Source organism: Humitalea sp. 24SJ18S-53 (assembly GCF_050632385.1).
Lineage (GTDB): Bacteria > Pseudomonadota > Alphaproteobacteria > Acetobacterales > Acetobacteraceae > Humitalea.
Genome location: NZ_CP192599.1, coordinates 1,791,968 through 1,849,638, shown reverse-complemented (window position 1 = coordinate 1,849,638; position 57,671 = coordinate 1,791,968). Strand labels below are relative to the sequence as shown.

The following is a 57,671-nucleotide window of genomic DNA, read 5'->3' as shown; positions in this document are numbered from 1 at the left end:
GGGTCGGCCGCGCCAACCACCGGATGGACGAACCCTCCCAGGCGGTCCTGGTTCCCGCCAACCGCTTCGAGGTCATCGAATGCACCGCGGCGATCGAGGCCATCGCCGCCGGCGAGTTGGACGGCGATGCACCGCGTCCCGGCGGCCTGGACGTCCTGGCGCAGCACATCCTGGCGATGGCCTGTTCCGCGCCCTTCTTCCCCGACGACCTCTATGCCGAGATCCTGCGCGCCGCGCCCTATGCCGCGCTGACCCGCCGCGATTTCGACGACACGCTGCGCTTCGTCGAGGATGGCGGCTACGCGCTGCGCGCCTACGACCGCTTCCGCAAACTCTTCCGCGATGCCGAGGGCCGGATGCATGTCCAAGGCACCGCCGTCGCGCGCCAGTTGCGCATGAACCTCGGCACCATCGTGGAAACCCCGCTGCTGAAAGTGCGGCTGCGCGGCGGGCCGATGCTGGGCGAGGTCGAGGAATGGTTCATCTCCACCCTGACCCCCGGCGATTGCTTCATCTTTGCCGGCCAGGTGCTGAAATACGAAAGGCTGGACCCCACCGCCTGCATCGTCTCGCGCGGCGGAGAGGGCGAGCCGCGCGTGCCGACCTATGCCGGCAGTCGCATGCCGCTGACGACCTACCTGGCCGAACGGGTGCGCGGGATCCTGCACGACCCCAAGCGCTGGAAGACGCTGCCCGAACCCGTGCGCGAATGGCTGCGGATGCAAAAGCTGCGCAGCGAATTGCCGCCGCGCGACGGGCTGTTGATCGAGACCTTTCCGCGCGGCGGGCGCTGGTTCCTCGTCGCCTACACCTTTGAGGGCCGGCTGGCGCACCAGACCCTCGGGATGCTGGTCAGCAAGCGTATGGAGCGCGCGGGCTTTGGGCCACTCGGGTTCATGGGCACCGACTACGTGCTGGCGCTGTGGAGCGCCTTCGAACCCACCGACGTCGCCGACCTGTTTGCGGAAGATATTCTGGGCGACGAGTTGGAGGAGTGGATCGCCGAATCCTCCATGCTCCGGCGCACCTTCCGCAACATCGCCACCATCGCCGGACTGATCGAAAAGCATCAGCCCGGTGCCGAGAAATCGACCAGAAACATGACGATGAATGCGGACCTGATCTACGACGTGCTGCGCCGGCACGAACCCGACCACATCCTGCTGCGCGCGACGCGGGCCGAGGCCGCGGGGGGGCTGACCGACATCGCCCGCATCGCTGCGCTTCTCGCCCGCGCCCGGAAAGGCGGCATCCGGCATCGGGTGCTGGACCGCGTCTCGCCCCTTGCCGTGCCGGCGCTGATCGAGGAAGGGCGCGAATGGATCACCGGCGGGGCCGAGGATGCCCTGCTGGCGGAAGCCGCCGCCCTGGTGCATGACGCGACCGATGGCGCCGATTATTTTGACGAAACCCTGGCCGAGGCGACCGAAACCATCCGCCCTGAGTCCCGCCCGCGGAACAAGCCCGCCGAGAAGAAGCGCCGCAACCGCTTCATCCGCCATGCGCCGAAAGCCGTGACCGGATGATCCCCGCGCCCCTGCATATCGCCGGTGAACGGCTGGCCCTCGACCACGGCGGGGCGCTGGCCTGGCCTGCGCGACGGCTGCTGGCCGTCGCCGATCTGCACCTGGAAAAAGGCAGCGCCTTCGCCGCGCGCGGGCGCCTGCTGCCGCCCTATGACACGCGCGATACGCTGGCACGGCTGACGCCGCTGCTGCGCCGATGGAAACCGCAGACATTGGTGCTGCTCGGCGATTCCTTTCACGACAGCGATGGCTCGGCCCGCATGGCGCCGGCGGATCGCGCGGCGCTGGTCGCGATGCTGGCCGGCATCGATGTCATCTGGGTCCTGGGCAACCACGATCCGGCGGCGCCGCATGACCTGCCGGGGGTATCGGTCCCCGAACACCGCGACGGGCCGCTGGTGTTCCGCCACATCGCACAGGCCGGCGCCAGTGCCGAGATCAGCGGGCATTTCCACCCCAAGGCGAGCCTGGAGACCCGCGCCGGCGCCATCACCCGCCCCTGTTTCCTGACCGATGGGCGGCGCGTGGTGCTGCCCGCCTTCGGCAGTTTCTGCGGCGGGCTGGACATTCGCGACCCGGCCCTGGGGGCGCTGTTCCCGCGCGGCGGGCGGGCCTTCCTGCTGGGGCGCGACCGGCTGCATTCCTTCGCGACGGGTCCGCTGCGCGCATTGGCGCGGCCCGCGCTTACCGCCGCGCACAACGGCCCCATATCCGGGCCATGACGCGCCCTGCCCTTCTGTGGTTTCGCAACGACCTGCGGCTTGCCGACAATCCCGCGCTGATGGCGGTGGCGGACCGGCCGATCCTGCCGGTCTTCGTGCTCGACGACGACGCGGCGGGGGCCTGGAAACACGGCGGGGCGCAGCGCTGGTGGCTGCATCACGCGCTGGCGTCGCTGGGCGCCGACCTGTCCCGGCGTGGCGTCGACCTTCACCTGGCACAGGGCGATGCGGCCATCATCATCCCGGCCCTGGCCGCGGCCGTGGGTGCGGAAGACATCCATGTCGCGCAACGCTTCGAACCCTGGGGCCGGCGCCAGGATGAGGCGATCGCAACCGCGCTGAAATCCACCGGCCGCCGCCTGGTGCGCCATCGCGGCACCTTGCTGCACGACCCGCACGCGCTGCGCACCGGCCAGGGCAAGCCGTATCAGGTCTATACGCCCTTTTCCCGCGCGATCTTCGCCGCCGGCGAACCAGCCCCGCCGATGGACGCCCCCGCGCGGCTGCACCCCGTTGCGAACCCGCCCGCAGGCGCCACCCTGGACCTGCTGCCCAAGCGCGACTGGGCGAAGGACTTTCCGAAACACTGGCAGCCCGGTGAAGCCGGCGCGGCAAAACGCCTGGCCGCCTTCGGAACCCGCGCGCTGGCGGCGTACGATGGGGCGCGGAACATCCCGGCGATCCCCGGCACCTCCGGCCTGTCGCCGCATCTGCGCTTTGGCGAAATCTCGCCCCGCCAGGTCTGGCATGCCGCCCGCGAGGCCGGGGCCACCGGGTCGCACACCTTCCTGAAGGAAGTGTTGTGGCGCGACTTCGCCTACCACCTGCTGTTCAACCGGCCCGAGATGCCGGAAGCACCACTGGCCGAAAAATTCGCCGCCTTCCCCTGGCAGCCCAACCCAAAATACCTGGCGGCCTGGCAGCGCGGGATGACCGGCTATCCCATCGTCGATGCCGGCATGCGCCAGCTTTGGGCCACGGGTTGGATGCACAACCGGGTGCGGATGATCGTGGCCTCGCTGCTGGTCAAGCACCTGTTGCAGCCCTGGCAGGACGGGCAGGACTGGTTCTGGGACACGCTGGTGGATGGCGACCTCGCCTCCAACAGCGCCTCCTGGCAATGGGTCGCGGGCTGCGGCGCGGATGCGGCGCCGTATTTCCGGGTATTCAATCCGATGCTCCAGGGGGCGAAATTCGACCCCGAGGGCACCTATGTCACGCGCTGGGTGCCGGAACTCGCGCGCCTGCCGAAAAACCTGATCCACCAGCCGTGGGAGGCGCCGCCCGGCCTGGTCCGCGACTACCCGCCGCCGATCATCGACCACGCCTTCGGCCGCGCCCGTGCGCTGGCCGCCTATGCCGCCATCAAGGGAGAGACCGCCTGACCGCCTGGCCGCCGGACCGCCGCCGTTTCGCCGGCCTGCGCGTGGTCGGCGACGTGCATGGCGATGCCGCGGCCTTTGGTGCGGCGATCGAGGGTGCCGCCGCACTCGGGCTCTTCGTCGTGCAATTGGGCGACCTGACCGACCACGGGCCGGACAGCCCCGGGGCGCTGCGCCTGGCATTCGGGCTGATCGACAGCGCCGCGGGCATGTTCCTGCTCGGCAATCACGACCACCGCCTGCGCCGCGCGCTGACCGGGCGGCAGACCGACCGCACCCATGGGCTGCAAACCACCCTGGACCAGATCGCCGCGGACCCCGATGGCGCGGCGCTGACCGCGCGCACGCTGGACGAAATCGCCCGCGCCCCGGCCTGGGCCGGGCTGCGCGCGACGCGCTTCGTGCATGCCGCCTGGCATCCGGCGATGGAACACGGCCTGCCGCCCCCCGATGCCGGCGCCGCCCGCACCACGCCCCCGGTCGCCCGCGCCATCTATGGTGAAATCTCGGGCCGCAGCCTGGCCAATGGCTTTCCGGAACGGCTGCATGGCTGGATCGACCTGCTGCCCCCCGGACTGACCGTCTTCTGCGGCCACGAACGCCGCGACCTGCCGACCACCTGGCCGGGCGAGGCCGGTGGCCAGGTGCGCTTCCTCGACACCGGCGCCGGCAAGGGCGGATATTTGTCCTGGCAGGATCTGAGGTGGGAGGATCTCGGATGAGGATCAGCATCCTCGGCGGCAGCGGGCATGAGGCGGAGGTCGGCGGCTGGCTGCACCGGACCTGGTGGGCCATCGATGGCTGGAGCCTGTCCGAGACCATCGACTATTGCGCCCGCGCCCGTGGTCCGGCCGCCCCGACCGTCTGGGTCGCGACCGTCGGCGGGCGGCCGATGGGCACCGTGGCGCTGGACCTGGACGATCTGTTCCAGCGACCGGAACTGAACCCCTGGCTCGCCAGCCTCTATGTCACCCCCGATGCCCGCGGCGGCGGCATCGGCGCGGCCCTGGTCCGGCATGTGGAGCAGCACGCGGCCGCGGCGGGCTTCGACCGCATCTGGCTGTTTACCCCCGACAAGTCGGCCTTCTACAACCGCCTCGGCTGGCGGCACGAAGGCCCGGAAAACTGGCATGGCGAGGCCGTCACGCTGATGTCGCGCCAGATCGGCGCATCTTCGCCTTTGCCCTAAGCCGCGCTGCACTGCACAATGGCACCAGGGAAGACGCCGGCTTCGGGCCAAACGGCCATAAGGAGTTGGGACGGGGTTGCGTGTGCTGCTGGTGGATGGCGACGCCGATCGTGCGGCCGCCGTCAGGGAAGGGCTGGAGGCGAGCGGCTGTGAGGTCGTGGCCGTGCTTGCCGAACCGCTGGACCTGATCGCCCGCGTGCGCGAAAGCGGCGCGGAGGTGATCGTCTGCGACCTCGACGACCCCTCCCGCGACGCGATCGAGGCGATGCGCCTGCTGAACCGCGACGAACCCCGGCCCGTGGTGCTCTTCGCTCAGACCGGCGAGGACACGCAGATCGAGGCAGCCCTGGAAGCGGGCGTCGCGGCCTATGTCATCGAAGGCCTGGCCCCCGCCCGGGTGCGGCCCGTGATGGAAGTCGCCATCCGCCGCTTCCGTGCGCATGAGGCGCTGAAGCGGGAATTGACGGAAACCCGCGCCACCCTGGCCGAACGCCGCATCATCGAACGCGCCAAGGGGCATTTGATGCGGGCACGGCGGATCAGTGAGGCCGAGGCCCATGCGGCGTTGCGGCGGATGGCGATGGACCGGGGCGTGCGCCTGGTGATCGCCGCGCGCGATGTTTTGCCCAAGGAAAAAGCAACGCCGCCCGAAAATTAGCCGGACTTGTCAGGCATTTTCTAAAATGCCTTTATATACGGCGACAAGCCTTCGTGGCACGGCCATTGCTTATCGAAACCCGCGACCTCGGTCGCAGCCCCCGGCACTGACGTCGGGCAAGGCTGCACAACGCTCCCACGCGCCGGCCCAATGACGGGACGGCATGGTGCCCAGGCCCCCAGAGGGGCAGGTGCCGGATGCGACCGATGGCCACCTTGCAAGCGCCTGCCCTTTCGTCCCGCGCCTTGTCGCTCGGCTTCGTCGCGCTGACCGACGCGGCGCCGTTGATCGTGGCCGGGGCCTTGGGGCTTTTCGCGCGACATGGGGTGCGCGTGGCGCTGTCGCCGGCGGCATCCTGGGCCGGGTTGCGCGACAAGGTCGCTTTTGGCGCGCTGGATGCGGCGCATATGCTTTACCCGATGCCGATTGCCGCGGCGCTCGGCCTGGCCGGCCCGCCGGCGGCGCTGGCGGTCGCGGCGGGGCTTGGCCGGAACGGCAATACGCTGGTGCTGTCGCGGGCGATTTCCGGGGCGCTGGCGGAGGAGCCCCTGCCGCTGGCTGCCGCCGCCTTCGCCGCCCTGGTCCGGGCGCGGGCCGCAAAGGGCCTGCCGCCGTTGCGATTGGGCGTCGTGCATCCGGTGTCGTCGCACAACTACCTGCTGCGGGAATGGCTGGTGTCCGGCGGGCTGAACCCGGATGTGGACCTGGCCATGAGCGTGCTGCCGCCGCCCGCGATGCCGGTGGCATTGGGCACGGGCGCGCTGGATGGGTTCTGCGCCGGCGAACCCTGGGGCAGTGCCGCGGTCGCCTGCGGCGCGGGGCGGATCATGCTCGCGACCGGCGACATCTGGCCCGACCACCCGGAGAAGGTTTTTGCCTTCCGCGCCTCGGTCGTGGAGGCCGAACCCGCCGCCGCCATCGCCGCCACCGCCGCCGTGATCGCCGCGGCCCGCTGGCTGGACGAACCCGCGAACCGGGAGGAAGCCGCCGCCATCCTGGCGCAGGACGCGATCCCGGCCGTGGCGCCCCATATCATCGCGCATGGCCTGGCCGGGCGCGTGCCCGAGCCGGATGGCACGGTCAGGGCCCTGGCCCATCCCCTGAACTTCCGCGCGGCCTTGGCGCCGCATCCGGCGCATGCGGCCTTCTGGCTGGGCTGCATGCGGCGTTGCGGCCATGTGCCGGCCGGCTTCGACCAGGCCGCCGCCCTGGCCCCCTTCCGCCACGACCTGTTCGCCCGCGCCGCCCAGGCACTGGGCGAGCCGATGCACCCCCCTTCCCCCATCCCCACGGAGTTCGCCGCATGACCAGCCGCCGCCAGGCCATTCTTGCCACCACCGCCTTGTTCGCCGCCGCGCGTGCCGCCGCCCCCCGGGGCGCCTTCGCGCAGGGGGCGACCACGCCGGAGGTGCGGCGCGCCAAGCTCGGCTACATCGCGCTGACCGATAGCGCGCCGCTGATCATCGCCAAGGAAAAGGGCTTCTTCGCCAAGCACGGCATGCCGGACGTGGAGGTGGACAAGCAGGCATCCTGGGGTGCCGTGCGCGACAACCTGGTGCTGGGCGGCGGGTCGGGCGGCATCGATGGCGCGCATATCCTGACGCCGATGCCCTACCTGATCCACACGGGACGCATCACCCAGAACAACCAGGCGGTGCCGATGGCGCTGCTGGCGCGGCTGAACACCAATGGCCAGGCGATCAGCGTCGCCAACAAGCACAAGCCGGCCGGTGCCACGCTGGATGCCAGCGCGCTGAAGCGCGTGTTCAACAGCGACACCAAGATCGCGATGACCTTCCGCGGTGGCACGCATGATCTGTGGATCCGCTACTGGCTCGCCGCCGGCGGCATCAACCCCGATACCGATGTGCAGACCATCGTCGTGCCGCCGCCGCAGATGGTCGCCAATATGCGCGTCGGCACCATGGACGCCTTCTGCGTCGGCGAGCCCTGGAACGCGCAACTGGTGAATCAGAACCTGGGCTACACGGCCTGCGTCACCGGCGAGATCTGGCGCGACCACCCCGAAAAATCGCTGGCGATGCGCGGCGACTGGGTCGCGACCAATCCGCGCGCCGCCGAAGCCATCACCGCCGCCACGATCGAGGCCGCGCGCTGGTGCGACGAGCCCGGCAACAAGGTCGAGATGTGCAACATCCTGGGCCGCCGCGCCTGGTTCAACGTGCCGCCCGCCGACATCATCGGCCGCTCGCAGGGCACGATCGTCTATGGCGATGGCCGCACGGTGGAAAACTCGCCGCTACTGATGAAGTATTTCCGTGACCACGCCTCCTATCCCTTCCCGACGCATGACCTCTGGTTCCTGACCGAGAACATCCGCTGGGGCGTGCTGACGCCGAACACCGATACGGCCGCGCTGGTGGCGCAGGTGAACAAGCAGGACATCTGGCGCGCCGCGGCAGCCCGCGCCGGCGTGCCCAATGGCGAAACCCCCGCGACCAATAGCCGCGGGCTGGAAACCTTCTTCGACGGCAAGGTCTTCGACCCCGCCAACCCCGCGGCTTGGCTGGAAAGCCAGCCGATCAAGCGTCTCGCGGGGGTCTGAGCCGATGAATGCCATTACGACCAAGCCGGAGGCTGCGCCGATCCTGGCCTCGGCGCCTTTGCCGCCGCCGACGCGGGTGCAGAAACTGCGGCCTTACCTCTCGGCGATCCTGCCGCCGGTGTTGCTGACCCTGTTGCTGTTCGTGGCCTGGGAAGCCGCGTTCAGCGGGCCGGGCGCGACCTTGCCGCCGCCATCCAAAGTCTGGGCCGATAGTGCGGAACTGATCCTGCACCCGTTCTATGATCGTGGCGGGTTGGACAAGGGGCTGGGCCTGCATCTGGCGGCATCGTTGTCGCGGGTGGCGCTGGGGTTTGTGCTCGCGGCCATCGTTGGCATCGGCCTGGGGCTGCTGGTCGGAACGTCGGATTTCGCGATGCGCGGTCTGGACCCGATTTTCCAGGTGCTGCGCACCGTGCCGCCGCTGGCCTGGCTGCCGCTGTCGCTGGCGGCGTTTCGTGAGGCACAGCCCTCGGCGATCTTCGTCATCTTCATCACCGCGATCTGGCCGATCATCATCAACACCGCTGTCGGCGTCAGGAATGTCCCGCAGGACTACCGCAACGTCGCGGCGGTGATCCGGCTGCGCGGCCCGGCGTTCTTCTGGCGCATCGTGCTGCCGGCGGCCGCGCCCTACATCTTCACGGGGTTGCGGATCGGCATGGGCCTCGCCTGGCTCGCCATCGTCGCGGCGGAGATGCTGATCGGCGGCGTCGGCATCGGCTTCTTCATCTGGGACGCGTGGAACGGCAGCAACCTGTCCGACATCATGGTCGCGTTGTTCTACGTCGGGCTCACGGGTTTCGTGCTGGATCGCATCGTGGCCGTGATGGCGCGCATGGCGACCCGCGGCGTGCAGGCATCGTGAAGGGGGGGACGATCATGACCGAACAGACCTATCTCGAGATCTCCAACCTCTCGATCCAATTCCCGAAATCGCCGGTGCCGGTGTTGCGCGACGTGACCTTGCGCATCGCCAAGGGACAGTATGTCTCCGTCATCGGGCATTCAGGCTGCGGTAAATCCACCTTGCTGAATGTCGTGGCCGGGCTGCTGCCGGCGACGGCGGGCGGGGTCCTGTTGGAAGGCAAGGAAGTCACCGAGCCCGGCCCCGATCGTGCCGTGGTCTTCCAGAATCATTCCCTGCTGCCCTGGCTGACCGTGACCGAGAACGTGATGCTCGCGGTCGAACGTACCGTCGGCCGCGGCATGAGCCGCAAGCAGCGCCTGGACTGGACCTACGAGACCCTGGCCCTGGTGAAGATGATGCACGCCAAGGACAAGCGCCCGGGCGAAATCTCCGGCGGCATGAAGCAGCGTGTCGGCATCGCCCGGGCGCTGGCGATGCGGCCGAAAGTGCTGCTGCTGGACGAACCCTTTGGTGCGCTCGACGCACTGACCCGCGCACATCTGCAGGATGAGGTGATGCGCATCCACGCCGACCTCGGCTGCACCATCATCATGATCACGCATGATGTGGAGGAAGCGGTGCTGCTCTCCGACCAGATCGTGATGCTGACCAACGGGCCGAATGCGCGCGTGGGTGAGGTGTTGGAAGTCACCCTGCCGCGCCCGCGCGACCGTATCGCACTGGGGGCCGATCCGCGCTTCCTCGCGGCGCGGGCGGCCGTGCTGACCTTCCTGCACGAGCGCCATGCCTCGCCGGCACTGACCGCAGCGTGACACACGTCCTGGTCATTGGCGCTGGCCCCGCCGGCACGCGCTGCGCCGAGGCCTGCGCCGAGCAGGGGCTGCGCGTGACGCTGGTCGGCGCCGAGCCGGGGCTGCCCTATGACCGCGTGGCGCTGGGCAAGGTGTTGGGCGGAGCCGAACCGTCGGTCCTGGCGATGCCCGATCCCGCGCGGCTGGGCATCCACCACCTGCCCGCGACCCGCGTCACGCGGCTGGACCGGTTGGCGCGGCGCGCGATGACCGCGGATGGCCAGGCCATCGCCTATGACCACGCCGTGCTGGCGACCGGATCCGACGCCTGGCGCCTGCCGCTGCCGGGAGCGGAACATGCGCTGATGTATCGCACCTTGGAGGATGTCGCCGCCATGCGCGCCGCCGCCATCCCGGGCGAACCCGCCGTGGTGATCGGCGGCGGGCTGCTGGGGCTGGAAGCGGCCGCCGGCCTGGCCGACCTCGGCTGCGACGTCACCGTGCTGCACGCCATGCCCTGGCTGATGGAACGCCAGTTGGACGCCCCCGCCGCCGCGACCCTGCGCCGGCATCTGGAAGCGCGTCGCCTGCGCTTCGTCATGCCCGCCGCGACCGCCGCGATCGAACCCGGTGCCGTGGTGCTGAAAGATGGCACCCGCATCCCCGCCCGCCTGACCGTGCTCGCTGTCGGCGTTCGCCCCAACATCGCCCTGGCCGAGGGGCTGGTGACCAAGCGCGCCATCGTCGTAGACGATCATCTGCGCACCAGCGACACGCATGTCTTTGCCATCGGCGAATGCGCCGAACATCGCGGCCAGGTCTGCGGTCTTGTCGCCCCGGCGCTGGCGATGGCCGAGGCCGCCGCCGCGACCATCGCCGGCCGGCCGACGCGCTACCAGGTGCCGACCCTGTCCGCGACCCTGAAGATCGCGGGCTTGCCGGTCTGGAGCCTGGGCGAAATCGCGCCCGAAGGGGCCGAGCCAATCAGCATCGATGACGCGGCTTTTGGCGAATATCGCGGTTTTTGGCTGCGTGAGGGTCGGCTGGTCGGCGCGGTGCTCTGCGGTGATGCGGCCGATAGTGGTTTCTACCAGGGGTTCTTGGGGGCTGAGGTGGGCGATCGCGCCGCCTTCGCCCTCGGCCCCGCATTCTTCAAGGCAGCGGCATGATGGATGACCAGGCCTTCAGCCCGGAACAGGCGGAATATCTCAAGGGGTTTTTTGCCGGTGTGGAAGCGCGACGCGGCACCCTGCTGCCCGATGCCCCCGCCGGCGGCGCGCCGCCCGATGCGTTGCGCGCGGCCCAGGACGCGACCGTCGCCCAGGGCGGCACGCTGACGCCGGAGGAAGAGGCCAAGCGCCAAAAACATCCGCTGGATCGTTGGGACGAATTGACGGCGCGCGCGTCGAAGGGGGCCTTTCCGAAGGGCACCGACATCCTGATGACCAAGTTCCACGGGCTGTTCTACGTGGCGCCCGCGCAGGACAGTTTCATGTGCCGGCTGCGGATTCCCGGCGGCATCATGTCCAGCCACCAACTGCGTGGTGTGGCCTCCATCGCCGATGACTGCGGCGGCGGCTATGCCGACGTGACCACGCGGGCGAATTTGCAGATCCGCGAGATCCCGGCCGCCCAGGGCCCGATGGTGGTGATGCGCCTGGGTGAGATCGGGCTGCTGCCGCGCGGTACGGGCGCCGACAATATCCGCAACATCACCGCCGGCCCGACGGCTGGCATCGATCCGAATGAATGGGTCGATCCGCGCCCGCATGTGCGCGCGCTGCACCACCACATCCTGAGCAACCGCGACCTCTATGCCCTGCCCCGGAAGTTCAACATCGCCTTTGAGGGCGGTGGCGCCGTGGCGGTGCTGGAAGACACCAACGACATCGCCTTCACCGCCTGCAAGACCGCCGATGGCGCTTTGGCCTGGCGCGTGGCGCTGGGCGGTATCACCGGGCATCGGGATTTTGCCAAATCGGCCGGGGTGGTGATCGCGCTGGATGATTGCGTGCCCGTGGCCGATGCCATGCTGCGTGTCTTCATCGCCAATGGCGACCGCACCGATCGCAAGAAGGCGCGGCTCAAATACCTGCTGGATCGCTGGGGCGTGCCAAAATTCCTGGAGGAGACCGAGGCGCTGCTCGGCCGCCCCCTGCCGCGCGTCGCCGATGACGCCCTGACCTTCCCGCCGCCCGCGCAGAAACACGCGCATCTCGGCATCGGCGCGCAGCGCCAGCCGGGGCTGCATTGGATCGGCGCGACCACGCCGGTCGGTCGGCTGTCCAGCGATGCCTGGCGTGAAGTCGCGCGCATCGCCGATACGTTTGGCGATGGCGATATCCGGCTGACCGTTTGGCAGACGTTCTTGCTCTCAGGCATCCGCGACACCGATGGTGCCGTCGCCGCACTGGCCGCCATCGGCTGCATGACCCAGGCGAGCGCCGTGCGCGGTGGGTTGGTCGCCTGCACCGGCAGCGCGGGCTGCAAATTCGCCGCCAGCAACACCAAGCGCCATGCGGCGGAACTGGCGGATTGGCTGGATGCGCGCATGTCAGCGCCCGGCCCGGTCAACATCCATCTGACCGGCTGCCACCATTCCTGCGCCCAGCACCTCGTCGCCGACATCGGCCTTTTGGGGGCCAAGGTCGAGCGTGGCGAGGAGATGATCGAAGGCTACGACCTGCATGTCGGCGGCGGCGCCGGGCCGGAACAGAAGATCGGCCGCCTGATCCGCCCGCAGATCGCGGCCGAGGACCTGGGCCCCGCCGTGGCCGGCTTGCTGGCCGCCTGGGCCGGCAATGCGCCCGAAAAGACCTTCCAATCCTTCTGCGCGGCGCATGACGACGCGGCGCTCCTGGCGATGACAGCATGAACGCGATCAGCCGCATCCCCTCTGGCCCGGTCATCCCGGACAACGCGCCCTTCACAGCCGCGCAGCGCGCCTGGCTGAACGGGTTTCTGGCGGGGCTCTATGCCAATGCGGCACCGGCCACCCCCGCCGCGCCGGCCGCGCCGCCGGAGGACTTCCCCTGGCACGACCCGGCGCTTGAACTGGATGAACGACTGACGCTGGCCGAAGGGCGCGCGCCCGCGCGGCGGATGATGGCGGCGATGGCGCAGTTGGACTGCGGCCAGTGCGGCTATGTCTGCAAGACCTACGCCGAAGCCCTGGCCGAGGGGCGCGAGACCTCCGCGGGCCTCTGCGTCCCCGGCGGCAAGCCGACGCAGCGCGCGCTGAAGGCGCTGCTGACCGAAGCCCCCAAGCCCACCGTCGCGGCCCCCGTGGTCGTCGAGGCTCCCCGCGCCCTGCCCGCCCGCTTCGTCAGCGCGGCGCGACTGACCGGCCAGGCTTCGGCCAAGGACGTGCGCCACATCGTGATCGACCTGGACGGCACCGGCCTGACCTACGAGCCCGGCGACAGCCTGGGTGTCACGGCGCGCAATGACCCGTCGCTGGTCGATGCCATCGTCGCCCTGCTGGGCGCCGAGGCGTATCGCTCCGACTTCGCCGAAACGCGCGACATCGCCCGCCCGCTCGACCGCACGCTCGACCTGCTGGCGGGTGCCGCGCGCGACCAGAAGGAAGCGGCGATGCTGCGCCGCCTGTCGGATGGCGAGGATGGTGCCGAACCCGCCGACGCCGATTTGCTGGATTTGCTGGAGGCGTTTCCCTCCGCACGCCCCCCCCTGGCCGATCTCATTTCCTCGCTGCCCGCGCTGAAGCCGCGGCTCTATTCCATCGCGTCCTCGCCCCTGGCCGACCCCGGGCGGGTGCATCTATGCGTCGGCGTGGTCGAGGCGACGCGGCGCGGGCGCGCGCGGCAAGGTGTGGCTTCCTGCCATCTGTCGCATCGCATGGCGGCCGGCGATGTGCTGCCGACGACCGTCACCACCAGCCATTTCCGCCTGCCGGCCGATCCCGCGACGCCGATCATCATGGTCGGCCCCGGCACCGGCATCGCACCGTTTCGCGCCTTTTTGCAGCATCGCGCCGCGGTCGCGGCCAAGGGCCGGTCCTGGCTGTTCTTCGGCGACCAGCGCAGCGCCACCGACTTTCTGTTCGGTGACGAGATCGCCGCCTGGCAGAAGGACGGCACCCTGTCCCGCCTGTCGCTGGCCTGGAGCCGCGATGGCGCCCAGAAAACCTATGTGCAGCACCGCATGGCGGAGGAGGCCGTCGATCTGTGGCGCTGGTTGCAGGATGGCGCGCATTTCTATGTCTGCGGCGATGCCAGCCGCATGGCCAAGGATGTCGATACCGCGCTGCGCCAGATCGCGATGACGCAGGGTGGCATGGACCAGGATGCCGCGCGCAACTGGATCGTCGGCCTGGCGCGGCAAAACCGCTACCAGCGCGACGTCTACTGATGGACGGTTCCGCCTTCCCCGCCACGCGCACGGCCTGCCCGTATTGCGGGGTCGGTTGTGGCGTCCTGGCGCGGCCGAGCGGCCCTGTCGCCGGCGATCCCGCCCATCCCGCGAATCAGGGGCGCCTGTGCAGCAAGGGCGCGGCCCTGGGGGAAACGCTCGACCTGCCGGACCGGCTGTTGCATCCGGAAATCGACGGCAAGCGCGCGTCGTGGGACGCGGCGCTGGATGCTGTGGCCGAGGGGTTTTCGACGGCACTGGCCGAACGCGGTCCGGAAGGTGTTGCGCTCTACGTCTCGGGCCAATTGCTGACCGAGGATTATTATGCCGCCAACAAGTTCGCCAAGGGCGTGTTGGGTACGGCCAATATCGACAGCAATTCGCGACTCTGCATGGCCTCGGCCGTCGCCGCGCACACCCGTGCCTGGGGCGAGGACATCGTCCCCGCCTGTTATGAGGACATCGAACTCGCCGACCTGATCGTGCTGGTCGGCAGCAACCTGGCCTGGTGCCATCCCGTGCTGCACCAGCGGCTGCTGGCGGCGCGCGCGCTGCGCCCGTCGATGCAGGTCGTGGTGATCGATCCGCGCCGCACCGCGACGGCCGAGGGCAGCGACCTGCATCTGCCGCTGCGCCCCGGCAGCGACGTCGCGCTGTTTTCCGGGTTGTTGGCGCATCTCGCCGACGCCGGCCATCACGCGCCGGGCGCCGAGGCTGCCATCGCCGTCGCGCGCGGCATGGATGTGGCGGCGCTGACGGGGCTGGACCCCGCGCTGATCGCGCGCTTCTTCGCGCTGTTTGCAGCGACCCCGCGCACCGTCACCCTGTTCAGCATGGGGGTGAACCAGTCCATCGCCGGCACCGACAAGGCGAATGCGATCATCAACTGTCACCTGCTGACCGATCGCGTCGGGCGGCCGGGGGCCTCGCCCTTCAGCCTGACCGGCCAGCCCAATGCGATGGGCGGGCGAGAGGTGGGCGCGCTGTCCACCATGTTGGCGGGGCATTTGCGGTTTGACGTGCCGGCCGAACATGCCGCCGTCGCCGCGGCCTGGGGTGCGCCGCATTTGCCGACGAAACCGGGCCTGAAGGCGACCGATCTCTTCGCCGCCCTGGGGGCTGGCAAGATCGGCGCGCTTTGGATCATGGCGACCAATCCGGCCGTGTCGCTGCCGGGCAGCGAGGCGGTGCGCGACGGGATGCGGCGCGCGCCGTTGCTGGTTGCCTCCGATGTGACCCGCGCTTCGGACACCGTGCAGCGCGCCCGCATCCGCCTGCCGGCGCTGGCCTGGGGCGAAAAATCCGGCACCGTCACCAACAGCGAGCGTGTCATCACCCGCCAGCGCGGGTTCCGCGCCGCCCCCGGTGAGGCTCGGCCGGACTGGTGGATGATCGCCCAGGTGGCCGCCCGCCTCGGCCGCGCCGATGCCTTTGGCTGGGACGGCCCGGCGGCGATTTTCCGCGAACATGCGGCGCTGACGGGGTTGGTGCCGGAAAGCGGGCGGGTCTTCGACATCTCGGCGCTGGCGCGGCTGACCGATGCTGAATACGACACGATGGTGCCGCGCCGTTGGGGGCCGGAACGCTATGTCCCCAAAACGCCGCGCTTCGTGCCAACGCCGTTCCGCGCCCCGGCGCATCAGGCCGACCCAGGTCAGTTGACCGTGATGACCGGCCGCTTCCGCGACCAATGGCACACCATGACCCGCACCGGAATGGTGCCGCGCCTGATGGCCCAGCACCCCGCCCCCAGCCTGGCGCTGCACCCCGATGATGCGGCGGGTTTCGGGCCGGTCGCGACCGTCACGGGGGCGGCCGGGGCCTCGATTCTGGCGGTCGCCCCCGACCCCGGGCTGCGGCGCGGCGAGGGCTTTGTGCCCATGCACTGGACCGACGCCTTTTCGCCTGCCGGGCGCGTCAATGCGCTGGTGCCGGTCGCGATCGACCCGGTCAGCGGCCAGCCGGAACTGAAACACGCACCCGTCACCGTCACGCCCTGGCCGGCGCGTTGGCTCGGCGCCGTGGTGGCGCGCCGGCCGCTGCCCGGCGATGCGGCACCGCTGCTGTCCCGCGCGCCCCTGGCCGATGGTGTCTGGCGGCACGATTTGGGCGGGCAGGATGCGCCCGAGGCCGCCTTCGACGCCCTGCAGGCCGCTTTCCCCGACCTGGCCTGGCGCCGGCTGGCAGCCCCCGAGGCCGGGCTGTTCCGCGCCGTCGCCTTCGACGCCGCGGGCCGCCCCGAGGCCTGGATCGCCCTTGGCCCCACCTGGCCCATGCCCGACTTCGCCTGGCTGGCCACGGCCTTCACCGCCCCCGCCGATGCCGCCCTGCGCCGTGCCCTGCTGGCCGGGCGCGCCGCCGATGGGCCGCCACCCTCACCCACCCTCTGCGCCTGCCACGGCGTCACCCGCGCCCAGGTGCAGGCCGCCATCGCCGCGGGTGCCCAAAACATCGCCGCGGTCGGCGCGGCCTGCGCCGCCGGGACAGGCTGCGGCGCCTGCCGGCCCGAGATCGGGATGCTGCTGGCCCCCGCACCGGCTATCTAGACGCCATGCACAGCTTCCCCGTCTTCCTCGACCTACGCGGCCGCGCCGTCCTTCTGCTGGGCAGCGGAGAGGTCGCCGAACGCAAGGCCGTGCCCCTGCAAGCCGCCGGCGCCACGATCCGCCACCGCGACGCCTTCGACCCCGCCGACCTGGACGGCTGCGCCCTGGCGGTCGGCGCGGGTGGCACCGAGGCCGATCTGGTCGCCCTGCACGCCGCGGCCCTGGCGCGTGGCATCCCGGTCAATGTCGTGGACCGCCCTGCCCTCTGCACCTGCCTGATGCCCGCGGTCGTGGACCGGGACCCGGTGACCATCGCCATCGGCACCGGCGGCGCGGCCCCGGCCCTGGCGCGCATGGTGCGGCAGACGATCGAGGCCGCGCTGCATCCGCGCCTCGGCGCCGTTGCCGCCATGGTGGCGCGGTTCCAAAAGGCCTTGCGCGCCCGCCTGCCGGACCTGCCGGCGCGGCGAAAGTTTCTGGACGCAGCGCTGACCGGCACGCCCGCCTCCCTGGCCCTGGCGGGCGATGATGCCGGCGCCGATGCCGCGTTCGGCGCCGCACTGGCAGCCGCCGATCCAGCCCCACAGGGGTTCGTCTGGCTGGTCGGCGCAGGCCCCGGCGCGCCCGACCTGCTGACCCTGCGCGCGCTGCGGCTGCTCGGCGAAGCGGATGTCATCGTCCACGACCGCCTGGGGGCCGAGGCCGTGCTCGACATGGCCCGCCGCGACGCCGAGCGCATCTTTGTCGGGAAATCGCGCGCCAACCACTGCCTGCCGCAGGAGGGTATCAACGACCTGCTGATCCGCCTGGCGCGCGAAGGCCGCCGCGTCATCCGCCTCAAGGGCGGCGACCCCTTCGTCTTCGGTCGCGGCGGCGAGGAAGCCGAGGCGCTGCGCGACGCGGGCATCCCGTTCGAGGTCGTGCCCGGCGTCACCGCGGCCCTCGCCTGTGCCGCCGGCGCGGGCATTCCGCTGACGCATCGCGGGGCCGCCCGTGCCCTGGTGCTGGCGACCGGCCATACCAAGGATGGCGAGGTGGACCTGGATTTCCTCGCCCTCGCGCGGCCGGGGCATACCTTGGCGATCTACATGGGCGTGTCGACGCTGCAAAAAATCGCGGCGGGGCTGACCGCGGCGGGGATGCCCGGCAGCACCCCCGCGGCGCTGATCGAACGCGGCGGCACCGCGGCGCAGCGCGTGCTGGATGGCAGCCTGGCCAGCGTGGCGGCCGAGGGCGCGGCCTGGAACGATGGCGGCCCGGCGCTGCTGCTGGTCGGCGCCGCGGTGGGTCGGCGGGTGGTGCCGGCGCGACCAATGCAAGCGGCCTGATTGACCGCGAACGCGCAGGCAACGAGCCTGCGCGCATGACACCTCGCGCCCGTGCCAAGACCTTCTGCGACCGCTTCGGGCTACGCGTCCCGATCTTGCAGGCCCCCATGGCCAGTTCCTCGCCGCCCGCGCTTGCCGCGGCGGTCGCCAATGCCGGCGGGCTTGGCGGCGGCGGGGCGTTGCGGCTGGAACCGGCGGCGATCCTGGATTGGGCGCGGGCGGTGCGCAGCGCGTCGAACGGCGCCTTTCAACTCAACCTCTGGATCCCCGATCCGCCGCCATCGCGCGACCCGGAGGTCGAGGCGCGGGCCGCCGCGACCATGGCCCAGTTCGGCCCCGTGGCCGTTTCGCCGACCGCCCCGCCGATGCCGGATTTCGCGGCGCAATGCGATGCGCTGCTGGCCGCGGGGCCTGCCGTCGTCTCCTCCATGATGGGCGTCTATCCATCCGGGTTTGTCGCGGCGCTGAAGGCGCGCGGGATCGCCTGGTTCGCCAATGCGACCACCGTCGCGGAGGCCCTGGCGGCCGAGGCCGCGGGTGCCGATGCCGTCGTCGCCCAGGGGGTCGAAGCCGGCGGGCATCGCGGCGCCTTCGTCGCAGCGACGGCCGAGGCGCAATCCATCGGCCTTTTCGTCCTGCTGCCGCAGATCGCCGACGCCGTGCGCGTGCCCGTCATCGCCGCGGGCGGCATCATGGACGGGCGTGGGGTGGCCGCCGCGCTGGCGCTGGGGGCGAGCGCCGCGCAGATGGGCACCGCCTTCCTGCGCTGCCCGGAGACCGGCACGCACCCCGCCTGGGCGGCGGCGTTGGCCAACTCCCGCCCGGAGGACACGGTGCTGACCCGCGCCTGGTCCGGCCGCCTGGGCCGTTCCCTCCGCAATCCGGTCACCGACGCTTTCACCCAATCGCCCACCGCGCCCTACCCGATCCAAGGCGCCCTGTCCGTCGGGGTGCGTGAGGCCGCGGCGGCCGCCAGCGATATCGGCCGGATGCTGGCCTGGGCCGGCCAGGGTGCGGCCCAGGCCCGGGCCGAGCCCGCCGCCGACGTCGTCCGCCGCATCTGGGCCGAGACCGAGACGCTGATCGCCTGACCTGCTTCGAAGGGAAACGCCTGTCGTGGACCGCTTCTTCCGCCTGACCGAACTCGGCACCACGCCCCGCACCGAGGCGATGGCCGGGCTGACCACCTTCCTGACCATGGCCTATATCATCGTGGTGAACCCACAGATCCTGGCCGCGGCCGGCATCCCGCCGGGGGCGGCCTTCGTCGCCACCTGCCTCGCGGCCGCCATTGGTTCGGCACTGATGGGAGTGTTGGCGAACTACCCGATCGCGCTGGCGCCTGGCATGGGGCTGAACGCCTATTTCGCCTTCAGCGTGGTCGGCGGCATGGGCGTGCCATGGCAGGTGGCACTGGGGGCGGTGTTCATGTCGGGGCTGCTGTTCTTTGCCGTGTCCCTCGGCGGTTTGCGGGAATGGCTGATCAACGGGATTCCCTTGTCGCTGAAACTCGGCATCGCGGCGGGGATCGGGTTTTTCCTCGGCCTGATCGGGTTGAAGAACCTGGGGCTCGTCGTGGCGCATCCGGCGACGCTGGTCGGCATGGGGGATGTCGTTTCCGCCCCGGTGCTGCTGGGGGCGGCCGGCTTCGTGCTGATCGCGGCCCTGGCGGCCAGGCGCGTGCCCGGGGCGATCGTGACCGGCATCGTCGCGACGGCCTTGGCGGGCGTGCCCTTCGGGCTGACGCATTTCGACGGCATCGTCGCCATGCCGCCGTCGCTGGCGCCGACCTTCCTTGCGATGGATGTGGCGGGGGCGGTGACGCTTGGCATCGCCGCCATCGTCTTCACCTTCTTCCTGGTCGATCTGCTCGACAACGCCGGCACCCTGATCGCGACCACGCATCGCGCGGGGCTGATGCGGCCGGACGGATCGGTGCCGCGCCTCGGCCGGGCGCTGGTGGCCGACAGCGGGGGGGCGATGATCGGCGCGGTGCTCGGCACCTCCACCACCGTGTCCTATATCGAGAGCGCCGCGGGCATCCAGGCCGGTGGCCGCAGCGGGCTGACCGCGCTGACCGTCGCGTTTCTGTTCCTGCTGTGCCTGTTCCTGGCCCCTCTGGCCGTCGCCATCCCCAGCTTCGCCACCGCGCCGGCGCTGATTTACGTCGCCTGCCTGATGGCCCAGGCGCTGAAATCGCTGAACTGGGGCGATGAGACGGATTACGTCCCGGCGATCCTCGGCGCGCTGGCGATGCCCTTCACCTTCTCGATCGCGACCGGCATCGGCATCGCCTTCCTGGCCCATGCCGCCATCAAGACCCTGGCCGGCCGCGCGGCCGAGGTGCAGGGCGCGGTCTGGCTGCTGGCGGGGCTGTCGGCGTTGAAGTTCGCGCTGCAGTAGCGCAAGCGACCAGCGCCTGGCGCAGCGCCAGCGCCAGCCGCGACGGCAGGCGGTTCCTGGCCACGACCAGCGTGACATCCAGCGGGATGCGCGGCAGCAGCGGCCGCACGACCAGCCCCTGCGCCTCGCCTTCCTCCAGCCCGAAACCGTCCAGGATCGCGACCCCGGCGCCCGATCGCACCAGGGCGCAGGCGATGCTGGATTGCGACACCTCGATCGAGATCCGCCCCGGCAGCCCCGCCTCCGCATACCCCGCCTGGATCAACTGCCCGACCGGCTGCCGCGCGCCCAGCGTGATCACCGCATCCCCCTCCAGGTCCACCAGCGACAGGCTGGCCCGCGCGGCGAGCGGATGATCCCGCGGCAGCGCCACGCCGATGTCGGAGGTGCAGAGCAGCTGCGCCGCCACCCGCGCATCGCCGCAACCGCCGAGGATGACCCCCAGATCCGCCTGGTGGTCGGCGACCTGGTTCACCACCTCCAGCGCCGTCATCGCACGCAGCCGCAGCAGCACCCCCGGGCGTTCCAGGCGAAAGGCCTGCACCGCCCGGGGCAGCAGCGCGGTCGCCAGCACCGGCACCGCGGCGACCGACAACTGGCCGCTGCGCCCCGCGCGCAGCGCATCGGCCAGCCGCCGCACGCCCCCCAATGCCGCGAAAGCGCCAAGCAATTCCGGCAGCAGCGCATGCGCCTCCGGCGTCGCGACCATCTGCTTGCGGTCACGGCGGAACAGGCTGAAGCCCAGGCGTTCCTCCGCCTGGCGCAGCATCTTGCTGGCCGCGGGCTGGGTCATGCCGAGTTCGGCGGCGGCGGCGGTGACGCTGCCGGCCTCCATCACCGCCCGGAAGACCTCAAGCTCGCGCAGGTTCAATTCCATAACCGTTTATGTATGGATCGAGCAGTTCTGTCTATTTGACAGCATATTCTTGGCCCTGCATTTTCCGCCGCAACGAAATGATTGCGGAGGAAAACGTGAAGGTTGTCGCCATCAGGGGCTATCATGTCGGCTTCGCGCCTACGCCCGCACTCGGCAACGCCTCCACCTTCATCCGCCGCCGCGACTTCCTGCTGCTGCAACTGATCGGCGAGGATGGGAGTTGCGGCTGGGGTGAGGTCTTCTCCTCGCCCTTCGCGGCCGCTGCCTTCATCAGGGCGAAACTCGCGCCGCTCGTGCTCGGCCAACCGGCGCGGGATGTCGGCCGCCTCTACCACGCCATGCTGGGCACCCTCGGCTACGACCGCCGGGGTGCGGCGATGATGGCGATTTCCGCCGTGGACATGGCGCTGCACGACCTGGCGGCACGCAGCCAGGGCATCAGCGTGGCGCGGATGCTGGGCGGTGCCCTACGCGACCGCATGCTGGCCTATGCCAGCGGCCCCTTCATCGCCGAGGGCACGGATCCCTACGGCGCCTATCCCGCCCAGATCGAGGGGCTGCTGCAACGCGGCTTCCGCGCCATCAAGCCGCGCGTCGGCGTCGCCCCGCGCCTGGATGGCATCGCCATGCGCGCGATGCGCCAGCAATCCGGCCCGGATGTCGCGCTGATGGTGGACATTAACCAGGGCTACACGGTCGGTTCCGCGATCCAAAGCGCGAAACACATGGAGGAAGCGGACCTCCTCTGGATCGAGGAACCGCTCCAGCCCGAGGACATCGGCGGCTACCAGGCCGTCGCCCAGGCCACGCGCTGCGCCATCGCGGGGGGCGAGGCCCTGGCCAGCCCCGCCGCCTTCCGCGACTTCTTGCAGGCCCGCACCTTCTCCGTCCTGCAACCCGACCTGACGGTCTGCGGCGGCTTCTCGGGGTTCCGGCGCATCGCCGCCCTGGCCGATGCGTTTGACGTGCCAGCCATGCCGCATGTCTTCGGCACCTTGGTGAACGCCCATGCCGCCTTGCAGATGGGCGCCTTGCTGACGCCGCGCCGGGGCGGCGGGCCAATGCCCTATCCCTTCATCGAGATCGACGTCACGCCCAACCCGCTGCTGACCCTTCTGGGCCCGATGGACCCAGGCCCGGACGGCACCATCGCCGTGCCGGATGCGCCAGGCATCGGCCTCGACCTCGATCCGGCGCGGCTGGAACCCTGGATGACCGAGCATTGGCGCGTGGCCGCGGATTAGCCACAGGCGAGGGAGAAGAAAAACAATGAACACCACACCAACGCAGCGCCGGTCCCTGCTGGCCGCAGGCTTGCTCCTCGCGGCACCGCGCCTTGCACGGGCGCAGGCCTATCCGACGCACAGCGTGCGGGTGATCGTGCCCTATCCGCCGGGCGGCGCGACCGACATCACCGCGCGGCTGCTGGCGCAGGAGCTTTCGACCACGCTCGGCCAATCCTTCGTCGTCGAGAATCGTGGCGGTGCCGCCAGCATCACCGGCACCCAGGCGATCGCGACCGCGGCCCCCGATGGCTACACGCTCGGCGTCGTGGACACCGCCTTCGTCGTCAACCCGGCGCTGTTCGGCAGCCGCCTGCCCTATGACACGCGACGGGATTTCACCCCGATCTCGCTGCTGGTCCGCGCGCCGCTGGCCCTGGTCGTCCCACCGCAGGCGCCCTGGCAGACCATCGCGCAACTCGTCGCCGATGCGCGGGCGCGGCCCGGCGACATCCCCTTCGGCTCCGCCGGCAATGGCACCGCCGTCCACATGGCGGGCGAACAATTCCGCCAGGCGGCGGATTTCGCATATCTGCACGTGCCCTATCGCGGCGGCGGGCCGATGATCACGGATCTGCTGGCGGGGCGCGTGCAGATGGCCTTCGGCACCGTGCCTGCCATCGCCGAACATGTGCGCGCCGGGCGCCTGCGCGCGCTGGCGATCACCGGTGCTGCGCGCTCGTCGCTGCTGCCCGATGTGCCGAGCATGGCGGAGGCCGGCTTCCCCCAGGTGGATGCCGCCCTGATCAACGCCCTGATCGGCCCCGCCGGCCTGCCCGCCACCGTCGTGGACCCGCTGGCCCAGGCGTCACGCGCGGTGGTCGGCGGGCAGGCGATGCGCTCCCGCCTCGCGGAACTCGGCTTCGATCCGGTGGGCAGCAGCCCGCAGGAGCTGGGCCAGGGCTTCGCCGCCGATATCCCGCGCTGGGAGCAGATCGTCCGCCAGGGCGGCATCACCCCCGACTGAGGCTACCCGCCCACGTTCTGCGGCTGGATCCCCGCACGGCGCGCGGCCTCGCCCCATTTGGTGAGTTCGGCCTGCACGAAGGCCCGGGTCTCCTCCGGGCTCGCGGTCACCACCTCGGCCCCCAGGGTCGCGTGGCGGGCGACCACGTCGGGGCGACGCACCGCGGCGGCGCAATCGGTCGACAGCCGTGCCAGCAGCGCCGGCGGCAGGTTGGCCGGGGCGATGACCATGCCCCAGGTGGTGGCCTCGTAGCCAGGCAACAGCGCCTCGGCCAGGGTCGGCACATCCGGCAGTTGCGGCGCGCGGACGCTGCCGGTGGTCGCCAGCGCCTTCAGGCTGCCCGACTGGATATGGGTCAGGGCGGCGGGCACCGTGTCGAACATGATGTCCACCCGGCCGGCCATCAGGTCCGGATGCGCCTGGGTGCTACCGCGATAGGGCACGTAGGTCATCTCAATCCCGGCCGCCTGGGCAAAGATCACGGGGGCCAGGCGCACCACGCCGCCCGTGCCGGCGAAGGTGACATGCCCCGCCGGGTTGCGCCTGGCATGCGCCACCAACTCGGCCGGCGTATTGGCGACAAAGTTGCGCGCGGCGCAAAGCACCAGCGGCGTCTTGGTCGTCATGGTCACGAAGGAAAAATCGCGCATCGTGTCGAACGGGAGGCGGTAAAACGCGGCGTTGACCGGATGCGCCACCGACACCAGCCCCAGCACATGCCCATCCGGCGCCGCCTTGGCGACCAGGTCGGTGCCGATGATGCCATCCGCGCCGGCGCGGTTTTCGACCGGCACGGCCTGGCCCCAGGCGGCGGCCAGTGGTTCGGCCATCAGCCGCGCGGTGATGTCCGACACGCCGCCGGGCGTATAGGGCACGACGAAGCGCACCGGGCGGTTGGGGAACGGCGCCTGGGCCAAGGCCGGCGCCGCGACGAGGATCGCAGGCGCGGCCAAGGCGGCGCGGCGGGTAAGGATCATGGTGACGTCTCCCGTTGTCGGCGCCCTCTATCGGGGCTTGCCATTGACGGGAGCCTCGCCCCCTCGCGGGGGGCGGGTCAAGCGATCAACCGGTCTGGTATCGCGCCGCGCGTTCCAGAAGTGCCTCGGCGCGTTCGACGATGGGCTTGTCCACCATGCGGCCATCGACCGCGACGGCGCCCAATCCCTTCACGGCAGCGTCCCGCGCCGCCGCGACGATGCGCCGCGCCTCGGCCACCTGGTCGCTGCTGGGGGAGAAGGCGTCGTTCAGCACCGGCACCTGCGCCGGATGCACGCAGGATGCGCCGGCGAAGCCGAAGGCCACGCTGCGCCGGACCATGGCGGCATAGGCCGGCAGGTCGCCAAACGCCGCGAGCGTGCCGATCACGCCATAGGGCGCGACGTCGTGGGCGCGGGCCGCCTGGATGATCTGCTGCTTTGGCAACAGCAGCACATCTTCGGTCGGTTCGCCGCGCAGGGCCGTCGCGTAATCCTCGCCCCCCAGGGTCATCATCACGACGCGCGGGCTGGCCGCGATGGCATGGGCACGGGACAAGGCGCCGGGATCCTCGACCACGGCCAGGATGCCGATGCCGCCGACGGGCATGCCGCGCGCGGCTTCGATCCGGCCGATGAGTTCGTTCATCAGGCGCAGGTGTTCGGGGCCCTCGGTCTTGGTGACGGCCAGCACATCGACGCCGGGGATGACCGCCGCCTCCACATCGCGGACCGCGAGGTCGAGGGGGCGGTTGATGCGCACGATGACCCCGGCGCCGCGTTGGCGCACCAGCGGGACGGCGCCGGCCAGGGCGGCGCGGGCGGCGGGCTTCTGGGCTTCGGGGACCGAATCCTCCAGGTCGAGGATGATGGCATCCGCGCCCCGTTCATGCGCGCGTCCAACGAATTTTTCGACATGGGCGGGGACATAGAGCAGCGAACGCCAGTGGTGCACGATCATTCCTTCACAGCGCCCGTCAGTGACGAGACATAATAGTCCACGAAGAAGGAATAGAAAATCGCCACCGGCAACGAGCCCAGCAGGCTACCCGCCATCAGCGCGCCCCATTGGTAGACGTCGCCGGTCACCAGTTCCGTCAGGATCGCGACCGGCACCGTCTTGCGTTCGGATGATTGGATGAAGGCGAGCGCGTAGATGAATTCGTTCCAGGACAAGGTGAACGAAAAAATGCCCGCGCTGATCAGCCCCGGCACCGCCAGCGGCAGCGTGATGCGCCGCAAGATCTGCAACCGCGTCGCGCCATCCATCAGGGCGCATTCTTCCAGTTCATAGGGAATGGATTTGAAGTAGCCGATCAACAGCCAGGTGCAGAAGGGGATCAGGAAGGTCGGGTAGGTCAGGATCAGCGCGAAAGGCGTGTCGAACAGCCCGAGTTGATAGACCATCGTCGCCAGCGGGATGAACAGGATCGACGGCGGCACCAGGTAGGCCAGGTAGATCGCCAGCCCGACGTAGCCCGAACCTTGGAAGCGCAGCCGCTGGATCGCATAGGCGGCCAAGGTGCTGGCAAACAGCGACAGCACCGTCGCGCAGACCGCCACCAGCATCGTCGTCATCAGCCATCGCGGATAGGCCGTCTGGAACAGCAGCAGATACAGGTGGTCGAGCGTCGGCGAGGTGATCCAGAACGGGTTGTGCAGCCCGTAGTTGTACAGCTCCGCATTCGGTTTGAACGCCGTCACCGTCATCCAGTAGAAGGGAAACAACAGGATCAGCACAAAGCATGCCAGCGGCACATAGAGCATCACCACGCGCCGGGACCGGCTTTCCCAGGCCATGCTTTCCGGTGGGGGTGCCGCGTTGTTGGCGGTGGTGGGGGCGGCCTCAGTCATTGCCTTCTCCCTGCTGCCACTTGCGGCGCGACAGGCCGAAGTAGCTGAACAGTGTCGCGAAAACGAGGAAGGGGATCATCGAGACGGCGATCGCCGCCCCCTCCCCCAATTGCCCACCGGGGATGCCGCGCTGGAAGGCCAGCGTCGCCAGCAGATGCGTCGAATTCACCGGCCCGCCGCGCGTGATCGCGTAGACGAGCTGGAAATCGGTGAAGGTGAAGATGATGGAAAAGGTCATCACGATCGCCAGGATCGGCATCAGCATCGGGAAGGTGATGAAGCGGAAGCGCTGCCATGCGGTCGAGCCGTCCAGCAGGGCGGCCTCATACAGCGACGGCGAGATCGTCTGCAGCCCGGCCAGCAGGCTGATGGCGACAAAGGGGATCCCGCGCCAGATATTCGCCGCGATCAGCGACCAGCGCGCCGGCCAGGCGCTGCCCAGGAAGTCGATGTTCGTGGTGCGCCAACCCAGCACTTCGACCAGCAGGTAGGAGATGATCGAGAACTGCGGATCGTAGATCCACCAGAAGGCGATGGCGGAGAGCACCGTCGGCACGATCCAGGGCAGCAGGATGATCGCGCGCAGCAGGCTCTTCAGCGGCAGGTGGTTGTTCAGCAGCAGCGCCAGCCATAGCCCCAGCGCGAATTTCCCGATGGTCGCGACGCCCGTGTAGAACACGCTGTAGAAGACCGCGTTCCAGAAGATCGGGTCGCTGAACAGATACTCGAAGTTCTCCAACCCCACCCAGATGCCGCGCCGGCCGATCGTGGTGTCGGTGAAGGCCAGGAAGATGCCGAGCCCCAGCGGGTAGGTCAGGAACACCCCCAGCAGCCCGAGCGCCGGCAGCAGGCACGCGATGATCAAAAAGGGCTTGTAGTCGAACAGCCGGACCAGCCAGCCGGGTTCCCTTCGGGCCTTGGTCCAGACGGGTGCGGTGGTGACGGACATGGCGACGTCTCCCCAGGGACAGCCGGGGGGGCGGCGAACCGCCCCCCGGGGTCACATCAGCGGGCGCGGAAGAAGCGGCGCGCCCGGCGTTCGGCCTCGGCCGCCGCGGCCTGCGGCGTCGCCTGGCCGGAAGCGACCGAGGCGCACATCTGCACCATCACGTAGTCGGCGGTGGCAGCGGCGGAGCCCTCGGTGATCGGCCCCTTGTAGCCCAGCCAGAAGTTGCTGTTCATCGTGTCGCGGAACACCGAAACCTTCGGATCGCTGGCCCAGACAGCGCTGGCGGCATAGGCGTTCAGCGGCTGCGACCAATAGCCCAGGTTGGCGATCAGCCAGGGGTCGTACTGCGGGGCCTCCATCATGAAGGTGAGGAAGGCCTTGGCCGCGTTCGGGAAGCGGCTGTGCTTGAACACCATGGCGTTCAAGGTCAGCCCTGCGTTCGGGGCGCTGGACGCCAGGCCCTTCGGCATCGGCGTCATCTGCGTATCCTCGGCAATGGCGGCCGTCGCCGGATCGCCCTTCAACCCGAAGTACAGCGACACGCCGTTCTGCGTGGCCGAGATTTCGCCCGCCGCATAGGCGCGGTTGTTGCTGATATCGCCCCAGGACAGCGTGCCATTGATGAAGGTCGGGTAGAGCTCACGCAGATAGGTCAGCGCATTGACCGTCTGCGGGCTGTTGATCGCGACGGCGCCCTGTTCATCGACCAGGTAGCCGCCATGCGACCAGACCAGCCAGTTGGCGAAGGCATTGCCGTCGCCGACCGCATTGCCCAGCGCGAAGCCGACCGGCTTGTTGATCCGGCGCAGCGCCTGGCACATGCGCAGGAAGCCCGCATGATCCTCCGGCACCGTGTCGAACCCGGCTTCCTTCAGCGCCGAGGTGCGCCAGACCATCGGCCCGCCGGTGGCGCCGAAGGGCAGGCCGATCCAGGCATTGCCCTTCTTGCCGTAAGCCTCGGCCAAGGGCCGCCAGCCGCCGTACTTGGTGCCGAGATAGGTCGCGATATCTGTCAGTTCGACGATCTTGTCGGTGTAGATATGCGGCGCCTGGTCGAAGCCGATGATGATGTCGGGGCCGGCGCCGGTATTGGCGGTGACGGCGGTCTGCTGCGTGATGTCTTCCCAGCCGACGAAATCGACGCGCACCTGGACCCCGGTCTGCGCGGTGAAGCGTGCGGCATTGGCGCGGAACACTTCCTCATCCGGTGCCACGAAGCGCACCGGGCGCAGCATGCGCAGGGTGGCGCCCGGCTCGATCGGCAGGGTCGGGGCCGTGGCCGGCATGGTGGCGATCTGCGCGACCGCGGGGGCCGCGGCCAGGGTTGCGCCAGCCAGTGCGGCCGTGCCGCGGCGGGTAATGAGATGTGCCATCTTCTTGTTTTTCTCCCTGTGTTGATTGGCGTCGCAATTCAAATCCGCTGGCCGTCGGCTCCGAACAGATGGACCAGGTGCAAATCCGGGGTGATCCGCAAGGCATCGCCGGGGCGGCCGTTCACGCGTTCGCGGAAGGCCCCGATCAACTGGGTATCGGCGATGCGCAGGGTGACCTGGGTTTCCGAACCGGTCGGTTCGACCAGCACGATGACCGCGGGGATACCCGCCGGATCCAGCCGCAGATGTTCCGGCCGAACGCCATAGGTCTTGGGCGTCCCCGCCAGCCCCGGCGGCAAGGGCAAGACCGCCCCGCCGGCCGCGTGAAAGGCGCCGTCCCGGGTCTCCCCGGGCAGAAGGTTCATCGCCGGGCTGCCGATGAAGCCCGCGACGAACAGGTTGGCCGGGCGGTCATAGAGGTCGAGCGGCGCCCCCGCCTGGGAGATATGCCCCCCATCCATCACCACGATCTGGTCGGCCATGGTCATGGCCTCGATCTGGTCGTGGGTGACATAGACCGTCGTCACCTTCAGCCGCTGGTGCAGCTCCTTGATCTCCGACCGCATCTGCACGCGCAGCTTGGCGTCCAGGTTGGACAGCGGTTCATCGAATAGGAAGACCTGCGGATCGCGCACGATGGCGCGGCCCATCGCGACACGTTGCCGCTGCCCACCCGACAATTGCCGCGGGTAGCGGTCCAGCAGCACATCCAGCCCGAGGATTTTTGCGGCGCGCATGACCTCGCGCTCCATGACATCCTTTGGCGCCTTGGCCAGCATCATGGAGAAAGCCATGTTCTCCCGCACGGTCATGTGCGGGTAGAGCGCGTAGTTCTGGAACACCATCGCGATGTCGCGATCCTTGGGCGGCAGCTTGTTCACCACCCGCCCGCCGATCGAGATTTCGCCCTCGGTGATATTCTCCAGCCCCGCGATCATCCGCAGCAGGGTGGATTTGCCGCAGCCGGAGGGGCCGACCAGCACGACGAATTCGCCATCGCCGATTTCGACATCGACCCCATGCAGCACCTTGGTGCTGCCATAGGCCTTGCGTGCCTGACGGATGGAAACACCGGCCATAGGCTCAGTGCCGCGCCAGGATCGGCGAGGTGATCGCAAATTGCATGGCAAGCCTACTCCCAGATCGCCCTTGATACCGGGCGTTGCCGCAGGCTAGCCGCCGCGTCGGTCCGGGCGCAATGGGGCGTCTTCAGCCGCGCCCGCGGGTTTGGATCAGAAGTCCAGGTCCGCGTAATGCGCGACGGGCGTCAGGTCGGGCACCCGGTCGGCCAGGATCGTGCGGAACGACGGCCGCGACTTCACCCGCGCATACCAGTGCTTGACCGCGTCATGCGCCACCCAATCGACATCGCCGATATAGTCCAGCGACGACAGGTGCGCCGCGGCCGCGAGGTCGGCGATGCTCAATTCCCGCCCCGCCAGCCAGGGCCGCGTCTCGGCCAGCCAGCCGAGGTAATCCAGATGCCCCCGCAGGTTCTGGTAGCCGGCGCGCAGGGAGGCGGCTTCCGGATGGCCACGGCCCATCAGGCGCTTCATCGTGCGTTCGGTCAGCAGGTTGGCCGTGACCTCATTGCCGAACTTCTGGTCGAACCAGGCGACCAGGCGCCGCACCTCGCAGCGCTCGGCCAGGGTACGGCCCATCAGCGGCGGGTCGGGATAGGCTTCGTCCAGGTATTCGCAGATCGCGTTGGAATCGGGGATGACGAGGCCATTCTCCTCCACCAGCACCGGCACGGTGCAGGCGGGGTTCATGGCCAGGAAGGCTTCCCGCCGGTCCCACACCTTCTCCACCACCGTCTCGAACGGGATGTGCTTCTCGGCCAGCGCCAGGCGGACCTTGCGGCAATAGGGCGAGAGAGGAAGGTGATGGAGAAGACGCATGTCAGGGCGCGGGATGCCACGCCCCGGCACATGCGTCCACCCGCAGGACCCTAATCAGGCCCCCTATTCAGCAGCGACCGCGATCTCCTCCATCGGCCGCTCCAGGTATTTGGCATAGTCCTTGGGAACGATATGCCAGAAACGGCCCCGCTCGGCCTCCCAGTCGTTCAGCAGCCGCGCCGCGAAGCGACTGCCCGTTTCCGCGACATGGCGGGCGATCAGGTCGCGCAGCACCGATTCCCAATGCGCGGACCCCAGGCGGCGCCACAGCAGCGTCTCCGGGTTCACCCGCTTTTCGAAGGTGCCATCGGCATCCCAGATGAAGGCCTGGCCCCCGGTAAAGCCGGCACCGAAATTATCGCCGACCGCCCCCAGGATCACCACCGTCCCGCCCGTCATGTATTCGCAGGCATTGGCCCCGGTGCCCTCGACCACCGTGGTCGCGCCGGAATTGCGGACGGCGAAGCGCTCACCCGCCTGCCCCGCCGCGAACAGCGACCCCGCCGTCGCGCCATAGAGCACCGTGTTGCCGATGATGGTGTTCTCGTTCCAGACGATGTTCGACGACGGCGCCGGGCGGACCACGATTGTCGCCCCCGACAGCCCCTTGCCGACATAGTCATTGGCATCGCCGAAGACCTCCAGCCGCAGCCCCTTCACGCCGAAGGCACCGAGCGACTGGCCGGCCGACCCCCGCAGCCGCACGCTCAGATGCCCATCCTGCAGCCCGGTCATGCCGAACTGCCGGACGATCTTGGACGACACCTTGGTGCCGATCGCGCGGTGGGTGTTCCGGATGTTGTAGGCGAGTTGCATCTTCTCGCCCCGCTCGAACAGGGCCGCGGCGTCGCGGATCATGTCGGCATCCAGCGTCTCCGGCACCTCGTTGCGGCCCACGATCGTGCAATGCGACGGATGGCCCCCGGCATCGGCCTTCACCAGCAAGGGGTTCAGGTCGAGGTCGTCGAGGTCGTCCGCGCCACGGCTGACCTGGCGCAGCAAATCGGTCCGCCCGATCACATCGGTCATCCGCCGCAGGCCGAGCGAGGCCATGATCTCCCGCACCTCCTCCGCCACGAAGGAGAAGAGGTTGATCACCTTTTCCGGGCTGCCCGCGAACTTCTGGCGCAGCGCGTCATCCTGGGTGCAGACCCCGACCGGGCAGGTGTTGCTGTGGCACTGGCGGACCATGATGCAGCCCATGGCGACGAGGGAGGCCGTGCCGATCCCAAACTCCTCGGCCCCCAGCATCGCCGCGATCATCACGTCGCGCCCGGTCTTGATGCCGCCATCGGTGCGCAGCTTCACGCTATGCCGCAAGCGGTTCAGCAGCAGCACCTGGTGGGTTTCGGACAGACCCATTTCCCAGGGCAGCCCGGCGTACTTGATCGAGGATTGCGGCGAGGCACCCGTGCCACCGGAATGGCCGGACACCAGGATCGCATCGGCCTTGGCCTTGGCGACACCGGCCGCGATGGTGCCGATGCCCGAACGCGACACCAGCTTCACGCAGACCGAAGCCTCGGGGTTGATCTGCTTCAGGTCGTAGATGAGCTGCGCCAGATCCTCGATCGAATAGATGTCGTGGTGCGGCGGCGGGGAGATCAGCATCACCCCCGGCGTCGAATGCCGCAGCTTGGCGATCAGCCCGGTCACCTTGAAGCCGGGCAACTGCCCACCCTCACCCGGCTTGGCGCCCTGGGCGACCTTGATCTCGATCTCACGGCAGTTGTTCAGGTATTCGGCGGTGACGCCGAACCGGCCGGAGGCGATCTGCTTGATCGCGCTATTGGCATTGTCGCCATTGGCGCGCGGCTTGGCGCGGGCGGGGTCCTCGCCACCCTCGCCGCTGTCGCTGCGCGCACCGATACGGTTCATCGCGATGGACAGCGTCTCATGCGCTTCCGGCGACAGCGCACCCAGCGAAATCCCTGGCGCCAACAGGCGCTTGCGGATTTCGGTGATGCTTTCGACTTCCTCGATCGCGATGGGCGTGCGGCCCTCGCTGCGGAAATCCAGCAGGTCGCGCAACGCCACCGGCGGCATCTTCCGCACGGCTTCCGAATAGCGCTTGAAGGTCTGGTAGCTGTCGCTCTCCACCGCCGATTGCAGCATGTGGATCAGGTTGCCGTCGAAGGCATGCGCCTCGCCACGCCGGCGCAGCTTGTACAGCCCGCCGACCGGCAGGGTGATGACATCCTCGGCCCAGGCGTGTTCGTGCAGCGCCAGCACGCGACGCGCGATGCCCTGCAAGCCGATGCCGGAAATGCGCGACGGCGTGCCGGGGAAGAATTCCGCGACCAAGGCGCGCGACAAGCCAATCGCCTCGAAATTCATGCCGCCGCGATAGGAGGAGATCACCGAGATCCCGATCTTCGACATGATCTTCAGCAAGCCCTTGTCGACGGACTTGCGATACTTCGCGACGCAATCCTTCAGGCTGGTATTGCCGAACAAGCCGCGGCGATGCCGGTCTGCGATGCTTTCCTGCGCCAGGTATGCGTTGACGGTCGTCGCCCCCGCCCCGATCAGCACGGCAAAGGTATGCGTATCGACGCATTCTGCCGCACGCACGTTCACGCTGGTGAAGGTGCGCAGCGAATGCTTGACCAGATGCGTATGCACCGCACCGACCGCCAGGATCATCGGGATTGGCGCGCGATCGGCATTCTGGTGTTCGTCGGTCAGGATCAGGTGGGCGCGACCGGACCGCACGCCCTCCTCCGCCTCACGACGGATGCGTTCGATGCCGGCGCGCAGCCCGACCGCACCATCGGCGGCGGCATAGGTGCAATCCACCTCCGCCGCGGATTCGCCCATATAGGCGCGCATCGCCGCATGCTCGGCATTGGACAGCACGGGGCTGTCCAGCATCAGCATGTCGCATTGCGTCGGGTCCTCATCGAGGATGTTGCCGAGGTTGCCGAGCCGCGTCTTCAACGTCATCACGCGGGTTTCGCGCAGGCTGTCGATCGGCGGGTTGGTCACCTGGGCGAAGGTCTGGCGGAAATAATGGTGCAGGCCGCGATAATGTTCCGACAGCACCGCGATCGGCGTGTCGTCGCCCATGCTGCCGATGGCCTCGGCCCCATCCTCCACCATCGGGTGCAGGATGGTCTCCAGCTCCTCCAGCGTCATGCCGACGGCCAGTTGGCGGCGGCGCAGCGCCTCGCCCTGGTAGGTCGCGGATTCATCCGCATCGGCGCGCACGATCTCGTCGATGCGCGTGGTCCGCTCGATCCACTTGCCGAAGGGCTTGCGGGCCGCCAGCGCGTTCTTCAGCGTCTCGTCGCCATAGAAGCGGCCATCGGTCAGGTCCACGCCGATGCACTGGCCGGGCCCAAGGCGCCCCTTCTCCAGCACCGCATCCTCGGCGACCTTCACCATCCCGGTTTCGGAGCCGACGATCAGCAGCCCATTCGCTGTCACCGTGTAGCGCATCGGGCGCAGCCCGTTGCGATCCAACCCCGCGATCACCCACTTGCCGTCGGTCGCGGCGATCGCCGCCGGACCGTCCCAGGGCTCCATCACCGCGTTGCAATACAGGAACAGGTCGCGGTGTTCCTGCGACATGGTGGCGTTGTTGCCCAGGCTTTCGGGGATCAGCATGGCCTTGGCCATGGGCGCATCGCGCCCGCCGCGCACCAGCAGCTCGAAGACCGCATCGAGGGTGGCGGTATCCGAACTGCCCGCCTGCACCACCGGCTTGATGTCGGCCATGTGGGCGTCGAGCAGCGGATGCGAGAGCCTGGTCTCGTGGCTCTTCATCCAGTTGACGTTGCCATGCAGCGTGTTGATCTCGCCATTGTGGGCCAACATGCGGAACGGCTGCGCCAGCTTCCAGGTCGGGAAGGTATTGGTCGAATAGCGCTGGTGGTAGATGGCGAAGCGGCTGACAAAGCGCGGATCGACCAGGTCGGGGTAGAAGGCGGTCAGGCTCTCGGCCAGGAACATGCCCTTGTAGATCAGCGACCGCGCCGACAGCGAACAGACGTAGAAGGACGGCACCTCGGCCGCGATGGCTTCCTTCTCGATCCGCCGGCGGATCACATACAGGTCGCGCTCATACTCATCCTCGGTCACGCCGCGCGGATCCCAGATCAGGATCTGCTCGATCTCCGGCCGCGTCGCATTGGCCTTCTCGCCGATCACCGAGGCGTCGATCGGCACCTGGCGCCAGCCGTAGATGGCATAGCCGCCGTTCAGGATTTCGGTCTCGACGATCTGCCGGCAGCGCTCCTGCGCGCCCAGATCGGTCTTGGGCATGAAGATCATGCCGACGCCGATGCGGCCCGGGCGCAGCTTGTCGCCGCCGAGGCGCACGGCATCGGCGAAGAAATCCTGCGGGATCTCGATATGGATGCCCGCACCGTCGCCGGTCTTGCCATCGGCATCGACCGCGCCGCGGTGCCACACCGCCTTCAGCGCATTGATGCCGGCTTCCACGACATCACGCCGCGGCTGCCCGTCCAGGCTGGCGACCAGCCCGACGCCGCAGGCATCGTGCTCCAGCAGGTCGATATGCGCCTCGTTCGTCAGTCGCGCGAGGTCCGCCTCATAGGTCGCGACAAACTCGGAACCGGTCTGTTCGGTCATGTCGGTCACTCCGCCGCCACGGCTGCCGCGGCAGCCACATAGGATTGGATTTGCGTCGCCGCATCGCGGCCGTCCTTGATGCCCCAGACCACCAGCGAGGCACCGCGCACGATGTCCCCGGCGGCAAAAACGCCCGGCAGGTTGGTCATCATGGTCTTGCGGTCGACCCGCAGCGTGCCCCAGCGCGACACGCCCAGGCCCGGCTCGTCGAACATCGCCGGCAAGTCCTCGGGGTCGAAGCCCAGCGCCTTGATCACCAGCCCGGCCGGGATCGTGTGGCTGCTGCCCGCGATCGGTTCCACCTGCTGGCGGCCGGTCGCATCCGGCAAGCCCAGGTGCATCCTGGCCGCCCGCACGCCGGTCACCTGGCCCTCGCCGACAAAGGCTTCCGGCGAGTTCAACCAGAGGAAGCGCACGCCCTCCTCCTCGGCGTTCGAAACCTCACGCATGCTGCCCGGCATGTTCGCGCGGTCGCGGCGATACAGGCAGGACACGGACTTGGCGCCCTGGCGCACCGCGGTGCGGACGCAATCCATCGCCGTGTCGCCGCCGCCGATCACCACCACGTCGCGCCCGGCCGCATCCAATGCGCCGCTGTCGAAATCGGCCACCGCATCGCCCAGCCCCTTGCGGTTGCTGGCGGTCAGGTAGTCCAGCGCGGGCACGATCCCGCCCAGCCCGCTGCCCGGGGCCTGGATGTCGCGCGCCTTGTAGACACCCGTCGCGATCAGCACCGCGTCATGCTTGTCGCGCAGCGCCTGGAAGGAGATGTCGCGGCCGATATCGACCCCGAGTTCGAAGGTGATCCCGGCCTCGGCATATTGCGCGTGGCGGCGCAGGACGACGTCCTTCTCCAGCTTGAAGTTCGGGATGCCGTAGATCATCAGCCCGCCGACGCGATCGTAACGGTCATAGACCGTGACCTGCCAGCCGCGCTTGCGCAGCACCTCGGCACAGGCCAGCCCGGCAGGCCCGGCACCGATGATGCCGACGCTTTCCGTGCGCTCGTGGCGCGGCTTGGGCGGCTTGATCCAGCCGCGTTCCCAGGCGGTATCGGTGATGTATTTCTCCACCGCGCCGATCGTGACGCTGTCAAACCCCTTTTCGATCACGCAATTGCCTTCGCACAGGCGATCCTGCGGGCAGACGCGGCCGCAGACCTCGGGGAAGGTGTTGGTGGCGGAGACGACCTCATAGGCCTCCTCCAACCGCCCCTCGGCGGTCAGCTTCAGCCAGTCGGGGATATTGTTGTTCAGCGGGCAATGCACCTGGCAGAAGGGCACGCCGCATTGGCTGCACCGGCTGGCCTGTTCGGCCGCGCGCTCGGTCGTGAAGCGGGCGTAGATCTCGTCGAAATCCTCGCGCCGCAGGTCGGCCTTGCGCTTTTCGGGCGTGCGCTGCGGGGTGGAGACAAATTGCAGCATGCGGTCGGCCATCGCGACACTCCTTACCGGCGCCCGTGCGTCATCTGCCGCAGGGGATCCCCTTCGCTGTCGCAGCAATGACATGGTCCGGGCCGGGACGAAAGTGCTATTTACACCGAAAGGACAGCAATTCTGTCATAATATGCCGTTTGCCTTTTCGTAAACTTGCCCAGCCTTCATCCACGCACTCGATTTAGGGCCGGTTCGGGATAATCACGCCGGAGACGTATCCCGCCGATCGCCGCCCCGCCGAAACCGCGACAGGTACCCCGGCACCACCGCTTCCATCGGCGTCGGCGCGATCCCCAGGGCCGCCAGCCCATCCGCCCCTTCCGCCACCACATTGTCCCGCTCCAGCAGTTTCAACTGGTCGGTCGTCAGCGGCGGCTTGGGCAGGCGGTCGCCGATTCGGGCCTGGAACCGCACCAGCCCCATCGGCAGGTCGATCATCCGCTTGCGCCGGCGCGTCGTCGTCAGCACGAAGCCCATCAGGTCGCGGAAACTCGCCACCCGCGGGCCGCCGAGTTCGAACACCCGCCCCGCCGCATCCGGCCGTGCGATCGCCGCCATCACCGCATCGGCGACATCGCCGACATAGACGGGCTGGAATTTCGTCTCGCCATGCACGACCGGCATGAAGGGCAGCATCCGCGCCAACCCGGCGAAGCGGTTGAAGAAGGAATCCTCCGGCCCGAACACCACCGACGGGCGCAGGATCACCGCCGCCGGGAAGCCCTGGCGCACCGCCGCCTCCCCTTCCGCCTTGGTGCGGGCATAGAGGCTGTCGCTGCCCGCATCGGCCCCGATCGCCGAGATATGCACCAGATGCGAAACCCCCGCCGCGCTGGCGGCGCGCGCGATACGCCCCGGTGCCTCGGCCTGCACGCGGGTGAAATCGCCGGCGCGGCGCTCGAACAGGATACCCAGAAGATTGATCACCACATCGCAGCCCGCGACCGCGCGCCCGACGGATGCGTCATCGCTGATATTGGCCAGGACCGGGACGATCTGCCCCACGCGGCCCTGCGTCATCTGCGGCTGCACCGCCTCCGCATCGCGGGTGACGATTCGCACGATGTAATCCTGCGCAGCCAGGCGCTTCACGACCTGGCGGCCGATGAAGCCAGACCCCCCAAACACCGCGGCGATACGACGCATGAACCTGATCCCCATACTGATGCGCGACACCTAGAACCGCGACCATCTTCCGCCAAGCAGCATAGCCCCGCTTGACGGCGTCCACGCCAGACCATACGAAGCGCTCCTACCCCGTGCCCAGGTGGCGGAATTGGTAGACGCACTGGCTTCAGGTGCCAGCGATCGCAAGGTTGTGAAGGTTCGAGTCCTTTCCTGGGCATTTTTCCCGCGGTTTGCCACCGCACCCGGACGGGTTGGCAAAACCCGCGCCAGCATCACACAAATCCCCTCAGACTGGTGCACCTAATTGGCGTGAGATCGCCGCGGCCGCCGCGACGACCACCGGCGCCATCGCCTTCATCTGGCGTGGCCGCAGCCGTTCGGTCGGCCCGGATATGCCCACGGCCGCCACGACCTCACCCCGCGAATCGCGCACCGGTGCCGCGATGCCGCACACCGTCTCGCGCCATTCGCCCAGGTTGGCCGCCCAGCCTTCCGCGCGAATCCGCGCGAGCTCCCGCTCCATCACCGCCGGGTCGGTGATCGTCTTGGGCGTGTGCGGCTCCAGCCGCGACAGCACCTGCGCCACCTGCGCCGCCGGCGCATGGGCCAGCAACGCCTTGCCCGTCGCCACGCAATGCGCCGGCGCACGCCCACCGACGCTGCTATAGGCACGGACGGGCTGCGAACTCTCGACCTTGTCGACATAGAGCACATCATGCCGGTCCAGGATGGACAGGTGCACCGTCTCCCCCGTCGCCTCCGCCAGTTGCGTCAGATGCGGATGCGCGACCTGGCGCACATCGATGCGGCCGACCACGGCCACCCCCAGCTCCCATAGCTTCAGGCTGGCCGCATAGGCGGCGCTGTCCCCGTCGCGGGCCACGAAGCCCGCGGCCGCCAGGGTCTGCAGCAGCCGGTAGGCGTTGCTCTTGGTCATCGCCAATTCGCGCGCCAGGTCGCTGACGCCGCGCGGCCGCGGGCTGCGCGCCAGGGCTTCCAGCAGGGCGAGCCCCTTGGCGAAACTCTTGTCCGGCCCGGGCCGCTGCGCCGTGGTTTCGGCCATCGCCTTGTCCTTTTTTTGCACGCACCGCGCGGCGTCCGGGGCTTGCCACGTCGCGGTTCCAGGTTCAGCGTGGCCTGGTTAGCATGTAAAACGACGTTCTACGATACAGAACAAAAGCCGCCGGTCATCGCACAGCGCGGCAAGGGAGGCAGGCATGGGGAAACTCCTGGCCTTGGCGACAGCCCTGCTGGTCGCCGCGGCGCCACATCCGGGCGTGGCGCAGGACGCCTATCCCTCACGCGCCATCCGCCTCGTCGTCAGTTATCCGCCCGGCGGCAGCAGCGACCTGATCGGCCGGGTCCTGGCCCAGGGGCTGCAGGACGAGCTGCGCCGAGAGGTCGTGGTCGAGAATCGCGGCGGCGGCGGTGGCGTGGTGGGGGTCGAGATGGTCGCCCGTGCCGCCCCGGACGGCTACCTGCTGCTGGTCACCAATGCCGCCACGTTCGGCACCGTGCCCCAGGTGCTGCCACGCCTGCCCTATGATCCGCGCAGCGACTTCACCCCGATCTCGATCGTGGCCCAGACCTTTTCACCGCTCGGCGTCGGCATCGAACTGCCGGTGCGTAATGTGCAGGAACTGGTGGCGCTGGCGCGGCGTGAACCAGGGCGGTTGAATTTCGGCACCGCCGGCACCGGATCGCTTGGGCATTTCCTGGGCGAGATGCTGCGCGTGCAGGCGGGCATCGACATCGTGCACGTGCCCTATCGCGGCAGCGGGCTTGCGATGAACGACATGATCGCCGGGCGGGTGCAGATCATGATCGACCCGACCGTCGCCGCCGAGGCCAGCAACGGCCGCGTCCGGCTGATCGGGGTTGCCAATGCGATGCGCATGCCGGGCTGGCCGGATGTGCCGACGATGCAGGAATCCGGCTTCCCGGAATTGATGAGTTCGGGTGCCGTGGGGCTCGTCGGCCCGGCCGGCATGCCGCGCGATATCGTCGACCGCCTCAATGCCGCCGCCGCCGCCATGGCCGCGGCCCCGGCCTCGGCCGACCGCCTGGGGCGGCTTGGGGTCATGCCGCGCCATTCCACCCCGGCCGAACTGGCGACAGCCATTTCCGCCGACCTCGACCGCTTCGCCCGGGTCAAGCGCGATGCGGGGCTGGTCTTCGAATGAAAGCAGATATGAACGATCGCATTCCCCTCGCCCGCCTGGTGACGCCTGAGTCCGTCGCAGTGATCGGTGCTTCCGACGACATGGGAAAATTCGGCGGTCGCGTCGTCGCCTATCTCAAGAAGTTCGGCTACCCGGGCCAGATCCTGCCGATCAACCCGCGGCGCGCGGTGGTGATGGAATTGCCGGCCTATGCCTCGGTCGGCGCCGCGCCCGGGCCGATCGATGTCGCCATCCTGGCCCTGCCGGCGGAAGGGCTGCTGGAGCAGATCGAGGCCTGCGCCGAAGCCGGCATCGGCGCCTGCATCGTCATCACCGGCAAGCTGGCGGATGCGGGGGCCGAGGGCGCCGCGCTGCAGGACCGCATCGTCGCGACAGCCCGTGCCGCCGGGATGCGCCTGCTCGGGCCGAACTGCCTTGGCATCGTCAACCCGGTCGGGCGCGCCGCGCTGAGTTCCACCCTGGCGCTGGAAGGGCCGGTCTTGCGCGCGGGCGGCATCGGCATCGTCAGCCAGTCCGGCGCGCTGATGGGCACCTTGCTGTCCCTGGCGCTGGACTATGGCGCGGGCTTCAGCCGCTGCATTTCCGTCGGCAACCAGGCTGATCTGGAACTCTGCGACTTTCTGGAATTCCTGATCGACGACGACGCGACGCGCGTCATCTGCCTCTACGCCGAGGGATTCCGCGACCCGCAACGCTTCCGCGACCTGCTGTTCCGCGCGCGTGAGGCAGGCAAGCCCGTGCTCTGCGTCAAGGCCGGGCGCAGCGAAGGCGGGGCGCGGGCGGCTGCGTCGCACACAGCGTCGCTGGCGGGGTCGTGGGAGAGTTTCGCCGCGGTCTGCCGCGCCGCGGGTGCGGTGCCGATGGACGACCCCGCAGCGATGATCTTTGCCGCGGATGCGCTGGTCCGCATGCCGCCGCTGCGGGCACCGGGGTTGGGGGTCGCGGTCATCGCTTCCTCCGGCGGCGCCACGGCGGTGACGGCCGACATGCTGCCGCGCTTCGGCGCGCGCCTCGGTGAACTGTCGGACGCCACCCGCGCCGCGATGGCGCCCTGGATGCCGGCCAAGGATGTGCACCTGCCGGTCGACACCGGCGCCTTTCATGGCGGCACATCCGGCGACGGCATCACCGCCTGCCTGCGGGCCTTCATGACCGATCCGGATATCGGCGCGGTGATCTATCCGATGGCGACGATGCCGCGCATGGCCGACCACGCGGCACGGCTGCCTGGCCTGTCGCGTGAAGGGGCGACACCAATCCTCTACGCCATGACCGCCGGCCGCGTCGGCGACGGCGCGCGCGGAAAAATGCTGGACGCGGATTACCCCTGGTTCGACCGCATGGCCGATGCGCTGCAGGCCTGGCGGGTCATGGAGGCCGTCGCCCAGGGCCGCGCCGAACAGGCCCCGCCGCCCGCGCGCCCGGACGGCGCCGGCCCCGCCCTGCCCGCCGGCCTGCCCATCTCCGGCCCACTGACCGAACAGGAGACCAAGCGCCTCGTCGCCGCCTATGGCATTCCCGTCACGCGGGAAGCCGCCGCGACCACCGCCGATGACGCCGTGCGGGCGGCGACCGCCATCGGCTTTCCCGTGGTCATGAAGGGCGCCAGCCGCGCCATCCTCCACAAGAGCGACCTCGGCCTGGTCCGCCTGAACCTGACCGATGCGGAGGCCGTGCGCGATGCCTTCACCGACATCATGGCGCGCATCGAAGCGGCGGCCCCCGGCACCGCCGAAGGCGTGCTGGTGCAGGAAATGGCGCGCGGCGAGGCCGAACTCATCCTCGGCGTCACGCATGACCCCGACTTTGGGCCGATGATCATGGTCGGCCTGGGTGGCACGCTGGTCGAGGTGCTGAAGGACGTGCAACTCGCCCCCGCTCCCGTCTCCCCCGCCCAGGCCGAGGCCATGCTGCGACGGCTGGTGCTGTGGCCGGTCCTGGCCGGGGTGCGCGGGCGGCCGCCCGTCGATGTCGCGGCGGCGAGCGATGCGCTGGCGCGGCTGTCCTGGCTGGCGCAGGATTTGGGATCGCGGCTGGTCGAACTCGACATCAATCCGCTGATCGTGCGGGCCGCCGGGCAAGGGGCCATCGCCGTCGATGGCCGGGCCACGCTGGCCGAGCCCGCATGACCTGCCTACGGAGGCACTGAGCCATGGCGCCACCCACTCTGCCCCGCCGCACGGCCCTGGCGGCCATCGCCGGAACCGTCCTGTCGAGCCACCACGCCCTGGCCCAGGCCTGGCCGACGCGGCCGATCTCCCTGATCGTGCCTTTCCCGCCCGGCGGCACGTCGGACAATGTCGCGCGGCTGATGGCCAAGCGCCTGGGCGACCAGACCGGACAGCCCTGGGTCATCGACAACCGCCCTGGCGCGGGCGCCACCCTCGGTGCCGACCTGGTCGCGCGTGCCGCCCCCGATGGCTACACCTTGCTCAGCACCACCACCGGCATCCTGGCCATCAGCCCGCATCTGATGCGGGTGAACTACGACCCGTTCCGGTCCTTCACGCCGATCGCGATGTGGGGGGAATCGAGCGGCGTGATGGCCGGCGCCCCCTCGCTGCCGGCGCGCAACGTGGCGGAGTTCATTGCCCTTGCCCGCGCCAGCCCCGGCACGCTGTTCTTCGGTTCCGCCGGCAATGGCACGCTGACGCATCTGTATGGCGAGATGTTCAAGCAGGCGACCGGCATCGATATCGTGCACGTGCCCTATCGCGGCTCGGCCCAGGCGCTGACCGACCTGTTGGCCGGCCGGGTCCACGTGATCTTCGACACCGTGGCGGTGCCGGCCGTGGCCCAGGGGCGGGCGATCGGCTTGGCCACGCTCGGCAGCACCCGCAATGCCGCGATCCCCGATGTGCCGATGATGGCCGAAGCCGGCGTGCCCGGCATGGGCGGGCTGTCCTGGTTCGCGCTGCTCGGCCCGGCCGGCATGCCGGATGCCCTGGTCAACCGGCTTGCCGATGAATCCGCCGCGGCGCTGCAGACGCCAGAGGTGTTGCAGGCCCTGGACCGTGCCGCCGTAACGCCCCGGCTGATGGTGGGCGAAGCCTTTCGCGAACAGATCCGAAAAGACCATGCGATGTTCGGCGATGTGCTGAGCCGCGCCGAAGTGAAGGTAGACTGACTTGGACAATATCAGCATCCGCGACGACGGCCCCGTCCGCATCATCGCTTTCGACCGCCCGGAAAAGGGCCACGCCATCACGCGCGGCATGGCCGAGGGCATGCAGCGGGCGATGCAGGATTTCGATGCCTCCGACCAGCGCGTCGCGGTGATCACCGCGACCGGCACCCGCGCCTTCAGCTTTGGCGCCGATGTCGGCGAACCGCCGGACATGTGGCGCGCCGTGCCGACCGTGGGCTTCACCACCACCAAGCCCGTCATCGCGGCGGTCGAGGGCTGGTGCGTCGGCGGGGCCATGGTCACCGCCATCATGTGCGACCTGATCGTCTGCGGCGCCGGCGCCAAGTTCTATTACCCCGAGGCGAAACTCGGCATCACCGGCGGCATGATCGCGGGCCTGGCCGCACGCATCCCGCACAAGGTGGCGATGGAGATCATGCTGCTCTGCCGCACCATCGAGGCACCGCGCGCCGCCGCCGTGGGCCTGGTGAATGAGGTCGTGCCGGAAGGTGAAGCCACCGCACGCGCGATCGAACTGGGCAAGGAGTTGGCCGGCTTCGCGCCGATGGTGTTGGGCGCGCTGAAGAGCATGGTCAACGACGCCATCCTGCCACGCGGCCCGGCCGAACAGGCCGCGATGCACCTGGCCCGCGTCGCGGTGATGCGCGGCTCCGAAGACTTTGCCGAGGGCAAGGCCGCCTTCCGCGAAAAGCGCCCCCCGCACTTCGAGAACCGCTGACCATGACAACCCTGACCGCCATGCATTGGGGCGTCTATGAGGTCGAGATGCAGGGCGGCGAGGCTGTCGCCCTGCATCCCTTCCGCCACGACCCCGACCCCTCGCCCATCGGGCTGCATGCGCTGGCGCCGGAACTCGACGCGGTTCGGGTGCGGCGACCGGCGGTGCGGCAGGGTTGGCTGGAAGGACGAGCGCGAAACGGCCGCGGCCGGGAGGATTTCGTCGAGGTCTCGTGGGACACCGCCCTCGACCTCGTGGCCGGCGAACTGGCCCGGGTGAAGGCCGCACACGGCAATGGCGCGATTTTTGGCGGGTCCTACGGCTGGTCCAGCGCTGGGCGTTTCCATCACGCGCAGAGCCAGATCCATCGTTTCCTCAACAGCATCGGTGGCTACGTCCGCCACGCCGACAGCTACAGCCTGGGCGCCGCGCGGGTGCTGATGCCGCATATCGTCGGGCCGATGGATGATCTGATGGCGCGCCACACGGCCTGGGACGTGATGGCGGAGCATACCCAGTTGTTCGTCACTTTTGGTGGCGTGCCGGCGAAGAACGCGCAGGTCTCGGCCGGTGGCGCGAGCGAACACCGGATCCCCGGCGGGCTGCGCCGCATGGCGGCCGCCGGCTGCCGCTTCGTGAACATCAGCCCGACGCGGGATGACCTCGACACCGGAGCCGATGTGGAATGGATCGCAATCCGCCCGAACACCGATACCGCGCTGCTGCTGGCACTGTGCTTCGTGTTGCAGGACGAGGGGCTGCATGACGCGGGTTTCCTCGCGAGCCATTGCATCGGTTTCGACCGAATCCTGCCCTATCTGACCGGCGCGCAGGACGGGCAACCCAAGAACCCCGCCTGGGCCGAGGCCATCACCGGCATCCCCGCAGCCCGGATCACCGCCCTGGCGCGCGACATGGCCGCCAGCCGCACCATGCTGAACATCGCCTGGGCGCTGCAACGCGCGCACCACGGCGAACAACCTTTTTGGGGGCTGGTGACGCTCGGGGCGATGCTGGGCCAGGTGGGCTTGCCGGGGGGCGGCTTCGGCCTCGGCTACGGCGCCACCAACCTGATGGGCAGCCCGCAATCGCGCTTCAGCGGGCCATCGCTGCCACAGGGGCGTAACCCCGTGCGCGGCTTCATCCCGGTCGCGCGCATCGCCGACATGCTGCTGAACCCCGGCGCGCCCTTCACCTATAATGGCGCGACCCATGCCTATCCCGACATCCGCCTGGTCTATTGGGCGGGCGGCAATCCCTTCCACCACCACCAGGATCTGAACCGCCTGACCGAGGCCTGGGCGCGGCCCGAAACCATCGTGGCCCACGAACAATTCTGGACCCCGGCCGCGCGCATGGCGGACATCGTGCTGCCGGCGACGACGACCTTGGAACGCGAGGACATCGGCTACGCCAATCGCGAAAGCCACATGATCCTGATGGCCCGGGTGAAGCGCCCGGCCGGCGAGGCACGCGATGATTTCGCGATCTTCGCCGATCTCGCCCGACGCCTGGGCGCCGAGGACGCCTACACCGAAGGCCGCAGCGCCGCCGAGTGGCTGCGCCACATCTACGAGGAAGGCCGCGCCCGCGCCGCCAAGGCCGGGGTGCCGCTGCCCGACTGGGACCGTTTCCGCCAGGATGGCGTGGCCGAAATCCCGCCCCCCGCGGCGGCGCCGGTCTTCCTGTCGGAATTCCGCGCCGATCCCGCGGCCAATCCGCTCGATACGCCAACCGGCAAGATCGAAATCTTCAGCGACACCATCGCCGGCTTCGGCATCGCCGACTGCCCCGGCCATGCGGTGTGGCGGGAGCCGGCGGAATGGCTCGGCGCGGCGGTCGCGTCGCGGCATCCGCTGCATCTGATCTCCGACCAGCCGGCGACGCGGCTGCACAGCCAACTCGACCCAAGCCCGCATAGCGCGGCCGACAAGATCGCCGGGCGCGCGCCGCTTTGCATGCACCCCGACGACGCCATGGCGCGCGGGCTGCATGACGGCCAGGTGGTTCGCGCCTTCAACGATCGCGGCGCCTGCCTGGTCGGCTTGCGCGTCACCGATGCGGTGATGCCCGGCGTCGTGCGCCTATCGACCGGCGCCTGGTTCGACCCGGACCCGACCGGCGGGCCGGAGCGCCATGGCAATCCGAATGTGCTGACACTCGACATCCCGGCATCAGGCCTGTCGCAGGGCTGCATCGCGCAGACCTGCCTGGTGCAGGTCGCGGCCGCGACCGGTCCGATCCCCGACGTCCAGGCCCATCGCCTACCGAAGCTGATCTGAGGAGGTTTTCATGAACATCGCCAGCCCGAACACCATCCCTGCCGGCATCAGCGCGGAGGAATGGGATATCCGCTGCGACCTCGCGGCGCTCTATCGCCTGGTCGCGCATCACAAGATGACCGACCTGATCTACACTCATATCAGCGCACGCCTGCCGGGGCCGGATCATCATTTCCTGATCAACCACTACGGCGTGATGTTCCATGAGATGCGCGCCTCCGACCTCGTGAAGATCGACCTGGACGGCAATGTCGTGGAGCAGGAGGGTTTGAGTGGCCGCGTCGTGAACCGCGCGGGCTTCACCATCCATTCCGCCGTCCACATGGCGCGCGACGACCTGAAATACGTGATCCACACGCATACCGCTGCGGGCATCGCGGTCTCGGCGCAGGAACACGGCTTGCTGCCGATCAGCCAGCACGCGCTGAAGTTCTATGGCCACCTCGCCTACCATGGCTACGAGGGTGTCGCGCTCGACCTGGACGAGCGGGAGCGGCTGGTCGCCGACCTCGGCCCGCACAAGGCGATGATCCTGCGCAATCACGGCCTGCTGGTCGCGGGCACGACGGTGCAGGAAGCCTGGCACCTGATCTACTTCCTGGAACGCGCCTGCCAGGCCCAGGTCGCGGCCCTGGCCGGCGGTGCGAAGCTGGTGCTGCCGCCGGAGGAAGTGCGGCTGAAGACCTCACGCCAGACAGGCCCGACCGATCCCACCAAGCCGCATATCCAACTGGCCTGGGATGCCTCGCTGCGCATGATCGAGAATGACGCCCCGAACTACCGTGGCTGACGCCATGACCACGCCCCCCGGCCAGGATCGGCTGCGCCACTTCATCCGCGACATGACGCGGCTGGTCTCCGAACCCGGCGCCACGGAAGACTCGCTGCTCGCCGCCGGCCGCCCGCTGCTGGCCGCATTGATCGCCACCGACGACTGGCTGGCGCCGGACTTCGCCCAGCCGCATCCAGCGCATTACGTGCAATACCTGCTGCATTGCGACCCGCTGGAGCGGTTTTCCGTCGTCAGCTTCGTTTGGGGTCCGGGCCAGAGGACGCCGATCCACGACCACACCGTATGGGGCCTGATCGGCGTGCTGCGCGGCGCCGAGGAAGCCGAGCTTTTTGCCCCCGGCACGCCCCCCGTCCCGACCGGGCATGAACGGCTGGAGGCAGGCATGGTCGATGCCGTCTCACCAACCTTGGGTGATATCCACCGTGTCGCCAATGCGCTGCCCGACACGGTATCGGTCAGCATCCATGTCTACGGCGCCAATATCGGCGCCGTGCCGCGCCATACCTTCGATCCGGTCACCGGCGCGCCAAAAACCTTCATCTCCGGCTACGCCAACGACCGCTTGCCGAACCCCTGGCGCCTATCGGCGTGACGCGGCGAAGGCGACCAGCGCCTTCGCCAACTCGCCAAGATGCGCCTTGACCTGCGCATGGCCGGGGCCGCGCGTGCGCGCGGTCTCGTCCATGTAGAGGCCGCGATTCAACTCGATCTGCAGGCTATGGATGCCATTCTTCGGGTCGCCGTGCTTGCGAACGGCCTCGGCGCCGATGAAGTGGCGGTTGTTCGTCACATTGTAGCCGAAGCCGCGTAGCACCGACCCCACCAGATCGACGACCTCCGCCCCGCAGGTCGTGCCATTGCGGTCGCCTAGGTCGAAGTCCGACCTGCGCTGACCGGCATCGGCCGTGCCCGCGCCGGCGATCGCCGGCATGCTGTGGCAGCTCATATGCAGCGCGATGCCCTGGCTTTCGCGGAACGAGGCCAGCAGCCGGGCAAGTTCATTGTGGTAGGGCCAGTAGTAGTCATCCAGCCGGCTGCGCACATCTTCCACCGCGAGCTTGCCGGCATAAAGCCGCGTGGTCCCGGCGCAGACCATCGGGATCAGGCCAATACCAGCACGCGTCTTTTCCGACGGGCGCAGCGCCTCGGGCCAGTCGCCCTCGATCGCATCGGGGTCAATGTCCAACTCATGCCGGTTGGCATCGATGAACACGTTCGGGAAGCACGCATAGAGCCAAGTGGCCCCAGCCACAGGCACATCGCCATACACCTCCTCGACATACATCGAGATGGAGCGGTGGACATCGGCGAAGGGTGCCGTGGTGCGAAAGCTCCGCGGGTATTCCGCGCCGCTGCGCGGAATGTCGAAGACCACGGGCGCCGCATTGGCGACAGGGTCCCGGCGCATGAAAACGCCAGGCCGGACGTGCATCAGCATATTCAGTTTCCTTGAAGTGTCAGCTCGTGCTGCAAAAACGGCGCGATCCGCTTTTCCACCAGATCCACGCCCAGCCCCGGCCGATCCGGGATCGCCAGCCGCCCGTTGCGCACCTGCGGTTCCAGCGGCGCATCGACCAGGTTGAAATGATCCGGGATGCGGAAGGGATAGAGTTCCTGGATGAGGAAATTCGGAATGCAGGCATCCAGCTGCAACGCCGCCGCCGTCGCCACCGGCCCGGCGCAGAGGTGCGGCTGCACACGCATGTTGTACATCTCGGCGATGGCCGCGATCTTCTTGGTTTCCATGATGCCGCCGACCGTGCCGATATCGGGCTGCACGATGGCGCAGGCCCGCAATTCGAACAGGCGGCGAAACCCATAGCGCGTGTAGAGCCGTTCGCCCGCCGCGATCGGCACCTGCAACCCATCGGCGACCATCTTCATGGCATCCGGATCGAAGGGGTCGACCGGTTCCTCCAGGAACATCAGGTCGAATTCCTGCAACCGACGGCCCAGCCGCAGGATCGCGTCGGTGGTGAGTTCCGCACTCATATCCACCATGATGTCGACTTTCGGCCCCACCGCATCGCGCACGGCCCGCACGCGCGCCACGGCCAAATCCTCGAAATCACGGTCGAATTCGCGGCGCGACACATGGGCGAAGACGCCGTTCGGATGGTCGCGGATCGGCGTGGCAAGCGGGTAGAACTTGATCGCGTCGTAGCCCGCCTTCAGCGGGATCTCCGCCGCCTTCGCGGTCTCATCCGGCGTCACCGCGCGGAAGGACCAGCCATTGGCGTAGCAGCGCACATCCTTCCGATAGGACCCGCCCAACAGTTGATAGACGGGCACGCCAAGCGCACGGCCCTTGATGTCCCACAGCGCCGTCTCGATGGCACTGATTGCGGCGAAGATGACCGGGCCGCCGCCCTTGGCCCAGAAGGTGTGGTCGTAGAGATCGCTCCAGATCGGTTCGATCGCCGAGGCGTCGCGCCCCAGCACGATCTTGCGCAGCATCTCCTCCAGGATCGCCACCGCGCCGGTGGCGCCGATGCCATAGGCCAGGGCCGCCTCGCCCACACCCTGGATGCCCTCATCGGTCCAGAGCCGCAGGATCAGCGGCCTCCGGCCATCGACCTCGGCCAGATAGATTTGTGCGCGGGTGATCTTCATGCGGTCGTCGTCCCAAAGCGATCCACCCGAAACGGGTCGAGCGGAATATCGGTGCGGCCATCCACCACCAACTCGGCCATGATGGCGCCGATCGCCGGCCCCAGTTGGAAGCCATGGCCGGAAAACCCAAAGGCGTGGAACAGGCCCGGCGTGGTGCGGCTCGGCCCGATGACGGGAATGCGGTCGGGCATCTGGCCGTCGATCCCGCTCCAGGACCGGATCACCTGTGCCCCGGCCAGCGCCGGCACCAGTTCCACCGCGCGCTCCAATGCCAGCATCGTCACCTCCGGCAGCGGGCGCGACCAGGGCACCGCGGCATCCGCTTCGCCATGGCCGCCGCCGATGATGATGTTGCCGCGCGGAATCTGGCGCAGATAGACATTGCCGCCGACGACGCCAAGGTTCGGTTCGACGAAGTAGCGCAGCGGCTCGGTGACGACCATGTTCGGGCTCAGCGGCACGATCGGCACCGCCTCGCCAAACACCTCCGCCACGCGCCCGCCCCAGAATCCCGCCATGTTCAGCAGCACGGGGGCGGAAAATTCCTCGCCGGATTTGGTGCGCAGCAAAAACCGCGCGCCGTCATGGGCGTGTTCCACGACCTCCGCATGTTCGCGAATGTCGGCGCCCGCGGCGCGCGCCGCATTGGCCAGCGCCGGCGCCAGCAGCCGCGGATTGGCCGACCCATCCTCCGGCGCGAAGGACCCCGCGACCACCTTGGGCCCGAGCCAGGGATAATCCTGATGGATCGCATTGCGCCCGACCATGCGCAGCGGCAGGTCATACTGCCTGGCGACGTCGAGGTAGGCGATCAACTCCGCCTCCTCCGCATCGCTGCGCGCGAGCTTCAGGTGGCCGGTCACAGAGAATTCCGCGTCGGTCCCGAGCAGTTGCGGCAACCTTCCCCAGATCTCCCGCGACCGCCGCGCGATCGGCAGTTCCGCGGGGTTGCGCCCCTGCTGCCGCACCCCGCCGTAATTCACGCCCGAGGCCTGGCCCCCCACCAGCCCCCGTTCCAGCAGCACCACCCGCACGCCACGCTGCGCCAGGTGCAGCGCCGCCGAACACCCCGCCCCGCCGCCACCCTGCACCAGCACATCGCATTCGGTGATCATGCGGCATCCCCCAGGGATGGGATCGGGATGGGCTTGACCGGCGGCTGTCCGCGCAGCCGCCCGATCTGCGCGATGTCGCAGCCGAGTTCGGCGGCCAGCACCTCCGCCGCCGCCGCACCGCAGACCCGGCCCTGGCAGCGGCCCATGCCCACGCGGGAAAACGCCTTGGCGCGGTTGACCTCCGGCGCGGGGCCGGTCGCCGCCTCGGCCCGCGCGGCGGCGCGCAATTCCCCGGCGCGCAGCCCCTCGCAGCGGCACAGGATGGTGTCGTCGGCGATGCCGGCGGCCAGGGCAGCGGGAAAGGGAAACGCCCGCTCCAGCGCCGCGCGAAAGCGCGCCTGCCGGGCCAGCAACCCGTCCAGCCGCGCGGCCTCGGCCGCATCGGCGGGCAGGCCGGCATCGGCCAGCAGCGCCAGGGCCGCGCGCCTGCCGGCGATCTCCGCGACCTCGGCCCCACCGATCCCGGCACCATCGCCGGCCAGGTAGATGCCCGGCACGCCCGTCCGCCCCGCCCCGTCGCGCTGCGGCACCCAGTTGCGCTGCAATGCGTCGTAGTGGAACGGCACGGCGGCGAGATCGGCCAATTGCGCCTCCGGCTTCAGCCCCCAGCCCATGCCGACCGCGTCGCAGTCGGTGGTGTGCTCGCGCCTCGCCGCATCGCGCCAGACGACGCCGCTGGCGCCATCCTTGATCGCGATGGGTGTTGCGCCCTCGGCGATCGGCACGCCATGCAGCCGCAGCCAGGCGGTGTAATACAGCCCCTTGGCAAAGGTCGCCCCGCCGCGCAGCAACCCCGGCGCCGCGCGCATCTTGGTCGCGAAGGGCGTGGTATCCAGCACCGCCGCCACCGTCGCCCCGGCGCGCGCGTATTGATAGGCGATCAGCCACAACAACGGTCCGGTGCCCATCAGCACGACGCGCTGCCCGATGCCGCAGCCCTGGGTCTTCAGCGCGATCTGCGCCGCCCCCAGGGTCGTCACCCCCGGCTGCGTCCAGCCCGGCACCGGGATCACCCGATCCATCGCCCCCGTGCAGAGGATGGCCGCATCATAGCCAACCGTATCCTGCCGCCCGCGATGCAACACCCGCAGGTCCCGCGCACCCGGGCGGATGTGCCAGACCAGCGTTTCCGGCCGCCAGTCGGTTTGCGACTTCAGCGCATCCAGCGCGCCGTGCAGCGCCGTCGCCCGCTTCGCCTCGAACCCATAGAGCACGCGCGGATCGCGCCCCAGCCCCGGCGGCGGGCGCTGGTAGATGCGCCCCCCGCCATCGGGCGCCTCGTCAATCCAGACCGGGCGGATGCCCGCCGCGACCAGCGCCTCGACCGCGCGCACACCGGCCGGGCCCGCGCCGACAACCGCGACCTTCATCCGCGTCGCACCCGCATGCCCGCTTCCGCCAGGGTCGTGCAGGCGCGGATGCGCCCCATGCCCTCGACCTCGACCCAGCAATCCTGGCAGGCACCCATCAGGCAGAAACCAGCGCGCGGCCCGTCGCCGAATTCGCTGTCGCGCAGATACCCGGCCCCGCCGGCCAGCAGCGCGGTCAGCAAGGTATCGCCCTGCTGCGCCGCGATCGGCATTCCCTCCAGGGTCAGCGCGATGCCAGGGCGCGCCTGGTCGCGCAGGCGGGCGAGTTTCACAGCGTGTCCTCGTGCCGCCAGTTCACCAGCAGTTCCGCGACGCTGGCGGTATTGGGCAGGTGCAGCACGACTTCGATCAACGCGGCCAGATCCTCGGGCCGCGACATCTTTTCGCGCGGGACATGCTGCACATGGGCGGTCATGTCGGTATCGACGAAGCCGGGGCAGACGGTGGTGGCGCGGATGCCATGGTCCCAGCCAAGGCGGCGCACTTCCTGGGTCAGCGCCATCACGGCGAACTTGCTCATGGCGTAGGCAAGGTTCTCATTGCGCACGCGCTTGCCCGACAGGGATGCGATGTTCACCACCCGCCCCTGCCCCGACGCGACCAGATGCGGCCAGGCCGCGCGGATGACGCGCATCGGCGCCTTGCTATTGACCGCCCACATGGCGTCAAAGGCGCTCTCATCCTCGCCAAGCAGCGTGCCGCGCGGGTTGATGCCGGCGCCATTCACCAGCGCATCGATCCGCCCATGCGCCGCCACGGTCGCCGCGACCCACGCCTTGCCCGCACCCGGCAGCGCCGCGTCATAAGCAACCGGAAACAGCGATGGATGCGCCGGCAGGCGCTGCGCATCCCGCACCCCGGCACTGACAATACAGCCCGCCGCCAGCAGACGTTCCACCACGGCGCGACCGATGCCGCGCGTCCCGCCCGACACCATCACCACGCGACCCTTCGGGTCCAGCATCAGGACGTCTCCTCTACACGAGTTCCGCGGCGCGCCGGCAGGCGATCATGCGCCCCGCCATGCCGGGCAGTGGTTCCAGCGGCGGCACGGCCTCCGCACAGGCCGGCTGCGCCATCGGGCAACGCGTGCGGAACACGCAGCCGGATGGCGGCGAGGCGATGCTCGGCACCTCCCCCGCGATCGGTTCCACCACCGGGCCGCGATGGCGCAACGACGGCGTCGCCGCCAGCAGCGCGCGCGAATAGGGATGCATCGGCGCGCGGAAAAACGCCTCAGCCGGGCCTTCCTCCATCACCCGCCCCAGGTACATCACCACCACCCGGTCGCAGAGATGCCGCACCACATGCAGATCATGGCTGATGAACAGCAGCGCCAGCCCCAACTGCGCCCGCAGGTCGGCCAGCAAATTCACCACCTGCGCCTGGATCGAGACATCGAGCGCCGACACCGGCTCATCCGCCACGATGAAATCCGGCCGCGTCGCCAGCGCCCGCGCCACCGCGATACGTTGCCGCTGCCCACCCGAGAATTCATGCGGCAGGCGCTGCGCATGCTCGGGGTCCAGCCCCACCTGGCGCAGCAGCGCCGCGACCTGTTCCTCCGCCTCCGCACCTTGCGCGAGGCCATGGATCAGGATGCCATCGGCGATCTGCGCCCCCACCGTGCGGCGCGGATCCAGGCTGCCGTAGGGGTCCTGGAACACCATCTGCATCCGCCGCCGCAGCGCGCGAAGTTTGTCCCCGGGCTGCTCCGCCAGGTCCTCGCCTTCGAACAACACGCGGCCCGACGTCGGTGGCAACAAATGCAGCAACACCCGGCCCAGCGTGCTCTTGCCGCAACCGCTTTCGCCGACCACGCCCACCGCCTCGCCGCGCGCGATGGTGATATCGACACCACGCAGCGCCACCACGGGCGCGCCACCGCCGAACAAGCCGCCACGACGCGGAAAGGCGCGCGTCAGGGCCTCGCCCTGCACGAGAGGGGGCGCAGTCATGCCAATTCCCTCCAGCGGATACAGCGGGTCGCGCGACCGGGCACGACTTCCTCCAAGGCCGGCGGCGCGGCGCGGCAGGCGTCGATGGCGAAGGAACAGCGCGGCGCGAACCGGCACCCCGCCGGCATCGCCCAGGCCTGCGGCACGGCGCCCGGAATGGCGGTCAGCCGCTCGGCCTCGCCTTCCGGCATGCTGCCGATCAGGGCGGCGGTATAGGGATGGCGCGGCGCGGCAAAAACGTCATCGACGGGGCCTTCCTCGACGACTTCGCCGGCGTACATCACGACAATGCGGTCGGCGATTTCCGAGACCACCGCAAGATTATGCGTGACGAAGACCATGCCCATCGCACCTTCGGACCGGCGCAACGCGGTCAGCAGCGACAGGATCTGCGCCTGGACCGTGACATCCAGCGCGGTGGTCGGCTCATCCGCCAGCAACAGGCGCGGGTGGTTGGCGACGGCGGCGGCGATCATCACGCGCTGCCGCTGGCCGCCGGAAATCTCGTGCGGATAGGCCTGCGCCTGGCGCTCCGGATCAGGCAGCCCAACGCGGCGCAGCAGCGCCACGATGCGCTCGTCCACACCCTCGGTGATGCCATGCGCGCGCAGGCTTTCCCCCACCTGCTGGCCGATGCGCAGCATGGGGTTCAGGCTGCTGGACGGGTCCTGGAACACCATGGCCAGGTCGCGCCCGCGCAAGCCGCGCATGTCTTGCTCGGTCAGGCGCAGCAGGTCGCGCACCTGCCCATCCTGCCCGGTGAACAGGATGCGCCCCGCCACCGGCCGCACCGCGGCGGGCAACAACCCCATGACGGTCAGCGCCGACAACGTCTTGCCCGATCCGCTTTCGCCCACGATCGCCAGGGTCTGCCCGGGCGCCACGCTGAAGCCGACATCGCGCACCACCTGCACGGGGCCGTGCGGGCCCTTGACCTCAAGCGTCAGCCCCTCGACCGTCAGCAGCCCCGGCGTGCTGGACGGCACGACATCGCGCGACGGCGGAAAACCCACGAGCCGGCGCAGGAACCCCGGCCGCCCCTGCGCCGCGCCGCGCGGGTCCAGCACGTCGCGCAACCGGTCGCACAGCAGGTTCAGCACGACCACGGTGCCGGTCAGCGCAAGGCACGGCCAGAACAGCAGCATCGGCGCCTGTTCCATCGTCGCCCGCGCGCCGCGGATCATCAGCCCCCAGGATGGCGACGGCGGCACCACGCCAAGCCCCAGGAAGGACAGCCCGCTTTCCAGCACCATCCCGGCCGCGACGGTCAGCGAGAACTGCACGATCAGCGGCGCCGCGATATTCGGCAGCAAGGTGCGCAGCAGGATGCGCCGCGTGCGCGCCCCCAGCGCGACCTGGGCGGTGACAAAATCCAGCGCCCGCGCCGACAAGGTCTCGCCATAGGCGACCCGCGCGAAACCAGGCGCGAACAGGATCGCCAGGGTAAAGACCAAGGTCGTCGCACCCGGCCCCAGCAAGGTCACCACCAGCAGCGCCAGCAGCAGCGGCGGGAAGCACAGCACGACCTCCGCGACGCGCACCGTCATCAATTCGACCAAGCCGCGGAAATACCCGCCCAGGATGCCCAGCAGCGTGCCCCCGATCGCGGCCAAGGCCGCCGCCGCGAAGGCGACCGACAGCGACACGCGCGCGCCCCACAACAGGCGGGTCAGCACGTCGCGGCCATATTCGTCCTGGCCCAGCCAATGGGCCATCGACGGCGGCGACAGGCGGTTCGCGATGTCCTGCCGCACCGGGTCGGGCAGCGGCAGCCACGGCGCCGCCAGGGCAAGGACCAGGATCACCGCGGCCACGGCGCCGGGCCAGGCCAGCGACTTCAGGGAAAAACGCCGCGTCATCCGTGCCGCACCCGCGGGTCGATCACCGCATAGAGCAGGTCCACGCAGAAATTCAGCAACACGAACAGCACCGAGACCACCAGCACGATGCCCATCACCTCCGGATAGTCACGCGCCTCGACCGATCGGACGAGGTAGCCGGACAGCCCTGGCCAGTTGAAGACATATTCCACCAGCACCGTGCCGCCGAGCAGCGAGCCAAGATGCAACCCGACCACAGTCACCACCGGCGTCATCGCATTGCGCACCACGTGGCGACGGATGATGACGGCGGGCGACACGCCGCGGGCCTGGGCCGCGCGCACATGCTCGCGTTCCAATACCTCCAGCACCGAACTGCGCATCACCCGAAACACCACGGCGCCCAGGCCGACCGCGATGGTGCAGGCCGGCATCAGCAACAACGAGATATGCCGTCCCGGATCCCGCGCAAAAGGCACGTAGCCGCCCGCCGAAACCCATTTCAGTTCCTGCGCCAGCACCAGCAAGGCCACGGTGCCGACGACGAAGACGGGGATCGACAGCGCCAGCCCGGCGATGGTGGACAGCGCCCGATCCAGCGGGCTACCCGCCCTGAGCGCCGCCATCACGCCAAAGGGGATGCCGAACACGAGCGAGATCACCCCGGCCGCGCCCACCAGTTCCAGCGTGCGCGGCAGCCGCAGCGCGATCTCCTCGGCGATCGGGTGTTCATCCTGCAGCGAGACGCCGAAATCGCCCCGCAGCAGACCCGACATATAGGTGATGTACTGGCTGAACAGCGGCTCGTTCAAACCCAGCCGCTCACGCAACTCCTGCACCGACGCCGGATCGGGCGCGATCCCGCCCTGGGACAGCAGCAACTCCGCCGGGTCGCCTGGGATCAGATGGATCATCAGGAAGACCAGCGATGCCACCAGCCATACCAGGCCAAGCGACACCAGCACCCGTCGGGCGGCGAAGGTCAGCATGCGGTCAGGCGACGTCCGTGGTTTCGAAGGTCAGGCCCGAATAGAAGGTCAGCGCCCCCGGCATGTTGCGGAAGCCGGTCACCTGGCGCCGCATCGCATAGCCCTGGCTGCGCCAGGTCAGCCCGACCATCGGCGCCTGGTCGATGGCGATGCCTTCCATCTCCCGATAGATGGCGCGTCGCTTGGTCTCGTCGAATTCGGCGCGACCGGCGTCGAGCAATTCGGTGATGCGATCGATCTTCAGCCCGTAGCTGCGGACATAGGATGGCGACAGCGAGCCATCGACGAAGTTCGCGATGCCATCGGGATCGTTGCTATCCGCCGCGGTGCCCATCACCGCGATGTCGTATTGGCCGCGATTGCCGATGGCGACGCGGGTCGCCCAGTCGGGCAGGTTCAATTCGGCACGGATGCCGACCGCGGCCAGATGCTGCTGCACCACCTCGGCGGTGTCCTTGTGCATGCCGTATTGCGCGGTGGACAGCAGCGAACAGGACACACCATTCGGATGCCCCGCCTCCGCCAGCAGGCGCTTGGACAGGTCGGGGTCGTAGCGCCAGCCGTCCTTGAACTCGGCGTTGTAGAAGGGGCTGGATTCCGGCACCGGCAATTGCATCAGCGGCGAGCCACGGCCGAAGAAGGCGGCGCGGACCAATTCGTCACGCTTGATCGCATGCGCCACGGCACGGCGCACGCGGTGGTCGTTGAACGGCGCGCGGCTGCCGTTGAACACCAGGAACATGAAGGCGCCGTCCACCGTGTCTAGCTTCAGCGCCGGATCGGCGACGATCGCATCCATCGACTGCCAGGGCACGTATTCGATCAGATCGACATCGCCCGACCGCAGCGCGGTCACGCGCAGGTTCTCATCGGCATAGGCCACGGCGCGGATGCTGCGCAGTTTCGGCAGCCCCGTGCGGAAGAAGCCACGGAAGGGCTCCAACTCGATGGCGACGCCGCGTTCCTGCGCCTTGATCATGAACGGCCCGGCGCC

The 57,671-nt window shown here is 69.2% G+C and carries 48 protein-coding genes and 1 tRNA gene (2 of these 49 running past the window's edge); 27 read left to right on the top strand and 22 right to left on the bottom strand.

Features of this window, described 5'->3' with window-relative positions; translation table 11 throughout:
• From ACQW02_RS08905 to ACQW02_RS08825, 17 genes are all read left to right on the top strand, one after another.
• Positions 1–1,526: the 3' portion of a ligase-associated DNA damage response DEXH box helicase gene (locus tag ACQW02_RS08905; protein WP_431284914.1), read on the top strand. 1,015 nt of this gene lie to the left of the window's left edge; 1,526 of the gene's 2,541 nt are visible here — the last part of the coding sequence; the start codon falls outside the window, past its left edge; its stop codon occupies positions 1,524–1,526.
• The gene (pdeM, locus tag ACQW02_RS08900) at positions 1,523–2,248 is read left to right on the top strand and encodes a ligase-associated DNA damage response endonuclease PdeM (RefSeq protein WP_431284913.1); all 726 of its coding nucleotides are present in this window, start codon (positions 1,523–1,525) and stop codon (positions 2,246–2,248) included. The genes ACQW02_RS08905 and pdeM overlap by 4 nt, the downstream gene beginning before the upstream one ends.
• Positions 2,245–3,633, top strand: a complete 1,389-nt coding sequence (locus ACQW02_RS08895; protein ID WP_431284912.1) for a cryptochrome/photolyase family protein — start codon at positions 2,245–2,247, stop codon at positions 3,631–3,633. The genes pdeM and ACQW02_RS08895 overlap by 4 nt, the downstream gene beginning before the upstream one ends.
• 41 nt (positions 3,634–3,674) lie before the next feature.
• Positions 3,675–4,352 (top strand): metallophosphoesterase, encoded by a 678-nt coding sequence (locus ACQW02_RS08890; protein WP_431284911.1) that lies wholly within the window; start codon positions 3,675–3,677, stop codon positions 4,350–4,352.
• A complete protein-coding gene (locus ACQW02_RS08885) occupies positions 4,349–4,819 on the top strand; it encodes a GNAT family N-acetyltransferase (RefSeq protein ID WP_431284910.1) in 471 nt (156 codons plus the stop codon). Before ACQW02_RS08890 ends, ACQW02_RS08885 begins: the two co-directional genes overlap by 4 nt.
• Before the next feature lie 82 nt (positions 4,820–4,901).
• Positions 4,902–5,477, top strand: coding sequence for an ANTAR domain-containing response regulator (locus ACQW02_RS08880; protein WP_431285881.1), 576 nt, complete (start codon positions 4,902–4,904; stop codon positions 5,475–5,477).
• A gap of 206 nt (positions 5,478–5,683) precedes the next feature.
• A complete protein-coding gene (locus tag ACQW02_RS08875) occupies positions 5,684–6,784 on the top strand; it encodes a CmpA/NrtA family ABC transporter substrate-binding protein (protein ID WP_431284909.1) in 1,101 nt (366 codons plus the stop codon).
• Positions 6,781–8,043 (top strand): CmpA/NrtA family ABC transporter substrate-binding protein, encoded by a 1,263-nt coding sequence (locus ACQW02_RS08870; RefSeq protein ID WP_431284908.1) that lies wholly within the window; start codon positions 6,781–6,783, stop codon positions 8,041–8,043. The genes ACQW02_RS08875 and ACQW02_RS08870 overlap by 4 nt, the downstream gene beginning before the upstream one ends.
• A gap of 4 nt (positions 8,044–8,047) precedes the next feature.
• A complete protein-coding gene (gene ntrB / locus ACQW02_RS08865; protein WP_431284907.1) occupies positions 8,048–8,908 on the top strand; it encodes a nitrate ABC transporter permease in 861 nt (286 codons plus the stop codon).
• Positions 8,909–8,922: 14 nt separating this feature from the next.
• Positions 8,923–9,723 carry an ABC transporter ATP-binding protein gene (locus ACQW02_RS08860; protein WP_431284906.1) on the top strand — a complete coding sequence of 267 codons (801 nt, stop codon included), beginning with the start codon at positions 8,923–8,925 and terminating at the stop codon, positions 9,721–9,723.
• On the top strand, positions 9,720–10,871 hold the full coding sequence (locus ACQW02_RS08855) for an NAD(P)/FAD-dependent oxidoreductase (protein WP_431284905.1): 1,152 nt from the start codon (positions 9,720–9,722) through the stop codon (positions 10,869–10,871). The genes ACQW02_RS08860 and ACQW02_RS08855 overlap by 4 nt, the downstream gene beginning before the upstream one ends.
• Positions 10,868–12,577 carry a NirA family protein gene (locus tag ACQW02_RS08850; RefSeq protein ID WP_431284904.1) on the top strand — a complete coding sequence of 570 codons (1,710 nt, stop codon included), beginning with the start codon at positions 10,868–10,870 and terminating at the stop codon, positions 12,575–12,577. Before ACQW02_RS08855 ends, ACQW02_RS08850 begins: the two co-directional genes overlap by 4 nt.
• Positions 12,574–14,073 (top strand): sulfite reductase subunit alpha, encoded by a 1,500-nt coding sequence (locus ACQW02_RS08845; RefSeq protein WP_431284903.1) that lies wholly within the window; start codon positions 12,574–12,576, stop codon positions 14,071–14,073. Before ACQW02_RS08850 ends, ACQW02_RS08845 begins: the two co-directional genes overlap by 4 nt.
• Complete coding sequence (locus ACQW02_RS08840; RefSeq protein ID WP_431284902.1) at positions 14,073–16,619, top strand: molybdopterin oxidoreductase family protein; 2,547 nt, start codon at positions 14,073–14,075, stop codon at positions 16,617–16,619. The genes ACQW02_RS08845 and ACQW02_RS08840 overlap by 1 nt, the downstream gene beginning before the upstream one ends.
• A 5-nt stretch (positions 16,620–16,624) precedes the next feature.
• Positions 16,625–17,947, top strand: coding sequence for a siroheme synthase CysG (gene cysG / locus ACQW02_RS08835; protein ID WP_431284901.1), 1,323 nt, complete (start codon positions 16,625–16,627; stop codon positions 17,945–17,947).
• 35 nt (positions 17,948–17,982) lie between these two features.
• Positions 17,983–19,038 (top strand): NAD(P)H-dependent flavin oxidoreductase, encoded by a 1,056-nt coding sequence (locus ACQW02_RS08830; protein WP_431284900.1) that lies wholly within the window; start codon positions 17,983–17,985, stop codon positions 19,036–19,038.
• A 25-nt stretch (positions 19,039–19,063) separates the two neighbouring features.
• Positions 19,064–20,350, top strand: coding sequence for an NCS2 family permease (locus tag ACQW02_RS08825; protein WP_431284899.1), 1,287 nt, complete (start codon positions 19,064–19,066; stop codon positions 20,348–20,350).
• Here the strand turns inward: ACQW02_RS08825 and ACQW02_RS08820 are convergent.
• Complete coding sequence (locus ACQW02_RS08820; RefSeq protein ID WP_431284898.1) at positions 20,262–21,221, bottom strand: LysR family transcriptional regulator; 960 nt, start codon at positions 21,219–21,221, stop codon at positions 20,262–20,264. The genes ACQW02_RS08825 and ACQW02_RS08820 overlap by 89 nt on opposite strands.
• 101 nt (positions 21,222–21,322) lie before the next feature.
• Between ACQW02_RS08820 and ACQW02_RS08815 the strand changes: the two genes are divergently transcribed.
• Both ACQW02_RS08815 and ACQW02_RS08810 read left to right on the top strand, forming a co-directional pair.
• A complete protein-coding gene (locus ACQW02_RS08815; RefSeq protein ID WP_431284897.1) occupies positions 21,323–22,471 on the top strand; it encodes a mandelate racemase/muconate lactonizing enzyme family protein in 1,149 nt (382 codons plus the stop codon).
• Positions 22,472–22,496: 25 nt separating this feature from the next.
• The gene (locus ACQW02_RS08810) at positions 22,497–23,477 is read left to right on the top strand and encodes a tripartite tricarboxylate transporter substrate binding protein (protein ID WP_431284896.1); all 981 of its coding nucleotides are present in this window, start codon (positions 22,497–22,499) and stop codon (positions 23,475–23,477) included.
• 2 nt (positions 23,478–23,479) lie between these two features.
• On the opposite strand, the gene ACQW02_RS08805 is transcribed toward ACQW02_RS08810, so the two are convergent.
• From ACQW02_RS08805 to ACQW02_RS08760, 10 genes are all read right to left on the bottom strand, one after another.
• Entirely contained in the window at positions 23,480–24,454 is a 975-nt protein-coding gene (locus tag ACQW02_RS08805; protein ID WP_431284895.1) for a Bug family tripartite tricarboxylate transporter substrate binding protein, read from the bottom strand.
• A gap of 85 nt (positions 24,455–24,539) precedes the next feature.
• The gene (locus ACQW02_RS08800; protein WP_431284894.1) at positions 24,540–25,406 is read right to left on the bottom strand and encodes an HpcH/HpaI aldolase/citrate lyase family protein; all 867 of its coding nucleotides are present in this window, start codon (positions 25,404–25,406) and stop codon (positions 24,540–24,542) included.
• A gap of 2 nt (positions 25,407–25,408) precedes the next feature.
• Positions 25,409–26,305 carry a carbohydrate ABC transporter permease gene (locus tag ACQW02_RS08795; protein WP_431284893.1) on the bottom strand — a complete coding sequence of 299 codons (897 nt, stop codon included), beginning with the start codon at positions 26,303–26,305 and terminating at the stop codon, positions 25,409–25,411.
• Positions 26,298–27,254 (bottom strand): carbohydrate ABC transporter permease, encoded by a 957-nt coding sequence (locus tag ACQW02_RS08790; RefSeq protein WP_431284892.1) that lies wholly within the window; start codon positions 27,252–27,254, stop codon positions 26,298–26,300. Before ACQW02_RS08790 ends, ACQW02_RS08795 begins: the two co-directional genes overlap by 8 nt.
• 56 nt (positions 27,255–27,310) lie before the next feature.
• Positions 27,311–28,627, bottom strand: a complete 1,317-nt coding sequence (locus tag ACQW02_RS08785) for an ABC transporter substrate-binding protein (RefSeq protein WP_431284891.1) — start codon at positions 28,625–28,627, stop codon at positions 27,311–27,313.
• A 38-nt stretch (positions 28,628–28,665) separates the two neighbouring features.
• Positions 28,666–29,706: an ABC transporter ATP-binding protein gene (locus ACQW02_RS08780; RefSeq protein WP_431284890.1), complete on the bottom strand. Its 1,041-nt coding sequence runs from the start codon at positions 29,704–29,706 to the stop codon at positions 28,666–28,668.
• Between the two features lie 153 nt (positions 29,707–29,859).
• Positions 29,860–30,528 carry a glutathione S-transferase family protein gene (locus tag ACQW02_RS08775; RefSeq protein ID WP_431284889.1) on the bottom strand — a complete coding sequence of 223 codons (669 nt, stop codon included), beginning with the start codon at positions 30,526–30,528 and terminating at the stop codon, positions 29,860–29,862.
• Positions 30,529–30,591: 63 nt separating this feature from the next.
• Positions 30,592–35,124 (bottom strand): glutamate synthase large subunit, encoded by a 4,533-nt coding sequence (gene gltB, locus ACQW02_RS08770; RefSeq protein WP_431284888.1) that lies wholly within the window; start codon positions 35,122–35,124, stop codon positions 30,592–30,594.
• Positions 35,125–35,129: 5 nt separating this feature from the next.
• Positions 35,130–36,560 carry an NAD(P)-dependent oxidoreductase gene (locus ACQW02_RS08765; RefSeq protein ID WP_431284887.1) on the bottom strand — a complete coding sequence of 477 codons (1,431 nt, stop codon included), beginning with the start codon at positions 36,558–36,560 and terminating at the stop codon, positions 35,130–35,132.
• A 201-nt stretch (positions 36,561–36,761) separates the two neighbouring features.
• Positions 36,762–37,706: a complex I NDUFA9 subunit family protein gene (locus ACQW02_RS08760; protein ID WP_431284886.1), complete on the bottom strand. Its 945-nt coding sequence runs from the start codon at positions 37,704–37,706 to the stop codon at positions 36,762–36,764.
• Between the two features lie 115 nt (positions 37,707–37,821).
• Here ACQW02_RS08760 and ACQW02_RS08755 point away from each other — a divergent pair.
• A tRNA-Leu gene (locus tag ACQW02_RS08755) sits at positions 37,822–37,905 on the top strand.
• A 69-nt stretch (positions 37,906–37,974) separates the two neighbouring features.
• On the opposite strand, the gene ACQW02_RS08750 is transcribed toward ACQW02_RS08755, so the two are convergent.
• Positions 37,975–38,751, bottom strand: coding sequence for an IclR family transcriptional regulator (locus tag ACQW02_RS08750; RefSeq protein WP_431284885.1), 777 nt, complete (start codon positions 38,749–38,751; stop codon positions 37,975–37,977).
• Positions 38,752–38,905: 154 nt separating this feature from the next.
• On the opposite strand from ACQW02_RS08750, the gene ACQW02_RS08745 reads away from it, so the two are divergent.
• Genes ACQW02_RS08745 through ACQW02_RS08715 form a run of 7 tightly spaced genes read left to right on the top strand, consistent with a single transcriptional unit; the run spans position 38,906 to position 47,404 of the window.
• Entirely contained in the window at positions 38,906–39,871 is a 966-nt protein-coding gene (locus ACQW02_RS08745; RefSeq protein WP_431284884.1) for a Bug family tripartite tricarboxylate transporter substrate binding protein, read from the top strand.
• An 8-nt stretch (positions 39,872–39,879) separates the two neighbouring features.
• Positions 39,880–42,000: an acetate--CoA ligase family protein gene (locus tag ACQW02_RS08740; protein WP_431284883.1), complete on the top strand. Its 2,121-nt coding sequence runs from the start codon at positions 39,880–39,882 to the stop codon at positions 41,998–42,000.
• Positions 42,001–42,023: 23 nt separating this feature from the next.
• Positions 42,024–42,998 (top strand): Bug family tripartite tricarboxylate transporter substrate binding protein, encoded by a 975-nt coding sequence (locus ACQW02_RS08735; protein WP_431284882.1) that lies wholly within the window; start codon positions 42,024–42,026, stop codon positions 42,996–42,998.
• Between the two features lies 1 nt (position 42,999).
• On the top strand, positions 43,000–43,737 hold the full coding sequence (locus tag ACQW02_RS08730; RefSeq protein WP_431284881.1) for an enoyl-CoA hydratase/isomerase family protein: 738 nt from the start codon (positions 43,000–43,002) through the stop codon (positions 43,735–43,737).
• A 2-nt stretch (positions 43,738–43,739) separates the two neighbouring features.
• Positions 43,740–46,019, top strand: a complete 2,280-nt coding sequence (locus ACQW02_RS08725) for a molybdopterin guanine dinucleotide-containing S/N-oxide reductase (RefSeq protein ID WP_431284880.1) — start codon at positions 43,740–43,742, stop codon at positions 46,017–46,019.
• 10 nt (positions 46,020–46,029) lie between these two features.
• A complete protein-coding gene (locus tag ACQW02_RS08720) occupies positions 46,030–46,809 on the top strand; it encodes a class II aldolase/adducin family protein (RefSeq protein ID WP_431284879.1) in 780 nt (259 codons plus the stop codon).
• A 4-nt stretch (positions 46,810–46,813) separates the two neighbouring features.
• Positions 46,814–47,404: a cysteine dioxygenase gene (locus ACQW02_RS08715; protein ID WP_431284878.1), complete on the top strand. Its 591-nt coding sequence runs from the start codon at positions 46,814–46,816 to the stop codon at positions 47,402–47,404.
• Here ACQW02_RS08715 and ACQW02_RS08710 read toward each other — a convergent pair.
• The 10 genes in view from ACQW02_RS08710 to ACQW02_RS08665 are tightly spaced (at most 13 nt apart) and all read right to left on the bottom strand, a layout consistent with a single transcriptional unit that may run on beyond the window.
• Positions 47,393–48,250, bottom strand: a complete 858-nt coding sequence (locus ACQW02_RS08710) for an N-formylglutamate amidohydrolase (RefSeq protein ID WP_431284877.1) — start codon at positions 48,248–48,250, stop codon at positions 47,393–47,395. The genes ACQW02_RS08715 and ACQW02_RS08710 overlap by 12 nt on opposite strands.
• Before the next feature lie 2 nt (positions 48,251–48,252).
• Positions 48,253–49,425 carry a mandelate racemase/muconate lactonizing enzyme family protein gene (locus ACQW02_RS08705; protein ID WP_431284876.1) on the bottom strand — a complete coding sequence of 391 codons (1,173 nt, stop codon included), beginning with the start codon at positions 49,423–49,425 and terminating at the stop codon, positions 48,253–48,255.
• Positions 49,422–50,540, bottom strand: a complete 1,119-nt coding sequence (locus ACQW02_RS08700) for an NAD(P)/FAD-dependent oxidoreductase (protein ID WP_431284875.1) — start codon at positions 50,538–50,540, stop codon at positions 49,422–49,424. The genes ACQW02_RS08705 and ACQW02_RS08700 overlap by 4 nt, the downstream gene beginning before the upstream one ends.
• Positions 50,537–51,910 (bottom strand): FAD-dependent oxidoreductase, encoded by a 1,374-nt coding sequence (locus ACQW02_RS08695; protein WP_431284874.1) that lies wholly within the window; start codon positions 51,908–51,910, stop codon positions 50,537–50,539. The genes ACQW02_RS08700 and ACQW02_RS08695 overlap by 4 nt, the downstream gene beginning before the upstream one ends.
• Positions 51,907–52,182, bottom strand: coding sequence for a (2Fe-2S)-binding protein (locus ACQW02_RS08690; RefSeq protein ID WP_431284873.1), 276 nt, complete (start codon positions 52,180–52,182; stop codon positions 51,907–51,909). Before ACQW02_RS08690 ends, ACQW02_RS08695 begins: the two co-directional genes overlap by 4 nt.
• A complete protein-coding gene (locus ACQW02_RS08685; protein ID WP_431284872.1) occupies positions 52,179–52,874 on the bottom strand; it encodes an SDR family NAD(P)-dependent oxidoreductase in 696 nt (231 codons plus the stop codon). Before ACQW02_RS08685 ends, ACQW02_RS08690 begins: the two co-directional genes overlap by 4 nt.
• A gap of 13 nt (positions 52,875–52,887) precedes the next feature.
• The gene (locus ACQW02_RS08680) at positions 52,888–53,868 is read right to left on the bottom strand and encodes an ABC transporter ATP-binding protein (protein ID WP_431284871.1); all 981 of its coding nucleotides are present in this window, start codon (positions 53,866–53,868) and stop codon (positions 52,888–52,890) included.
• Entirely contained in the window at positions 53,865–55,727 is a 1,863-nt protein-coding gene (locus tag ACQW02_RS08675) for a dipeptide/oligopeptide/nickel ABC transporter permease/ATP-binding protein (protein WP_431284870.1), read from the bottom strand. Before ACQW02_RS08675 ends, ACQW02_RS08680 begins: the two co-directional genes overlap by 4 nt.
• The gene (locus tag ACQW02_RS08670; RefSeq protein ID WP_431284869.1) at positions 55,724–56,677 is read right to left on the bottom strand and encodes an ABC transporter permease; all 954 of its coding nucleotides are present in this window, start codon (positions 56,675–56,677) and stop codon (positions 55,724–55,726) included. Before ACQW02_RS08670 ends, ACQW02_RS08675 begins: the two co-directional genes overlap by 4 nt.
• A gap of 4 nt (positions 56,678–56,681) precedes the next feature.
• A protein-coding gene (locus tag ACQW02_RS08665; RefSeq protein WP_431284868.1) for an ABC transporter substrate-binding protein crosses the window boundary here: on the bottom strand, positions 56,682–57,671 show its 3' portion. The gene runs 540 nt beyond the window's last position; 990 of the gene's 1,530 nt are visible here — the last part of the coding sequence; the start codon falls outside the window, past its right edge; its stop codon occupies positions 56,682–56,684.

Excerpts from the sequence above, each read along its gene's own strand:
- pdeM (WP_431284913.1), top strand. The coding sequence starts at position 1,523 with ATGATCCCCGCGCCCCTGCATATCGCCGGTGAACGGCTGGCCCTCGAC.
- ACQW02_RS08895 (WP_431284912.1), top strand. The coding sequence starts at position 2,245 with ATGACGCGCCCTGCCCTTCTGTGGTTTCGCAACGACCTGCGGCTTGCC.
- ACQW02_RS08885 (WP_431284910.1), top strand. The coding sequence starts at position 4,349 with ATGAGGATCAGCATCCTCGGCGGCAGCGGGCATGAGGCGGAGGTCGGC.
- ACQW02_RS08875 (WP_431284909.1), top strand. The coding sequence starts at position 5,684 with ATGGCCACCTTGCAAGCGCCTGCCCTTTCGTCCCGCGCCTTGTCGCTC.
- ACQW02_RS08870 (WP_431284908.1), top strand. The coding sequence starts at position 6,781 with ATGACCAGCCGCCGCCAGGCCATTCTTGCCACCACCGCCTTGTTCGCC.
- ntrB (WP_431284907.1), top strand. The coding sequence starts at position 8,048 with ATGAATGCCATTACGACCAAGCCGGAGGCTGCGCCGATCCTGGCCTCG.
- ACQW02_RS08860 (WP_431284906.1), top strand. The coding sequence starts at position 8,923 with ATGACCGAACAGACCTATCTCGAGATCTCCAACCTCTCGATCCAATTC.
- ACQW02_RS08850 (WP_431284904.1), top strand. The coding sequence starts at position 10,868 with ATGATGGATGACCAGGCCTTCAGCCCGGAACAGGCGGAATATCTCAAG.
- ACQW02_RS08845 (WP_431284903.1), top strand. The coding sequence starts at position 12,574 with ATGAACGCGATCAGCCGCATCCCCTCTGGCCCGGTCATCCCGGACAAC.
- ACQW02_RS08840 (WP_431284902.1), top strand. The coding sequence starts at position 14,073 with ATGGACGGTTCCGCCTTCCCCGCCACGCGCACGGCCTGCCCGTATTGC.
- cysG (WP_431284901.1), top strand. The coding sequence starts at position 16,625 with ATGCACAGCTTCCCCGTCTTCCTCGACCTACGCGGCCGCGCCGTCCTT.
- ACQW02_RS08830 (WP_431284900.1), top strand. The coding sequence starts at position 17,983 with ATGACACCTCGCGCCCGTGCCAAGACCTTCTGCGACCGCTTCGGGCTA.
- ACQW02_RS08810 (WP_431284896.1), top strand. The coding sequence starts at position 22,497 with ATGAACACCACACCAACGCAGCGCCGGTCCCTGCTGGCCGCAGGCTTG.
- ACQW02_RS08805 (WP_431284895.1), bottom strand. The coding sequence starts at position 24,454 with ATGATCCTTACCCGCCGCGCCGCCTTGGCCGCGCCTGCGATCCTCGTC.
- ACQW02_RS08795 (WP_431284893.1), bottom strand. The coding sequence starts at position 26,305 with ATGACTGAGGCCGCCCCCACCACCGCCAACAACGCGGCACCCCCACCG.
- ACQW02_RS08790 (WP_431284892.1), bottom strand. The coding sequence starts at position 27,254 with ATGTCCGTCACCACCGCACCCGTCTGGACCAAGGCCCGAAGGGAACCC.
- ACQW02_RS08785 (WP_431284891.1), bottom strand. The coding sequence starts at position 28,627 with ATGGCACATCTCATTACCCGCCGCGGCACGGCCGCACTGGCTGGCGCA.
- ACQW02_RS08780 (WP_431284890.1), bottom strand. The coding sequence starts at position 29,706 with ATGGCCGGTGTTTCCATCCGTCAGGCACGCAAGGCCTATGGCAGCACC.
- ACQW02_RS08775 (WP_431284889.1), bottom strand. The coding sequence starts at position 30,528 with ATGCGTCTTCTCCATCACCTTCCTCTCTCGCCCTATTGCCGCAAGGTC.
- gltB (WP_431284888.1), bottom strand. The coding sequence starts at position 35,124 with ATGACCGAACAGACCGGTTCCGAGTTTGTCGCGACCTATGAGGCGGAC.
- ACQW02_RS08765 (WP_431284887.1), bottom strand. The coding sequence starts at position 36,560 with ATGGCCGACCGCATGCTGCAATTTGTCTCCACCCCGCAGCGCACGCCC.
- ACQW02_RS08760 (WP_431284886.1), bottom strand. The coding sequence starts at position 37,706 with ATGCGTCGTATCGCCGCGGTGTTTGGGGGGTCTGGCTTCATCGGCCGC.
- ACQW02_RS08750 (WP_431284885.1), bottom strand. The coding sequence starts at position 38,751 with ATGGCCGAAACCACGGCGCAGCGGCCCGGGCCGGACAAGAGTTTCGCC.
- ACQW02_RS08745 (WP_431284884.1), top strand. The coding sequence starts at position 38,906 with ATGGGGAAACTCCTGGCCTTGGCGACAGCCCTGCTGGTCGCCGCGGCG.
- ACQW02_RS08740 (WP_431284883.1), top strand. The coding sequence starts at position 39,880 with ATGAACGATCGCATTCCCCTCGCCCGCCTGGTGACGCCTGAGTCCGTC.
- ACQW02_RS08735 (WP_431284882.1), top strand. The coding sequence starts at position 42,024 with ATGGCGCCACCCACTCTGCCCCGCCGCACGGCCCTGGCGGCCATCGCC.
- ACQW02_RS08725 (WP_431284880.1), top strand. The coding sequence starts at position 43,740 with ATGACAACCCTGACCGCCATGCATTGGGGCGTCTATGAGGTCGAGATG.
- ACQW02_RS08720 (WP_431284879.1), top strand. The coding sequence starts at position 46,030 with ATGAACATCGCCAGCCCGAACACCATCCCTGCCGGCATCAGCGCGGAG.
- ACQW02_RS08715 (WP_431284878.1), top strand. The coding sequence starts at position 46,814 with ATGACCACGCCCCCCGGCCAGGATCGGCTGCGCCACTTCATCCGCGAC.
- ACQW02_RS08710 (WP_431284877.1), bottom strand. The coding sequence starts at position 48,250 with ATGCTGATGCACGTCCGGCCTGGCGTTTTCATGCGCCGGGACCCTGTC.
- ACQW02_RS08705 (WP_431284876.1), bottom strand. The coding sequence starts at position 49,425 with ATGAAGATCACCCGCGCACAAATCTATCTGGCCGAGGTCGATGGCCGG.
- ACQW02_RS08700 (WP_431284875.1), bottom strand. The coding sequence starts at position 50,540 with ATGATCACCGAATGCGATGTGCTGGTGCAGGGTGGCGGCGGGGCGGGG.
- ACQW02_RS08695 (WP_431284874.1), bottom strand. The coding sequence starts at position 51,910 with ATGAAGGTCGCGGTTGTCGGCGCGGGCCCGGCCGGTGTGCGCGCGGTC.
- ACQW02_RS08685 (WP_431284872.1), bottom strand. The coding sequence starts at position 52,874 with ATGCTGGACCCGAAGGGTCGCGTGGTGATGGTGTCGGGCGGGACGCGC.
- ACQW02_RS08680 (WP_431284871.1), bottom strand. The coding sequence starts at position 53,868 with ATGACTGCGCCCCCTCTCGTGCAGGGCGAGGCCCTGACGCGCGCCTTT.
- ACQW02_RS08675 (WP_431284870.1), bottom strand. The coding sequence starts at position 55,727 with ATGACGCGGCGTTTTTCCCTGAAGTCGCTGGCCTGGCCCGGCGCCGTG.
- ACQW02_RS08670 (WP_431284869.1), bottom strand. The coding sequence starts at position 56,677 with ATGCTGACCTTCGCCGCCCGACGGGTGCTGGTGTCGCTTGGCCTGGTA.